At 44.9% G+C, this 44,818-nt stretch carries 43 protein-coding genes and 2 tRNA genes (1 of these 45 running past the window's edge); 31 read left to right on the forward strand and 14 right to left on the reverse strand.

The annotated features are described in order from the left end of the window. Window positions 1–859: the 5' portion of a methyltransferase gene (locus MSG36_RS21235; RefSeq protein WP_050620606.1), read on the reverse strand. The gene continues 215 nt to the left of window position 1, outside the view; 859 of the gene's 1,074 nt are visible here — the first part of the coding sequence; it begins with the start codon at window positions 857–859; its stop codon lies off the left edge, out of view. A gap of 28 nt (window positions 860–887) precedes the next feature. After that, window positions 888–1,277, reverse strand: a complete 390-nt coding sequence (locus MSG36_RS21240; protein ID WP_019824137.1) for a hypothetical protein — start codon at window positions 1,275–1,277, stop codon at window positions 888–890. Window positions 1,278–1,349: 72 nt separating this feature from the next. Between MSG36_RS21240 and MSG36_RS21245 the strand changes: the two genes are divergently transcribed. The 18 genes from MSG36_RS21245 to MSG36_RS21330 all read left to right on the forward strand — a co-directional run bounded on the left by MSG36_RS21245 (window position 1,350) and on the right by MSG36_RS21330 (window position 17,524). Further along, window positions 1,350–2,099 carry a beta-ketoacyl synthase chain length factor gene (locus tag MSG36_RS21245; protein ID WP_170930214.1) on the forward strand — a complete coding sequence of 250 codons (750 nt, stop codon included), beginning with the start codon at window positions 1,350–1,352 and terminating at the stop codon, window positions 2,097–2,099. Continuing rightward, window positions 2,096–2,866, forward strand: a complete 771-nt coding sequence (locus MSG36_RS21250; protein WP_086971073.1) for a lysophospholipid acyltransferase family protein — start codon at window positions 2,096–2,098, stop codon at window positions 2,864–2,866. Before MSG36_RS21245 ends, MSG36_RS21250 begins: the two co-directional genes overlap by 4 nt. A gap of 105 nt (window positions 2,867–2,971) precedes the next feature. Next, window positions 2,972–3,232, forward strand: a complete 261-nt coding sequence (locus tag MSG36_RS21255) for a phosphopantetheine-binding protein (RefSeq protein WP_004736154.1) — start codon at window positions 2,972–2,974, stop codon at window positions 3,230–3,232. A gap of 10 nt (window positions 3,233–3,242) precedes the next feature. After that, a complete protein-coding gene (locus MSG36_RS21260; RefSeq protein WP_004739745.1) occupies window positions 3,243–3,500 on the forward strand; it encodes an acyl carrier protein in 258 nt (85 codons plus the stop codon). Beyond that, window positions 3,500–4,057 carry a septation protein IspZ gene (locus MSG36_RS21265; protein ID WP_248369610.1) on the forward strand — a complete coding sequence of 186 codons (558 nt, stop codon included), beginning with the start codon at window positions 3,500–3,502 and terminating at the stop codon, window positions 4,055–4,057. The genes MSG36_RS21260 and MSG36_RS21265 overlap by 1 nt, the downstream gene beginning before the upstream one ends. Window positions 4,058–4,063: 6 nt before the next feature. Beyond that, window positions 4,064–5,452, forward strand: a complete 1,389-nt coding sequence (locus MSG36_RS21270) for an AMP-binding protein (protein WP_248369612.1) — start codon at window positions 4,064–4,066, stop codon at window positions 5,450–5,452. Between the two features lie 89 nt (window positions 5,453–5,541). Further along, on the forward strand, window positions 5,542–5,904 hold the full coding sequence (locus MSG36_RS21275; RefSeq protein WP_048609578.1) for a 3-hydroxyacyl-ACP dehydratase: 363 nt from the start codon (window positions 5,542–5,544) through the stop codon (window positions 5,902–5,904). Further along, window positions 5,897–7,702, forward strand: a complete 1,806-nt coding sequence (locus tag MSG36_RS21280) for a glycosyltransferase family 2 protein (RefSeq protein ID WP_248369614.1) — start codon at window positions 5,897–5,899, stop codon at window positions 7,700–7,702. Before MSG36_RS21275 ends, MSG36_RS21280 begins: the two co-directional genes overlap by 8 nt. Beyond that, window positions 7,680–9,227, forward strand: coding sequence for an aromatic amino acid ammonia-lyase (locus MSG36_RS21285; protein ID WP_248369616.1), 1,548 nt, complete (start codon window positions 7,680–7,682; stop codon window positions 9,225–9,227). The genes MSG36_RS21280 and MSG36_RS21285 overlap by 23 nt, the downstream gene beginning before the upstream one ends. Window positions 9,228–9,282: 55 nt before the next feature. Continuing rightward, window positions 9,283–9,810 (forward strand): acyl-CoA thioesterase, encoded by a 528-nt coding sequence (locus MSG36_RS21290; RefSeq protein WP_248369618.1) that lies wholly within the window; start codon window positions 9,283–9,285, stop codon window positions 9,808–9,810. Continuing rightward, window positions 9,797–10,483: an outer membrane lipoprotein carrier protein LolA gene (locus tag MSG36_RS21295; RefSeq protein WP_248369620.1), complete on the forward strand. Its 687-nt coding sequence runs from the start codon at window positions 9,797–9,799 to the stop codon at window positions 10,481–10,483. The genes MSG36_RS21290 and MSG36_RS21295 overlap by 14 nt, the downstream gene beginning before the upstream one ends. Then, window positions 10,455–12,827: an MMPL family transporter gene (locus MSG36_RS21300; protein WP_248369622.1), complete on the forward strand. Its 2,373-nt coding sequence runs from the start codon at window positions 10,455–10,457 to the stop codon at window positions 12,825–12,827. Before MSG36_RS21295 ends, MSG36_RS21300 begins: the two co-directional genes overlap by 29 nt. Next, the gene (locus tag MSG36_RS21305; RefSeq protein WP_248369624.1) at window positions 12,824–13,447 is read left to right on the forward strand and encodes a DUF3261 domain-containing protein; all 624 of its coding nucleotides are present in this window, start codon (window positions 12,824–12,826) and stop codon (window positions 13,445–13,447) included. Before MSG36_RS21300 ends, MSG36_RS21305 begins: the two co-directional genes overlap by 4 nt. 5 nt (window positions 13,448–13,452) lie before the next feature. Then, complete coding sequence (locus tag MSG36_RS21310) at window positions 13,453–14,652, forward strand: beta-ketoacyl-[acyl-carrier-protein] synthase family protein (protein ID WP_248369626.1); 1,200 nt, start codon at window positions 13,453–13,455, stop codon at window positions 14,650–14,652. Then, on the forward strand, window positions 14,645–15,109 hold the full coding sequence (locus MSG36_RS21315; protein WP_248369628.1) for a hotdog family protein: 465 nt from the start codon (window positions 14,645–14,647) through the stop codon (window positions 15,107–15,109). Before MSG36_RS21310 ends, MSG36_RS21315 begins: the two co-directional genes overlap by 8 nt. Further along, a complete protein-coding gene (locus MSG36_RS21320; protein ID WP_248369630.1) occupies window positions 15,106–15,831 on the forward strand; it encodes a 3-ketoacyl-ACP reductase FabG2 in 726 nt (241 codons plus the stop codon). Before MSG36_RS21315 ends, MSG36_RS21320 begins: the two co-directional genes overlap by 4 nt. Further along, the gene (locus MSG36_RS21325; protein ID WP_048611281.1) at window positions 15,828–17,051 is read left to right on the forward strand and encodes a beta-ketoacyl-ACP synthase; all 1,224 of its coding nucleotides are present in this window, start codon (window positions 15,828–15,830) and stop codon (window positions 17,049–17,051) included. Before MSG36_RS21320 ends, MSG36_RS21325 begins: the two co-directional genes overlap by 4 nt. A gap of 8 nt (window positions 17,052–17,059) precedes the next feature. Further along, window positions 17,060–17,524 carry an Sbal_3080 family lipoprotein gene (locus tag MSG36_RS21330; RefSeq protein ID WP_048609587.1) on the forward strand — a complete coding sequence of 155 codons (465 nt, stop codon included), beginning with the start codon at window positions 17,060–17,062 and terminating at the stop codon, window positions 17,522–17,524. 89 nt (window positions 17,525–17,613) lie between these two features. On the opposite strand, the gene gltX is transcribed toward MSG36_RS21330, so the two are convergent. Next, entirely contained in the window at window positions 17,614–19,041 is a 1,428-nt protein-coding gene (gene gltX / locus MSG36_RS21335) for a glutamate--tRNA ligase (RefSeq protein ID WP_017069020.1), read from the reverse strand. A 288-nt stretch (window positions 19,042–19,329) separates the two neighbouring features. Between gltX and MSG36_RS21340 the strand changes: the two genes are divergently transcribed. Together MSG36_RS21340 and MSG36_RS21345 are read left to right on the forward strand one after the other, a co-directional pair. Then, window positions 19,330–22,137: a heavy metal translocating P-type ATPase gene (locus MSG36_RS21340; RefSeq protein WP_086971054.1), complete on the forward strand. Its 2,808-nt coding sequence runs from the start codon at window positions 19,330–19,332 to the stop codon at window positions 22,135–22,137. Beyond that, window positions 22,127–22,567 carry a DUF411 domain-containing protein gene (locus tag MSG36_RS21345; protein WP_017060536.1) on the forward strand — a complete coding sequence of 147 codons (441 nt, stop codon included), beginning with the start codon at window positions 22,127–22,129 and terminating at the stop codon, window positions 22,565–22,567. Before MSG36_RS21340 ends, MSG36_RS21345 begins: the two co-directional genes overlap by 11 nt. Window positions 22,568–22,813: 246 nt before the next feature. Here the strand turns inward: MSG36_RS21345 and MSG36_RS21350 are convergent, their stop codons facing one another. Together MSG36_RS21350 and MSG36_RS21355 are read right to left on the reverse strand one after the other, a co-directional pair. After that, window positions 22,814–23,470, reverse strand: a complete 657-nt coding sequence (locus tag MSG36_RS21350; protein ID WP_086714017.1) for an oligogalacturonate-specific porin KdgM family protein — start codon at window positions 23,468–23,470, stop codon at window positions 22,814–22,816. Window positions 23,471–24,006: 536 nt separating this feature from the next. Further along, entirely contained in the window at window positions 24,007–26,658 is a 2,652-nt protein-coding gene (locus MSG36_RS21355; RefSeq protein WP_248369633.1) for a beta-N-acetylhexosaminidase, read from the reverse strand. 405 nt (window positions 26,659–27,063) lie between these two features. Between MSG36_RS21355 and MSG36_RS21360 the strand changes: the two genes are divergently transcribed. Then, on the forward strand, window positions 27,064–27,951 hold the full coding sequence (locus MSG36_RS21360) for a TraB/GumN family protein (protein WP_060983592.1): 888 nt from the start codon (window positions 27,064–27,066) through the stop codon (window positions 27,949–27,951). 120 nt (window positions 27,952–28,071) lie between these two features. After that, window positions 28,072–28,494 carry a hypothetical protein gene (locus MSG36_RS21365; protein ID WP_248369635.1) on the forward strand — a complete coding sequence of 141 codons (423 nt, stop codon included), beginning with the start codon at window positions 28,072–28,074 and terminating at the stop codon, window positions 28,492–28,494. A 406-nt stretch (window positions 28,495–28,900) separates the two neighbouring features. On the opposite strand, the gene MSG36_RS21370 is transcribed toward MSG36_RS21365, so the two are convergent. Further along, window positions 28,901–28,977: transfer RNA gene (locus MSG36_RS21370), tRNA-Pro, on the reverse strand. 255 nt (window positions 28,978–29,232) lie between these two features. On the opposite strand from MSG36_RS21370, the gene MSG36_RS21375 reads away from it, so the two are divergent. From MSG36_RS21375 to rluF, 3 genes are all read left to right on the forward strand, one after another. Then, window positions 29,233–29,373: a DUF3149 domain-containing protein gene (locus tag MSG36_RS21375; protein WP_017062321.1), complete on the forward strand. Its 141-nt coding sequence runs from the start codon at window positions 29,233–29,235 to the stop codon at window positions 29,371–29,373. A gap of 170 nt (window positions 29,374–29,543) precedes the next feature. Then, on the forward strand, window positions 29,544–30,125 hold the full coding sequence (gene smrA / locus MSG36_RS21380; RefSeq protein WP_017062320.1) for a DNA endonuclease SmrA: 582 nt from the start codon (window positions 29,544–29,546) through the stop codon (window positions 30,123–30,125). A 177-nt stretch (window positions 30,126–30,302) separates the two neighbouring features. Beyond that, window positions 30,303–31,436 carry a 23S rRNA pseudouridine(2604) synthase RluF gene (gene rluF / locus MSG36_RS21385; protein WP_017064161.1) on the forward strand — a complete coding sequence of 378 codons (1,134 nt, stop codon included), beginning with the start codon at window positions 30,303–30,305 and terminating at the stop codon, window positions 31,434–31,436. 105 nt (window positions 31,437–31,541) lie between these two features. On the opposite strand, the gene ybaK is transcribed toward rluF, so the two are convergent. The 8 genes from ybaK to hemA form a co-directional block, all read right to left on the reverse strand. Next, a complete protein-coding gene (gene ybaK, locus MSG36_RS21390; RefSeq protein ID WP_017069618.1) occupies window positions 31,542–32,015 on the reverse strand; it encodes a Cys-tRNA(Pro) deacylase in 474 nt (157 codons plus the stop codon). Window positions 32,016–32,133: 118 nt separating this feature from the next. Further along, on the reverse strand, window positions 32,134–33,795 hold the full coding sequence (gene ushA / locus MSG36_RS21395) for a bifunctional UDP-sugar hydrolase/5'-nucleotidase UshA (protein WP_248369637.1): 1,662 nt from the start codon (window positions 33,793–33,795) through the stop codon (window positions 32,134–32,136). 458 nt (window positions 33,796–34,253) lie between these two features. Then, on the reverse strand, window positions 34,254–35,108 hold the full coding sequence (kdsA, locus tag MSG36_RS21400) for a 3-deoxy-8-phosphooctulonate synthase (protein ID WP_017069619.1): 855 nt from the start codon (window positions 35,106–35,108) through the stop codon (window positions 34,254–34,256). A gap of 22 nt (window positions 35,109–35,130) precedes the next feature. Next, window positions 35,131–35,940 (reverse strand): SirB1 family protein, encoded by an 810-nt coding sequence (locus tag MSG36_RS21405; protein ID WP_248369639.1) that lies wholly within the window; start codon window positions 35,938–35,940, stop codon window positions 35,131–35,133. 27 nt (window positions 35,941–35,967) lie between these two features. After that, the gene (locus tag MSG36_RS21410) at window positions 35,968–36,351 is read right to left on the reverse strand and encodes a SirB2 family protein (protein ID WP_248369641.1); all 384 of its coding nucleotides are present in this window, start codon (window positions 36,349–36,351) and stop codon (window positions 35,968–35,970) included. Window positions 36,352–36,545: 194 nt separating this feature from the next. After that, entirely contained in the window at window positions 36,546–37,406 is an 861-nt protein-coding gene (prmC, locus tag MSG36_RS21415; RefSeq protein WP_248369643.1) for a peptide chain release factor N(5)-glutamine methyltransferase, read from the reverse strand. A 5-nt stretch (window positions 37,407–37,411) separates the two neighbouring features. After that, window positions 37,412–38,500, reverse strand: coding sequence for a peptide chain release factor 1 (gene prfA, locus MSG36_RS21420; RefSeq protein ID WP_019821589.1), 1,089 nt, complete (start codon window positions 38,498–38,500; stop codon window positions 37,412–37,414). 28 nt (window positions 38,501–38,528) lie between these two features. Next, window positions 38,529–39,788, reverse strand: a complete 1,260-nt coding sequence (hemA, locus tag MSG36_RS21425) for a glutamyl-tRNA reductase (protein WP_019821588.1) — start codon at window positions 39,786–39,788, stop codon at window positions 38,529–38,531. 160 nt (window positions 39,789–39,948) lie between these two features. Between hemA and lolB the strand changes: the two genes are divergently transcribed. From lolB to MSG36_RS21455, 6 genes are all read left to right on the forward strand, one after another. Then, window positions 39,949–40,596, forward strand: a complete 648-nt coding sequence (lolB, locus tag MSG36_RS21430; protein ID WP_248369645.1) for a lipoprotein insertase outer membrane protein LolB — start codon at window positions 39,949–39,951, stop codon at window positions 40,594–40,596. After that, on the forward strand, window positions 40,593–41,468 hold the full coding sequence (ispE, locus tag MSG36_RS21435) for a 4-(cytidine 5'-diphospho)-2-C-methyl-D-erythritol kinase (protein ID WP_248369647.1): 876 nt from the start codon (window positions 40,593–40,595) through the stop codon (window positions 41,466–41,468). Before lolB ends, ispE begins: the two co-directional genes overlap by 4 nt. 27 nt (window positions 41,469–41,495) lie before the next feature. Then, a complete protein-coding gene (locus MSG36_RS21440) occupies window positions 41,496–42,440 on the forward strand; it encodes a ribose-phosphate pyrophosphokinase (RefSeq protein ID WP_004739814.1) in 945 nt (314 codons plus the stop codon). A 208-nt stretch (window positions 42,441–42,648) separates the two neighbouring features. After that, complete coding sequence (gene pth, locus MSG36_RS21445; protein WP_004739815.1) at window positions 42,649–43,239, forward strand: aminoacyl-tRNA hydrolase; 591 nt, start codon at window positions 42,649–42,651, stop codon at window positions 43,237–43,239. A 10-nt stretch (window positions 43,240–43,249) separates the two neighbouring features. Beyond that, on the forward strand, window positions 43,250–44,341 hold the full coding sequence (gene ychF, locus MSG36_RS21450; RefSeq protein ID WP_010439159.1) for a redox-regulated ATPase YchF: 1,092 nt from the start codon (window positions 43,250–43,252) through the stop codon (window positions 44,339–44,341). A gap of 280 nt (window positions 44,342–44,621) precedes the next feature. Continuing rightward, a tRNA-Met gene (locus MSG36_RS21455) sits at window positions 44,622–44,698 on the forward strand. The last annotated feature ends 120 nt before the right edge of the window (window positions 44,699–44,818 follow it).

The raw sequence follows: 44,818 nt of genomic DNA on the forward strand, positions 1-44,818 counted from the left end.
CAAGGATATAGACTGTCGCGTCTTCTGACATATGAGAGCGAACACGCTTTAATATACTCAGAATCTCCATTGGCGAGAAGCAATCAAGGAACTGGCTCATCCACCACACATCGGCTCCCGTTGGCAGCGCTTGCTGTTTATCGAGCATATTCGCTGGGAATGGCGTTACTCGGTCTTGATGACCATGCTGCGTTGCGTTTGCCATTGCCATTTCTAACTGCTGTGGCAAATCAACAATCGTCACTTCAACATCAGAATCGTGGTTGCAACACTGCATTGCCCACTTGCCTGTATTGCCGCCAATATCCACCAGCGACTTAGGTTTCTTGCTGAAGACTTTTTCAAGTAATACTGGGAACGAGCGATCAGAATAAAAGTGATCGAACTTGAACCAACTCTCTTTGGCTTTTTCTGGCAATTGAGATAAACCTTGATAAATGGTTTCCCAGTCACCCAGCTCTTTTAAGCCAGCAGGCGTGCCCTCTTCAATGGCTTCGGTTAAATGCATCATCGCGGCGTAACAAACATCAGCCGTAAAATCCATGTTTGCGTTAGTCATGCCATCGTGCAGAAGGTAGAAGCCAAGATTGGCCATTTTGTAGTTAGGTTTGTCCCAAGTAACAATATGCGCACTTAACGCCATATCGAGCAGGACTTTCACGCCGTACTCAGAGACACCAGTTGATTCAGAGATAGACTCTGCTGGCAAACCCTCATTACCCGCGTCATCTAACGCTTTCAAGATACCTAAATCACGTAGTGTACGAGCAGTATGGAAAACAATAGGAGCGAAAGATAATTTCTGCGCTTCTGTTTTTGCTTCTAATGCGTTGAATGGATCTAATTTATATTCCGACACGAAAAACCTAACTTTAAATAATAGAGAGTTACTCAGCTGCCATTTGTGCAAGCTTACGTTTAATATCAACGTTTAAGTTATTAACCCAACGGTTGTAATTACGGTGTATTTCACCATCGTCGTACTTCAAATTCTCTGACTCAACGTAAAGAATAGAGTAAAACTTATCACTATAAGGAATTTCAACCACAGCGTGGTGCGAACGAACATACAACTCAGCACGTATCAAGCCAGGCTTTATTTCTGAAACCAACCAGCCTCGATTTTCAGCCGATTCATAAATAGCTGATTTAACCTGTTTACTTTGAAGATTCAGTGCAACTGGAGTATCCTCAACATTCATTACAGGCTGGACGCGTCCACATCCTGCAAGAACGAATATGAATAACATTGAAACCGCTATTTTTAGTAATTTCATTTAAATTCCTTATCTGTGTTTATTTATAAGCGCGCATAGTATTTAGTTAGACCCAAAGCAAATCAATACTCTATGTCAAATCAATCCCAATTAATGTCGTTTAATATTGAGAAATGGTCTGCAAATTCGGCTGGTCTCAATTCTGTTGCCCAATGGCAAGCGTGGAGCACTAATTTAGATTGGCCACAAGATGGCTCAACTGAATTTAAAGCTATCCCTCCAATGATGCGCCGTCGAATGAGTGTGCAAAGCAAACTTGCCGTCCAAACCGCGTTAACCTTATTAAAAGACACCTCGATTGATTATCTTGTCTTTGCTAGCCGACATGGTGAGCTGCACCGAACTGCCACTTTGATTCAGTCGATATTAGAAGGTGACGATGCCTCACCGATGGCGTTCTCACAATCGGTACATAATACCGCTGCAGGTCTAACCACTATTGCCGCCAAAGCGCCGATTCCACTGACTTCAATCGCCGCAGGGCAAGATACTTTCCATAACGCTCTGATCGAAGCTTATCTTTACCTTCATCAGTATCCGTCACATCGTGTACTCGTCATTGACTTCGACCAGCCTTTGCCTGAGCTTTACCAAGAATACGAAACACAACACTATGCGGATTACGCTCTGGGCTTCGTGCTCACCGCTGGCAGTGAGTACTCTATTGCTAGAGCAGTAGAAGCCAACCAAGCACCTTCCCAGTTACCACAAGGGCTACAAACGCTCCAACATGTCTTATTGGGTACAAATAAGTGGGCTATTGCTGGCAAGCACCAAACTTGGTCTTGGGTAAATAACACCGAGCCAGGCCCACAGTCATGAGCAAAGTCGACCAATATTGGCGAGTATTCGCGACAGGGCTCTGCTTTACCATCTTTGGTCTAGGTGGCTTAGTATTGAGCTTCTTAATCTTACCGACTATTGCGCTAACGACTCCCAATACCATTAAAAGAGAGCTTAAAGCACAGCGATTGATTCGCTTCTCATTCAACGCCTTTTGCCAAATCATGAAGTTCACCGGCGCGATTGATTACCGAATTGATGGCGCGGATCTATTACGTGAAGATCGTAACTGCATCATCGTCGCTAATCACCCTAGCTTGATCGACTATGTGCTGATCGCTTCTCAACTTCCTCAATGTGATTGCCTCGTTAAGGCCGCTATTTGGGAAAACCCTTTTATGAAAAGGATTGTCAAAGCGGCGGGTTATATACCGAACCAAGCCCCTGACGATCTTTTAGAGCGCTGTGAAGAACGTTTCTCACGTGGCAATGTGCTGCTGGTTTTTCCCGAAGGAACTCGCACAACGCCAGGAATTGAACCATCCTTACAACGTGGTGCGGCGCAAATCGCCACGCGAACACAAACCGATTTACGCGTGATTCATATTACGGTTTCTCCGACATTCTTAACGAAAGAGAAAAAATGGTATCAAGTTCCTGCGACGAAACCCTTTTTTCATATCGCGGTGAAAGGTAAAATAGAAGTCGCACCCTTTATTGAGAATTCAAATAACTTAACTTCGGCAGCAAGGCGCCTTAATCATCACCTTGCACACTCTATTTTCCCTTCCGAAGAAAGCATTTAGCTCATCAATAAAGCAACTGGCGATATCAGCATTTCGAAAATACATCGCATAATGTAGAATCGCCCCCTTAAAGCAGCATTCAGATAAAGCATTAAGTAGGCCAAAGTGGAAACATTACACAACGAACTGAAACAACTGATCATCGACGCATTGAACCTTGAAGACATGAGTATTGATGAGATTGAAACGGAAGCTCCACTATTTGGTGATGGACTTGGATTAGACTCTATTGATGCGCTAGAGCTTGGTCTTGCTATCAAGAAAAAGTACAACATTGTTATCGATGCCGACGACTCAAACACTCGCCAACACTTTGCATCCGTTGAAAACCTAGCAAACTACATCTCATCTCAAACGAACAACTAGACAGATCTTTATGACACAAGCTAACCAACAAGAAGTATACAACCAGGTTAAAGATGCGCTGATTGAGCTGTTCGAGCTTGATGCTGAAGATATCACTCCTGAAGCACACCTTTATCTTGATCTAGACCTAGACAGCATTGATGCGGTTGATTTGGTCGTTCACCTACAGAACGTAACAGGTAAGAAGATCAAACCTGAAGAGTTCAAAGCAGTACGCACCGTTAATGACGTTGTAGAGTCTGTGGTTGAACTATTGAAGGACGCATAATGCGTCCTCTGCTGACTTTACTGTCGGCAATCATACTTTTCACTTATCCAATAGCGGTTTACTTTGGACTCAACAAGTTTGGCCTACAAACCGTTGGCATCGTCTTGGCCGTTATCTTTGCTGTCCGTATTTTCACTGGCGGTCAGGCCAAAATCAAAGAGCTAAAACACCTAGCTTGGATCAGTGGTAGTGCCGGGATTGTTCTGCTGGCATTAGGATTAACCTTCAAGCAGTATGGCTGGTTAACCTATTACCCCGTCATCGTTAACGTTTGTATGTTGGTTGTGTTCGCTTCAAGCCTTTGGCAACCGCAAACGATTATCGAGCGTCTTGCTCGACTCCAAGAGCCTGAACTTCCGCAAAGTGGCATTGATTACACACGAAAAGTCACCAAAGTTTGGTGTTTTTTCTTTGTTATCAATGGCTCTATTGCCCTTTACACCTGCTTCCAACCTCTTGAAGTATGGACCCTATACAATGGCTTACTCAGCTATTTATTCGCAGGGTTACTCTTTGCAGGAGAGTGGATAGTAAGACAGCGCATTCGTCAGAGTTAAATTGTTATGACACAAACCGTATCTTACATCTCGTTGTCTGAACTTCTCAGCCAAACAAGAGCCCCTGAATCGATTGTCTGCTTTGACGAAAATAGCGAGATTACGTGGCAAACCTTTAACGCCGACTTATCTCAACTCGTGCACCTTTTATCTTCATCCCCTTTTCAACGAGTTGCGATTTGTACCCAAGACAGCTACCAATTTTCGGTGACTTTTTTGGCATGTGCCGTCAGCCAAAAACACATCATCTTGCCGGGGAACTACCAGCCCTGTGCGCTTGCCGAATTGAGTGAACATTTTGATTGCTTGTTAGTTGATGACTCGATTGGTGAAGTTGAGGTTAGTGACGTTCGCAATATCCAAAACTTATTGGACTCAAACACCTCGTCAAAACAACTTCTAATCGATAATCTTGCGACCATTGATTTGGAAGCCATCCAATTGACCCTGTTTACTTCAGGTTCAAGCGGCACACCCAAGGCAATAAATAAAACACTAGAACACCTAGATATTGAGACAGCTCAGCTAGATAAAAACTGGGGCGGAATGCTGAAGGGAAAACAAGTTCACAGCACGGTCTCGCACCAACATATCTATGGTCTGTTATTTCGAATCTTATGGCCTCTATGCTCTGGTGTTCCATTTGCTCGAAACAACCTTGAGTACCCAGAACAGATCTTGTCTCACGCCAATAAAAACTGTGTGCTGATCAGTAGTCCTGCTCTGCTCAAACGATTAAAGCACGAAACAAAATCTGCACAGCTTGCTGGTGTGTTTTCTTCTGGTGGCCCATTGCCAACCGAATCGGCCCACCAATCACGAAGCCTGCTTGGTCATTTACCGATTGAAGTCTTTGGTAGCACAGAAACCGGTGGTATCGCATTTCGTCAGCAAGAGAGCGCTCAAACACCTTGGCAACTTTTTGACTGTCTTGAGGCTAGTCTCAACAGTGAGAATTGCATTAAGTTATTGTCGCCGTACATCGACAAAAACAACTGGTATCAAACCGCCGATGAGTGCGAAATGGTCTCGGATAATCAATTCATATTGAAAGGCCGAACCGATCGAGTGATCAAGATAGAAGAAAAACGAGTATCACTGGTTGAAGTTGAAAAACGACTAGAGCAACTGCCTTGGATAAGTGAATGCGTGGTGATTCCATTTGAAGAGCCTGAACGCTTAATCTTGGCGTCGGTTTTGGTATTATCAGACGAAGGCCAAGCGACACTCGCGACCATGAGCAGAGGCAAGTTCTGGTTGATGCTGCGTTCAGAACTCAGAAAATGGTTAGAGCCAATCGCCATCCCGAGAAAGTATCGTGTGGTTGATGAGATTCCCCTCAACAGCCAAGGTAAACGATTAACTTCTCACATAGAGCAGCTCGTAAAATCATAGAAATCGCTTATCGTGTTTTACACTGAGTTTATCTTTTTATATTTTTGTCAGAACACCCATTTTCAGCCCAAGGATTCTAAGCACACGCTATGGATAAGAGAAAGCCAAACATCATTGCTGTTGACACTGCAGAGAATGAATCGACCCTGACACTCCATGTTACTGGAGACATCACCGATTTTAAGGGGCACTTCAAGAGCTTCCCTATTCTTCCGGGTGTTACACAGATTGATTGGGCGCTTTACTATGCAGTCCAAGAGCTGAATGTCCCTGGTTGCTTTAAAGGCATGGAGGTCATCAAATTCCAAGAACCTATCCTGCCCGACTCGACCATACAGCTGTCACTCAAGTGGGACGCCGACAAAGATAAGTTAAGCTTCAGCTACACCTCTAACAACGGTGAACAAACTCACTCTTCAGGCAAAATGAAGCTGGGAGAGAAAAGTGAATAGCGCTCCCATCGAGTCTACTTCTCAGCACCAAACCAAAGAAAGCAGCTACAACGCCTGCTTCCTGATTCCGTGCTTTAACCACGGCGCAACCATGCCTGCGGTGGTTTCTTCACTCCATCATTTTGAATTGCCGATCATCATCGTTGACGATGGCAGTGAACTCGCGACTAAGCAGTTTCTGGCTCCACTTGCCGATAGCCCAAGCGTAACTTTGGTGACGCTTGAACAGAACCAAGGTAAAGGCGGCGCAGTAAAAGCTGGCATCAAGCGAGCGCAAGAGCTCGGTTTTAGTCATGCCATACAGATTGATGCTGACGGTCAACACGACCTTGAAGCACTACCCGCATTAATCCAAGCTTCGCAAGACAAACCTCAGCGCTTGATATCAGGTCAACCTGTGTATGACGAGAGCGTGCCTAAGGCAAGACTCTATGGGCGCTACGCGACACACATTTGGGTATGGATAGAAACCCTATCTCTATCAATTAAAGACAGCATGTGTGGCTTTAGAGCGTATCCGATCAACCAGACACAAGCAGTGCTCAGCAAATACGATGTTGGGTCTCGAATGGACTTCGACATTGAGATTCTGGTTCGCCTGTATTGGGAAGGCTGCGACATCGACTTCGTTGAAACGCGGGTTATCTATCCTGAAAACGGCATCTCTCATTTCGATGCGCTGTGGGACAACGTAAAAATCAGCTGGATGCACACGCGATTGTTCTTCGGCATGCTACCAAGATCTCCCAAACTGATTGCTCGCCATTTCAAATCAACGTCTGCTGAAGATGGTCAAAAACAAGATTCATCGACTGGATCAAACAACAACGAGTCAGAACAGCCCCATTGGTCCCGCACTCAAGAACGCGGCACCGTACTTGGCATCAAACTGTTGTTGACCGTTTATACCCTATTAGGCCGCGGTGTCTTTAACCTGATTTTGCGTGGTGTGATGCGTTACTACCACCTAACTGGCAAACGCGCTCGAAACGCCTCAGAGCAGTACCTGTTTCAACTAAAGGCTTACGCAGAGCAACAAAACATTGAGTTACCTGCGGAGCTAACCAGCTATAACCATCTGCTTTCGTTTGGCCATACCATGTTAGATAAATTGGCGGCATGGAAAGGTGATTTCTCGGCAGATAACCTGACTATTCATGGCCAAGACCAATTCGAGAGCATGGTTGCAAATAATCAAGGTGTGCTAATCCTTGGATCTCACCTTGGCAATATCGAACTGTGCCGCGCTTTGGGTCGCAGACACTCGAACATCAAAATCAACGCGCTGGTTTTTACAGAACACGCCGAACGCTTTAATTCAGTGATGAAAGCGGTCAACCCGCAATCTGATTTAAATCTGATTCAGGTGACATCAATGGGGCCTGATACCGCTATCTTGTTGCAACAGAAACTAGAGCAAGGTGAGTGGATTGTGATTGTTGGCGATAGAACCTCCACCAGCAAAGAGAGTCGCTCTGTATGGGCTGAGTTCTTGGGTAAGGAAGCGCCCTTCCCTCAAGGACCATTTATGTTAGCCTCGGTTCTCAAAGCGCCAGTATTTCTATTATTTGGACTACGTGACGACTCACAATCCAAGCCGCATTTTAATGTCTATTTTGAGCATTTTAGCGACAAGATAGAACTACCAAGAAAGACTCGCGAACAATCTTTACAGCAAGTCGTACAGAAATATGCAGATCGACTTCAGCACTACACACTGAAAGCACCGCTTCAGTGGTACAATTTTTTTAATTTTTGGACATTGAGCAAGCACCATGACGAAAAAGAATCCAAATAGCATCACCTTTGGTGCCGAACGCCTCACTATTGAGGATGTTGTCGCTATCTCACAAGGCGCAAAAGCCTCGATGAACTCAAGTGAAGCATTCACATCTAAGATCGACCGTGGTGTCGCTTTCTTAGAACGCCTACTGAAAGAAGAAGGCGTAATTTATGGCGTGACAACAGGCTACGGTGATTCATGTACCGTTGCGATTCCACCAAATCTTGTTGATGAATTACCACTACACCTAACACGCTTTCACGGCTGTGGTTTAGGTGAAATACTGTCTCACGAGCAAGCTCGCGCAGTATTGGCAACGCGCCTGTGTTCGTTGTCACAAGGCGTATCTGGTGTTACTCATGATTTGCTCAACCAGATCGTTACCCTAATTAACCAAGACATCTCACCACGCATTCCTCAAGAAGGTTCGGTTGGTGCCAGTGGTGACTTAACGCCTCTCTCTTACTTGGCTGCAGCCCTAATCGGCGAGCGCGATGTTATCTACAAAGGCGACGTTCGCCCTACTAGTGACGTCTACAAAGAACTAGGAATTAGCCCTATCAAGCTTAAGCCAAAAGAAGGCTTGGCATTGATGAATGGCACATCAGTGATGACAGCGCTGGCTTGTATTGCCTACAAACGTGCGGAATACCTAGCTCAGCTATCAACTAAGATCACCGCTATGGTATCTGTGGGTATGCAAGGTAACGATTTTCACTTCGATGAAGCGCTGTTTGCAGTGAAGCCTCATCCGGGTCAACAACAAGTTGCGGCATGGCTGCGTGATGACTTACAAGCGGATCGCCCGCCACGCAACAGTGATCGCCTACAAGATCGTTACTCTCTGCGTTGTGCGCCACATGTGATTGGTGTGGTTCAAGACTCTCTGCCTTGGCTACGCCAAATGATTGAGAACGAGCTAAACAGCGCTAACGATAACCCGATTATCGATGGCGACAATGAACGCGTTTTGCACGGTGGACACTTCTACGGTGGCCATATCGCAATGGCAATGGATACACTAAAAACAGCGGTAGCCAACCTTGCAGACCTACTTGATCGCCAAATGGCGCAGTTGATGGATTACAAGTTCAACAACGGCTTACCATTTAACCTAACCGGTGCTGAAGGCGAACGTAAACCGATTAACCACGGCTTCAAAGCAGTACAGATTGGCGTTTCAGCTTGGACAGCAGAGGCATTAAAACACACCATGCCAGCAAGCGTGTTCTCTCGTTCAACAGAGTGTCACAACCAAGACAAAGTCAGCATGGGCACCATTGCGGCTCGTGATTGTCTGCGTGTTCTTGAACTGACTGAACAAGTAGCGGCAGCATCACTTCTGGCGGGTACACAAGCGCTTGAACTTCGTAAACGCCACAATGAGCTTGATGAGCACCACATGAGTGAGAACCTAAAGCATATTCGTGACGAAGTGCTTAAAGAGTTTGAATTTATCGTTGAAGATCGACCACTTGAAGGCGATCTACGTCACTTCATTGCTCGTATTCAAAGTCAGCACTGGTCACTTTACTCATAAAGTAGCTAACTTCATAAAGTAGCCACCCTTTACGCAATATTGTTGAGAGCGATTTATGTCTGAAATTCTTCATCCATTACAATCTGAGGTGACGCTTATCACCTCATTCCAAGATGCCGACCCAATGGGTGTGATCTATCACGGCAACTACTTCCGATTTTTTGAAGAAGTTAGGCGCATCATGATGGATAAGATTGAGTACAACTACCATGAGATGAAGGATTCAGGCTACATGTGGCCTATCATCGATACCCGCCTAAAATACATCAAAGCGATACCGTTTAATCACAAGATTAAGGTCACGGCGAAGCTCACCGAGTGGGAAAACCGCCTGCGCGTCGATTATGAAATTCATGATGCCCTAACCGGTGCTCGCATGACTCGAGCACACACAATGCAGGTCGCGGTGACCATTGAAGAGCAAGAAATGTGCTTCGCTTCGCCGAACGTGTTTACCGACAAGGTAAAACACTGGCATCAATTTGGCTGCTTATCCCAATCAACTGAGCAGCAGCCAAGCGACCAACAATCAGACCCATCTCAAGTATCTAACACACAGCAGGTGAAACATGAGTCTGTTTAGGCGTGGACGTAAGCAAATCAGCATCGTACTACTAGGGCTTGCCTCTGTGATGGCGAGTAACCTTGTTATTGCTAACGAAAATTCAGCAACCGTCGGCTCTATTTCAGATCTGCAAACCGTATTAAGCGCAAACAACATAGTGCGTGGCGAGTTCACTCAAACGCGCAACATGGAAATGTTCGCCCAGCCTTTGACGTCACAAGGTGCTTTCCTGTTAGATAAGTCGAACGGTTTGCTTTGGACACAAGCTACCCCCTTTCCTGTGAGCTTGGTGCTCACCGATAACAAACTGAGCCAAAGGTTTGCCGATCAACCCGCTAAAATCATTACCGATAAAGAAAACCCAATGGCGTTTTATTTCAGCCATATCTTCTTATCGGTGTTTCATGGAGATACGCAAAAACTTCAGGAACAGTTCGCACTCGATTTTGAGCCAGCAACTGTCACAAGCTCTGATGAAAATACAGAGAATAAATCTTGGACACTGACTCTCAAGCCTAAAAGTGCGCCGATGAACGCGGTATTTGAAGCCATTACTCTGCAAGGTCAAAATGATATTGAACGCATTGAACTGAGAGAGATTCGTGGAGACAGCACGGTGATCGAATTTAGTCAGTTAAGCCATCTACCGGAAGTATTGTCAGATGCTGAAGCGCAACAATTCCAACTCTAGTCTCGCCCTTGTTTGGCTGGTTATCGTGGTGCTTTTTAGCGGACTGTTGATCAAACAGTTCGCTTTTTCTTCGTCGGTACCGATTGAAAGCAACATCCTAAAGTTACTGCCAGAAAACCAGCAAGACCCAATGGTAGAGCAAGCCTTTCAGCAGATATCCAGCTCGATGAGCGAGCAAGTGGTGTTTATCATCAGCGCCCCCGACATCGAACAAGCCATGGTTGCGACCGACGCTTTTGAAAAAGCTCTCAACCAAAGAGCCTTTTCAAGTCAGCCAACTCTGTTTCAGCAAGTTCAAGGTAAAATCAGCGCCAGCACCCAAAGCCAATGGAGCGATTTCTACTTTCGTCACCGAGCTCAACTGCTGACTCAACAACAAAAAGAGACGCTGACCCACTCGCCTGATTCGCGAGCTCAATACGTCATTCAGTCTCTGTACAATCCGTTCTCAGGCGTCACTGCAGCCGAACTGTCGATGGACCCATTTCTACTATTTCGCGACTACATCAGTGCCGTTGGCGTTCAATCAAGTAATTTTGTTCTGAAAGAGGGATACCTCACCGCTCAATCTAATGACCAAACTCATATTTTGGTCACGGCGACTCTGGCGGGTTCACCTTATAGCTTGGCGATTCAAGAACAACTTCCCGATCTTGATTCAATTGAGCGCGAAGTCGAAAAGCAGTTTGGCGTCAAAGTACAGCATACTGGTGTGGTGTTCTATGCCAATTACGGTACCGAAAGTGCGAAATCAGAAATCAGTACCATTGGCTTGGGCTCATTGGCCGGTGTTATTTTATTGGTGTGGCTGACGTTTCGTAGTGCCCTACCACTTGCCTTATCTTTGCTCTCAATCAGTACTGGATTATTGGTTGCGCTGGCAAGCACCGTCGCTATCTTCGGCAAGGTTCACCTGTTTAGTTTGGTGTTCGGTGCCAGCTTGATTGGCGTGTCGATCGATTACTCCTTTCACTACCTGACTGACCGCTTGGCAGCTGGAAGTAAATGGCAAAGTGACAAAGGCTTGAAGCACATTCTCATTGCGATCACCTTGGGTCTGATTACTAGTTTGATTGGCTACTTAGGTTTGCTGGTCGCGCCTTTCCCGGGATTGCAACAACTTGCTCTGTTTTCGTCGATTGGGCTGATTGCAGCTTACGCCAGTGTGGTGTGTTGGTATCCGGTTTTAGCGGCAAAACCAAGCCAAGAGCGGCCTCTTCCCCTGTCGAAACTTTGGCATACTTGGTTAAGCCTCTGGAGCAACCAAAAATTTAAAATTGGCTTACCGTTAACTGTGACAGTCTTGAGCCTGATATCACTCAGTCAAATTCGCTACGACGACGATATTCGCCAACTTCAGGCGATGCCAGAGCAACTCAAACAGCAAGAGCAAGCCATTACTGAAATCTCAGGATTAGGCAGTGGTCAAAATATGCTTTTGGTGACTGCCAACAGCGACCAAAAGCTACTCAAAAAACTGGCAGAAATCACCACAAGCTTAGATTCTCTAGTCGATAGCCAAGCTATCTCTGGGTATCGCAGCATCAATCAACAGTTGCTAAGTGAGCAAGAACAACATGATAACTATCAGTTAGTTGAGCAGCTCTATGGTCAACAAAGCCATATATTACAAAGCACGCTAGGTTGGTCTACTTTTCCACAACTACCAAAATTCGCACCCATCACGGTATCTGGATTTTTGGAGTCACCGGTGTCAGAACCCGTTCGACCACTTTGGTTAAAGCCGATCGACGGACAAGCGGCGTCAGTCATTTTGATCAAAGACGTCACAAATTCAGAACTATTCTCTCAATGGCTCGATTCAAACTTTGCTCAGCAACAAGGTGTTAAATACCTTAATAAAGCCGATGAAATCTCCGCTCTCTTTGCGGAATACAGAGTCAAAATCACAGAGTTATTATTGATAGCGTTAGCCGCTATTGGAATGGTTTTAGGTTGGCGTTACGGTGTGAAGCAAAGCCTATTAATGCTGCTGCCTTCATTGATTGCCGGAGTGGCAGGCTTAGCGGTCACGGGTATTTTAGGTTCCACGTTGAACCTGTTTAATCTGCTGGGCTTGATTCTGATTTTAGGGATTGGCATCGACTACACCTTGTTCTTTGCTGAGCAGAAGAAATCACTAAGCACCTTATTAGCGATTACCTTGTCTGGCCTCACGACGCTACTCTCATTTGGCTTATTATCGTTGAGTCAGACTCATGCCATTCATAGCTTTGGGGTAACGGTTCTGACCGGGATCTTTGTCGCGTGGCTACTTTCTCCGCTCGCGATCAACAGTAGTAAAAGCGTAGAACGCCCAACCTCTCGAGAGGCTTTTAGATGATCAAGACATTAAAGGTAACCTTCGCCACACTAGTGGGTATTCTACTCACTGCCTGCTCGATGGTTTCTCAGCAGCCGAGTGGTGCCAGTGTGTCTATCGACAATGACACCGAGCTAGCACTACCAATGCCAGCTGAACTAGGGTACTCCCTCACTGCCAGTCAGCTGATTAGCGCTACGTGGGAAACCGACACACAACAGCTGCCTGTTCAAGTCGAAGTCACAGCGGATAAAGTGGTTTTGGCGGGCTTCTCCTCTTGGGGTACGCGTATTCTATCGCTGCAATACCAGAATCAAGTGATCGACTCACAAGTTCTATCTGGCCTTGGCGCGACTTTACCGCAACCCGAACAGGTGCTTTTTAATTTAATGCTGACCTTATGGCCAGCAGACGCATGGGCGCAACCTTTACAAAGCATAGGTTGGCACCTAGTCGATACCGACAAAACAAGAACCGTTTTTGACGACAAACAACAAGCCATCATTAGTATTGAATACCAAGCAAAAGTCGGCGAACCAAAGACATCTGGAGAGATTGTTTTCAAACATCTAATCCAAGGCTACACCATCACCATACAAACGTTGAACTCAACGATTGTCGACAACCCAAGTAAGAGTTGAACACTATGCCTATTTACATCCAAGACTGTGGTTTCCACTCAGCGCTAGGTTCAGAGATTGCGGACATTCATGGCTGCCTGAAAGACGAGCGTGAATCAAATATGGTCGAAGTGAACGATATGCTGAACGATGGTAAACATACTGTCGTTGGTCAAATCGCGGGTGAACTGCCACCGATTCCTTCAGATCTTACGCGATACGCCACTCGCAACAATCAACTGGCGCTGTCGGCTCTTAATCAAATCGAAGATTCTATCGAGCAAGCAAAATCTCAGTTTGGCGCAGATAGAATTGCAGTAGTTATCGGCACCAGTACTTCGGGAATTTCCGACGGTGAGGCCGCTTTTAAGCACAAACTCGACCAAGGTTCTTTTCCCGAGCATTATCACTACTCAAAACAAGAGCTAGGAAACACCTCTGAGTTTGTTAGTCAATATTGCTCATTAACCGGGCCAAGCTATGCGGTCTCAACGGCTTGCTCGTCCAGTGGTCGTGTGTTTCTCACTGCGCAACGTTTGCTAGATTCAGGCATAGCTGATGCCGTGTTAGTCGGTGGCGTCGATACTTTATGTAAGCTGACACTCAACGGTTTTCATGGCCTAGAAGCTCTTTCAACAACACATTGTAAGCCATTTAGTGCAACCCGAGATGGTATTAACATCGGCGAAGCGGCGGCATTTATGTTGCTCAGCAAGGCAAAGCTGGTCGGTGTTAATACAACCCCAAACACGTCGAACATTGCCTTGTTAGGCTGTGGCGATAGCTCTGATGCACACCATATTTCAGCGCCCCACCCTGAAGGGAACGGCGCTGAGCAAGCGATGAGAAAAGCGTTAGATTCTGCTCAGTTACAAGCTGAAGACATCGGTTATATCAATGCTCATGGCACCGCAACTCCACTCAATGATTCAATGGAAAGCAAAGCCATCCATCGTATTTTTGCAAACAAGGTTCCCGTCAGTTCCACCAAGCCTCTTACCGGGCATACTCTTGGCGCCGCAAGTGCAATAGAGGCTGCAATAGCATGGCATATTTTAAAATATGACTTACCGCTTCCCTTACAAAAATGTCAGGATAAAGCTGAAGATATTGAGATTGATTTGGTAAACTGTTCCCAGAAACTTAAAGTAAAGAACATCTTAAGCAACTCTTTCGCTTTTGGTGGCAACAACATTAGCCTGATTTTTGGTGTAGTAAATGACTGATATCCCTTCTGTAGAACAACTTCTCCCACACGATGATCCGATGATATTAATCGATCGTGCTATCAACGTAGAGGCGTTGTCGATTCACTGTCAGGTCGATATTGGTGCTCATAACCTGTTCTTTAATGCCGAATCTCAAACCGTACCAGCGTATGTCGGTATTGAGTTTATGGCGCAGTCTGTTGCTGCGTGGTCTGGATACCACGCACTAAAAAACGGCACCACTCCCCCAATCGGTTTCTTACTCGGTTCTCGCCGTTACAAGTCACTGTGTGATGAATTTACTCAAGGTCAGACCCTTGATATCTACGCCGATCAACTAATGGAAGACAGCGGCATGGCCGTGTTTACCGCTAGAGTCGAAGACCAAGGCGAGTTAGTGGCTCAATGCCAACTCAATGTCTACGTGCCGACCGAACAAAAATTACAAGAAATGAAAACTAGGAGCCCATCATGAGCCGTCAGGTTTTAGTCACTGGTGCCAGCAAAGGCATTGGTAAAGCGATCGCTATTCAACTCGCGAAAGACGGATTTGAAATCGCCGTTCATTACATGAGTGACAAGCAAGGTGCTGAAGAGACGCTGCAGTCGATCATCGAACTGGGTGGCGCAGGTCGTCTTATCCAATTTGATATCGGTAACCGCGGCGAGTGTCGCGAAAAGCTTGAGTCTGATATCGCTGAACATGGCGCTTACTATGGTGTTGTGAACAACGCCGGCATTACTCGTGACACCGCATTTCCAGCCATGACAGAAGAAGAGTGGGACGGCGTGATTCATACCAACCTCGACAGCTTCTACAATGTGCTCCACCCGTGTGTGATGCCTATGGTTCAGAAACGCAAAGGCGGTCGTATCGTCACTCTGGCGTCGGTATCGGGCATCATGGGCAACCGCGGTCAAACCAACTACGCAGCAGCTAAAGCCGGCGTGATTGGCGCGACTAAGTCTCTGGCTCTAGAACTCGCAAAACGCAAGATCACGGTAAACTGTGTCGCTCCTGGCTTAATCGATACCGGCATGGTTGACGAGCACGTGAAAGATCATGCTCTTCCTCAAGTCCCGCTACGTCGCATGGGCGAGCCAGAAGAAGTGGCCGGCCTAGTCAGCTACCTAATGTCTGATATTGCAGGCTACGTGACTCGCCAAGTGATTTCAGTTAATGGAGGCTTAGTATGACCCGCCGCGTTGTTGTAACTGGCATGTCTGGTGTTACTGCCTTTGGTAACGACTGGCAGCAGATCGAGCCGAAACTAAAAGCCTGTGAAAATGCCACCCAATATATGCCAAGCTTTGAGCAATACGATGGTCTCAACACTAAGCTTGCTGCGCCTATTGATGACTTCCAACTGCCAAAACACTATAAGCGTAAACAAGTGCGTGGCATGGGACGAGTATCCCGCCTAGCCACCGTAGCGACAGAAAATGCATTAGAGCAAGCAGGACTGATTGGCCACGATATTTTAACCAATGGTGAAACCGGTATTGCTTACGGCTCTTCAACCGGCAGTACTGATGCCGTTGGTGCGTTTGGTGTGATGTTGAATGAGAAGTCGACACGAGCAATCACAGCAACCACTTACGTTCAAATGATGCCACACACAGCCGCGGTAAACGTGGGTCTGTTCTTCGGTCTGCGTGGACGCGTGATTCCCACCAGCAGTGCGTGTACTTCAGGAAGCCAAGCGATTGGTTATGCCTATGAAGCGATTAAGCACGGCTACCAAACCGTGATGGTTGCCGGTGGTGGTGAAGAGCTATGCCCAACTGAGTCTGCCGTTTTCGATACCCTTTTTGCTACCAGTTTAAAAAACGACACACCAAAAAAATCTCCTAGCCCTTACGACAGTGGGCGCGATGGCCTTGTTATCGGTGAAGGCGCTGGCACGCTTGTTCTTGAAGAGTATGAACATGCTGTGGCTCGTGGCGCAAAGATCTACGCTGAGATCATCGGCTTTGCCAGCAACTGCGATGCCGCTCATGTGACACAACCTCAGATGGAAACCATGCAAATTTGTATGGAAAAAGCTTTGAAAGATGCGCAACTTCCGGCTGAAAAGATTGGCTATGTATCTGCGCACGGAACGGCGACTGAAAAAGGCGATATTGCAGAAAGTAACGCGACCGCGAACATTTTTGGTGAAGTGCCAATCAGCTCATTGAAAAGCTACTTTGGTCATACGCTTGGCGCGTGTGGTGCGATTGAAGCTTGGTTAAGCCTAGAGATGATGCATTCAGGTTGGTTCAGCCCAACATTGAATCTTGAGAATATCGACGAACAGTGCGGCAAGCTCGATTACATCACTGGCTCAGGTCGCGAATTGGACGTTGAATATCTGATGAGCAACAACTTCGCTTTTGGTGGAATCAACACTTCAATCATCTTCAAAAAAATCTAGGATAGATAATGAAAAACTGGTTAGTTGCTGCTGTTGTCGTTTTACTCGCAGGTTGTAGTGCTCCGAAATATTCAGGAAACGCACTACCAGAAGCAAATACAATTGAACAAGTAACGATTGTTGAAGACGAGAAAACTCGTGCGGTTTTCCTCGATTCCATGCTCGACTGGTGTCTGAATAATCAGGTCAAATGTAAAGTCGTTGCCGACGGCTCAGAACATAATCCTGAGGACATCACGCTTGATTATGTCTCTCGTTGGAGTTGGGATTTCAGAACCTTTGTGGCAGACGCTAAGATCTCGGCTTATCAAGATCAACAGCGCGTAGGCAATGTCGAATTCAAAGCGCCAAACAGCGGAAACTTTTCTAAGTTTGGTGACGATATGGAACGCATCAAAGCGATGATGGACATCTTGTTCGATAAGAAAACAGCCGCGCAAGCGACTCAAATGATTGCCGACGACAAGCTCTAACGAAATCGTTCAGATAGTAAAACTCTAGAAAAATAAAAAGGGTCAGTAACCAAGTCACTGACCCTTTTTTGATTCTAGCAATCGCTCAATTAAGCGTTAGCTTCACGCTCAGCGATGAACTCAAGAGCCATCTTGATGCGAGCGATTACGCGCTCTTTACCAACAAGCTCCATCACTGCATCAACAGAAGGAGACTGACCGCCGCCTGTTACTGCTACGCGAAGTGGCATACCGATTTTACCCATGCCGATCTCTAGCTCTTCACATACTGCTGCAATCACACCATCTTTGATGTTTGCAGTAGTGAAATCTTCAAGTGCTTCAACCTTAGCAAGAGCAAGCTCTAGTGGGCCTTTAGCAACACCACGTAGGTGCTTCTTCGCTGCGCCAGCTTCAAACTCAGAGAAATCTTCGTAGAAATAACGAGATTGCTCAGCAAGTTCGATAAGCGTGTTACAACGCTCGCCAACTAGCTTGATCACTTCAGTGATAGCCGGGCCGTTTGTTGTATCGATCTTCTGTGCGTCTAGGTGCCATTGCAGGTATTTAGCAACGTACTCAGGCTCAGAAGTCTTGATGTAGTGGTTGTTCAACCAAAGTAGCTTGTCAGTGTTGAATGCAGAAGCAGACTTGCTGATAGCGTTCAGGCTGAAGAATTCAATCATCTCTTCTTGAGAGAAGATCTCTTGGTCACCGTGAGACCAGCCTAAACGAACTAGGTAGTTGTTTAGTGCATTTGGTAGGTAACCTTCGTCGCGGTATTGCATTACAGAAACAGCACCGTGACGCTTAGAAAGTTTCGCACCGTCATCACCAAGAATCATTGCACAGTGAGCGAAAGTTGGAACTGGTGCGCCTAGTGCTTCATAGATGTTGATTTGACGAGGTGTGTTGTTAATGTGGTCTTCACCACGAACAACGTGTGTAATACCCATATCCCAGTCATCCACTACCACTACGAAGTTGTATGTTGGTGCACCGTCTGTACGACGAATGATCAGGTCATCAAGTTGGCTGTTCGCGATTTCAATGCGACCACGGATTTGGTCATCAAATACTACGCTGCCTTCTTTAGGGTTACGGAAACGGATAACGCATGCATCACCTTCTTTTGCTGCTTCGTTTGCTGCAACAATTTTAGGGTGGTTAGCATCGTAACGAGCCATCTCTTTGTTTTCTTCTTGCTCTGCACGAATTTCATCAAGCAGTTCTTTAGACGCGTAGCATTTGAATGCTTTGTCTTCAGCAAGTAGCTTATCAACCATTTCGTTGTAACGGTCAAAACGCTTAGATTGGTAGTAAGGACCTTCATCCCATTCCATACCCATCCATTGCATGCCTTCTAGAATTGCATCAACCGCTTCTTGAGAGTTACGCTCAAGGTCCGTGTCTTCGATACGTAGAACGAATTCACCACCTTGGTTCTTAGCGAATAGCCAAGAGTAAAGTGCAGTACGTGCACCACCAACGTGAAGATAGCCAGTTGGGCTAGGAGCAAAACGAGTTTTAACCGTCATTTAAATACCTTGATTATGTAGGTGATTCTTTTAGTGCTCGCCATTACAAAGTCTGTAACAGACAAATATCACTAAATTTTGGGCGCTATTTTATCACCACCGCTTAAATCTACAATCAGTAGTGAATGATTAATGTGCTGATCTTGTACGAAAGCTATCGTAGAAGGAGAAAACCAATAGCTCAAGTCCATGTCATATGCTCTAAAAAGATAAATTCTCGCCACGCTCGCGATAAACCTCATCCATTCCACCACTCAATATTCCAACAAATATTGAATTTTTGAATTTATGTTTGACCTTACCCTTACGGGAAGGTTTATGTTAGGGCTAGATGAGAATTGGAGTATCGATATGAACCATTACACAACTGCGCTCAACGGCCTAAATTGCATGGGGTGTGCGAAGAAAGTTCGCACACTGTTTAATGATCTCGACAATACGACGATCAATGACATATCGCCGACGTACATCGATATTTCGACACCTTTTAGTTATGTTGAGCTCAATGAACAGTTAGCAACCCTTGGTTATTCAATGGGTAATTCGCTGCACCTTTCATTATCAGGGCTCAGCTGTGGTAAGTGCGTGAACAAGCTTACTCAAGCGCTTCAACAAACCGATCAAGCCTCAAATCTAGAAGTCACCAAAGATGAATTGTCGTTGGTTACTCTACTTTCAGAATCCGAGCTTATTGAGCTGATCGAAAGTGTGGGTTATCACGCAACTCCCTACTCTGAAGCCAATAACCTTTTATCAGATTCAGAAAACGAACAAGCAGATAAAAAGATTGAAGATGCTGAAGATAAAACCACAGCTAGCCAATATACCTATCACCTTGTTCTTGAGGGAATGACCTGTGCGAGTTGTGTTTCTTCGGTAGAGAAAGCGCTGAAAAAGAATGAGTTTGTCGACCAAGCGCAGATCAACCTCGCAGAGCAGACAGCCTTGGTTTTCACCTCTCAAACAAGAGACATCATTGAAAACGCTCTAATAGAATCGGTGAAAGCTGCTGGTTATGGCGCTGAGTTTGTCGACGATGCGGCGACTCAACAGCAAAAACAACAAGAACAGCAACTTCGTACTCAACAAGCCTTCCTTAGAAACTCAGTAAGTGCATTGGTGATCGGTGCTCCACTGATGGCATGGGGCGTGTTCGGTGGCAGCATGACCATTGCCACATTTAACGATCAACTGGCTTGGGGATTGATTGGTGTCGTTTGTTTGATACTGCTTGCTACCTCAGGTCGTAGCTTCTTCACGAATGCTTGGCAGTCTCTCATGCATAAGCGTGCGACCATGGATACCTTAGTCGCTCTAGGTACAGGTGCGGCATGGTTCTATTCAATGCTGGTTGTACTGATTCCATCATGGTTCCCAGAACCATCGCGTCATGTCTATTTTGAAGCAAGTGCAATGATTGTCGGCCTTATTTCTTTAGGGCACTACATTGAAGCCAAAGCCAAAGCTCGCACCACAAAGTCTCTACAGGCACTGATTAATTTACAGCCTCAAAAAGCCGTGGTTATGGTCGATGGCAAAGAGCAAACCATTGCCGTAGAAGCCATTCAAGTCGGTATGCAGGTACGAGTAAAACCCGGAGAAAAAGTGCCGGTTGATGGTGTCGTAGTCTCAGGTGAATCTTATATCGATGAGTCGATGCTGACCGGTGAACCACTGCCCAACGTTAAATCAACTAATGATGGCGTTTCAGCGGGCACCATTAATGGTGATGGTAGTTTAATTATTGAAGCGACTGGGATTGGATCAAGCACCATGCTGGCTAGAATCATTCAAATGGTTCGCCAAGCGCAAAGCAGTAAACCAGCAATCGCCAAGCTTGCCGATTCTATCTCAGCCGTTTTTGTTCCGGTTGTGGTCGCAATCGCAGCGGTTGCCGCCCTAATTTGGTTTTTTGTAGGTCCACAACCAAGCGCCAGTTACATGTTAGTGGTATCGACCACAGTGCTGATCATCGCTTGTCCATGTGCATTAGGCCTAGCCACACCGCTTTCGATTACTGTTGGCGTAGGTAAAGCGGCTGAGTTTGGCGTTCTTATTAAAGATGCGGATGTATTGCAGTCTGCCAGCAAGATCGATGCTGTTGTGTTTGACAAAACAGGGACATTGACCCAAGGCAAACCAACCGTTCAACAGGCGTTTTACGCTAATCTAACGGAGCAAGAGTTACTGGCTTATGCTTATTCAGTAGAAGTAGGATCTGAGCACCCACTTGCCAAAGCCGTTTGCCAATATGCAGAGAGCTTGGAAGTTTCAGTACTCCCACATAGCGAATTTGAAAACCAACGAGGGCTTGGGGTTCAAGCAACAATTAACGGCAAGAACGTGCAAGTTGGCTCGCTTAAGTACCTCACCCAATTAGGTATCAATACAGAGATTGGCGCGGATTTCATCGAGCTTTGCCGCTCGCAAGCGTGGACGCCTATTTTCATTGTGATTGACCAAAAACTGGAAGGCATATTGGGCATTTCAGACGCGTTAAAAATAGATAGCAAACAGGCGATAGCTCAACTAAAATCCGCCGGAATTCACACTGTGCTATTAACGGGCGACAACGACTCTGTAGCTCAAGCAATAGGTAAAAGCGTCGGTATCGACGAGGTTATCTCGGAAGTGCTTCCAGAGCAGAAAGCTCAACATATTGTTCAGCTTCAACAGCAATATAAGAGTGTTGCCATGGTCGGAGACGGTATTAACGATGCACCCGCTCTTGCTCAAGCGGATATAGGAATCGCAATGGGCAGTGGCAGTGATGTCGCGATTGAAAGTGCGCAAATGACGCTACTCAACTCATCGCCATTATCAGTAAGCAACGCGATCGAGCTATCTCAAGCGACCGTGAGAAATATGAAGCAAAACCTATTTGGAGCCTTCATCTACAACTCGCTTGGTATTCCTATCGCAGCCGGTGTGCTTTACCCATTTTTCGGATTTCTGCTTAGTCCAGTAGTTGCAGGGGCAGCGATGGCGATGTCGTCAATTACTGTAGTAAGCAATGCCAACAGGCTGAGATTGTTCAAACCAACTCATTCTAATATTAATAAAAACCATATTCATGAGGTTAACCATGATTCGTAAAATTATGACTCTTACTGCACTCGCTGCAATCTCAGGACAAGCTTTAGCTACTGATGTTCTAAACCACAAATCTCCATACTGCGGCTGCTGCACAGAATGGACTGAACATATGCGAGATGCTGGGTTCGATGTTACAGAGAAACTCCACGATGATATGAACCCAATCAAGCAAAAGCTAGGGGTCACACAAGAGCTAGCCTCTTGCCACACTGCTGAGATCGACGGTTACGTATTTGAAGGACACATTCCAGCAGATGACATTAAAGCCTTTCTAGAAAACCCACCACGTAATGCGATTGGTTTAGCGGTTCCGGGTATGCCAATGGGTTCGCCAGGCATGGAGTATGGCGATAAGAAAGACGAGTATTCTGTGTATGCGTTTAATGAAAAAGGTCAGGTGTTTGAATACCGTCACTACAACGGAAAATAAAACCTAAACAGACCAACACACAGCAATAAAAAGAAGTCATAAAAATAGAGCCTAGCATTCAGTAAACCCAAGACTGTGGTTTACTTGCTAGGCTCTTTGCTTTTGGACAGTAAAGCAAATCTTGTCGCGGCACCAACCGGGCTGTTAGTACCGCTATGTTCCTCTCGCTAATTAGCTAGCAAGCTATTTAGCAAAGAAGTTCACTCAGCTAATAATCTAAGCGACTAAGCAGCCAAGCGAATCAGCTTAGAAGCCGTAAGAAGCACCGAATACGAATGCGTTGTTAGCGTTGTCAGCTTGGTTACGGTACTCAAAGTAAGGTTGAACGCCTTGACGAGTCCATGTCGCACGAAGCTCGTGGTCCATTGTGTTATCAGCATCGCTGATTACGTATACGTTGTTGTAGCTTAGAGCTAGCTCAGCGTTTACTGCATAACCGATACGGTTGTCAAAACGAGTTTGATCGTCAGCTTTGCTGTCTTCCATAGCGTGGTAACGAGTACGGTTGCTGATTGAGATACCGTTATCGAAGTTGTAACCAATCTTAACTAGTGGACGGTACTGAACAGTCTCACCGTTGTTTAGTAGGTGGTGATAACCAGCAGCAACCCATAGGTTGTCATTGATGTTGTACATCTGCTCAACACCTAAAGTAATGTATGGTGAATTACCAATGTTGTTATCTTGCAGAGCATCATCATCGTACTTACCAAGAGAGATACCATCGAACTCTGTTAGTAGCGTTGTACCAGAATCAAACGTGTGGCCAGCTTCTAGAGTAGACGTAGCGTTTGGTTGGAAATCAGAGTGAAATTGAACGTTACCTGTAACGTAAGAAGAACCAGCAAAAGCACTAGAAGCGAAAGCAAGAGAAAGAGCACTTAGAGCGATAATTTTTTTCATAGTAAACTGCCTTAGTTTAATTTTTTCAGCGGCACATCTTCGGTACATCATTCACCTTCACCGCTTGAGTAGTTGGTAGCCTCCCTGGCATGAAATCTATGTTGCTCGAATTAATTCGCGTTTAAAAATAAAAGAATGGGCAGAGTGATCTCTCTCACTATCAAAAAAGAACAAGTTATTTAACACTTTAAAATCATACACTTAAAAACATAAAAATTGATAAAAAACTCAAGACGAAAAAACGTACAGATCCAGATCACATTATTTCACGCTGCGAAATTAGAATAAGTTAGTTCAATCACACTTGATTTAGAGTTTTTTATGGGGGACTTATTTTTTGAAGAGAATAATGAGAAGCGCGTCACTTTTGCGATGGAACTCACCTTATGTGCATTGTTGACGATATAAACAAAGAGTATTTCCATATGTTTCAGCTTAAGAGAAGTGCCTAACTTAGTTTGGACGAAAAAAAAGCTCCCACTTTTATCTGAATAAGACAATAGCTAGGGAGCTTTTCTATTAATGTTGCTTATCGATTATTTTACCGAAGTCACTCGACTTACTTTCTCGCCACTTTCAGAGATAGAGCGGATGTAAGTTTCACCAGAAACCGATGGACGTTGTTGCTCATCATACGTTAGCCAGTTTTCACCATCTGCTGAGTATTGAAGCTCTACGCCTGGGAATTGAACGTTCATTGCAAGCTTGCCATCAACCACTTTTGCACCCGGAACTGGCAGTCGGTAATCGATACCCGCCTTTTCAAGCTTAGCCAGCTCACGTTGGCCAACAATATTCGCGAAACGATTAAAGTCACTGTTTAGAGCCTGCTTATTCACTAAGTCAGTATCTTGAGAGTACTCAACGCCCACTTTGTAGTCGTTTTCCCAATCCGCTCGGTGCCATGCACGCTCAGCTGCTGCAAGAACGCGTGGGAATACCATGTATTCATACTGCTCGTCCGTACGTACTGTTTCAGACCAAAGCTGCGCTGACAAACCGTAGAAAGGTTTCGCTTCAATCTCACCTTTACCACTGAAGCCATTGCCGTCACGGTCTAATGACGTTTCTGCGTTTTGTGGCATGTTCTCTGGAGCAAAGCCAAACATCTTACGAGTATCGGTTGCACGCGTTGCCCAGTAGTAGCCACGTTCTGCAGCATCCACTTCGTATGGCATATCCATGTATACGTAATCTGGGTTAGAAACAATTACGTCATAACCTTTCGCAGACCAGTCGTAAACTGATGAAGTACCGCCCCAGTAAAGAACATCCCAGAAGTTAACGCGCGTACTTTCTGTTGCAAATGCCTCTTCACCTTCACTGTATTTCAGGCCATCTTGCCACGCTTGGAAGTGTGGAATACCCTTCTCAGCAACAATCTTAGACACCTGTTCTGCAAAGTGGCTTGGCAGGTGACCGAAATCACTTACTGTACCGTCTGCAATTAATTTCTGACACTGTGGAGACTGCTGGAATGGCTTGTCTTGCTTAGATAAGTCAATGTTACCTTTCCACGCCACTTTATCTTCTGCATTAATATCTTGTAAGCCTGCGCCTAACTTGATGTTTTTCGCTTCATCGCCGCCAAAGTGCCAAGTCGTTAGCGGAACGCCCGCTTCTTGGTGCATGGCCGCTACTTCAGAGATAACTTTATCGACAAAGTGAGTTGACGATTCCATACATGGGTTGATGAAGCTTTGTTTATCGTAGAACTGAACCGTGGTTACATTCGACGTATCTTGTGGATCCATCAGACGGTATTCGTTCGCTTCCGCTTCTTTACCTTCCGCCATTAGGCGAGTGTAACGTGCTTCCATTGATACCACAGCAGAACGAGCGTGTGCTGGCATATCAATCTCTGGAATAACTTCGATGCTGCGCGCTTTTGCGTAGCTTAAGATCTCGACGTAATCCGCTTTACTAAAGAAGCCAGAGCCGAAGTTGTCTGTTGTTGGACCTGAACCTAGCTGAGGCAGTAAACAGCTTTGCTCTTCCAAATCGAAACAACGATTAGACCCTACATCCGTTAGCTCTGGTAAACCTGGGATTTCTAAACGCCAGCCTTCATCATCCGTTAAGTGAAGGTGCAGTTTGTTCATCTTGTAGGCTGCCATTTGCTCTAGCGTTGCTAGGATGGCATCTTTTGAATGGAAGTTTCGAGCAACATCCACCATCACACCACGGTAATCAAAGCGTGGAGCATCTTGGATCGACAGTTGTGGTAATGATTCAGCGTTCTGACTATCTATTAGGCCAAAAATAGACTGAACTGCGTAGAAAGCGCCGGTTTTATCAAACGCTTTAATTGCAATCCCCTCTTCCGAGATGCTTAGTTCATAAGCGCCAGATTTCGCTAAATCACCCGTAAACTGAGTAGGAACAACAGCGACACTCACAGGTAGGTCGCCACTCACATCTACGTTTACCACATCTGCACGTTCTTCAATTGCTGCGAATTGCTCAGCGTCGAATGCGTCTTTAGGTAGGGCAATACCACCAGCAATGCTAACTGAACCTTCACCGGCTTCTACCGACATTGGCGTTGGTAATAAAGTGGTTGATACGTCTTGCGTTGCTAGATCCGCATTCTTTTCGAAACGCGTAACAGCAGTCGCCATTACGTTGTTGTCATCAGGTGTACGCTTTAGGTTGTTTCCTTCCAAACCTGTTACGAACGACGCGACATCTTCTGTATTCAATGAAGCAATCATCTTAGGTTCTGCGTTTGGTGCCGTTACGAATGCACCCGGCATAAAGTCAGTTTCAAACAACTGCCAGTATTCACTCGTCAGTGGAAGAATCACTTCTTCACCCGCAGCGAAACCATCAAATTTTTCGGTTGGTTCTAACTTATGTAAGTCGCCGGTTACGCGAGTTATTTTAAACTGCTCATTATCAACATCTAAGATAAGGCGAATACTGTGGAAGTAGATGGTCCAATCTTTAGAGTCAATTGCTTCACCATCGTTAGTTAACGTCATGTTTACTTTATTACATGATGCCCACTCTGCGCCTAAATCCTGACAAGCCATGCCTTCGTTTGCACCGTGGTTAGTCAAGATTTCATATTGCACATCAAGGTTATCAGCCAGTGCATTAACCACCTTTTGTTCTGGTGCTTGTGTTATAGCACAACCCGTCAAACCAGCCAGTACCGCTACAGATAGTAAGTTTCTCTTCAACATCGTATTCACCCATAAATTTAAAAATTGAGTAAGAAGCAAATTGGAGCGCTTCGAAAGTTAACTAAACTATATGGGCTTATTTTTTGCCGTGAATTAAATCAAGTTAATAAAGTGATCAGCTTCAAATCTCAAAAATATCGCTAAAATTATTTACTTTAAAATCATAACGTTAGTAGCAACGACACTTCCGTCATTTTAATTTTGACGTAAAAATTGAGAATTGAATCACAATCTTTCTAAAGGATTTCATAAAATCGTGTCGTTGATATAGAGAAAGGTTTAAGAATTTGCTTGGGTTGTTATACTTTTCGTACAAACAACGTGACATCGTTCTCAAAAAAAACCGTTAAAAAACACCGTCAAAACCGATTTTAACGAGTTTAATACTTCCTAAAGGAGCTCCCTTTGCGCCCACTCTGGTACGTGGTTTTATTCGTTCTCGTCTTTTCAGCTAAACAAGCGGTCGCCGAGCCCCTTTATTGGCAAGCCAAAAAGGATGAACTGACACTCACTATCTTAGGTTCTGTGCACGTTGGGGACGAGAGTATGTACCCACTTCCTTCAGCGATCACCGACGCGCTAAAAAACAGTGATGGGTTAGTAATCGAAACGGATATCAGAAAATCTGATGGCGTTGTATATCCCCACAACAAACTCACTACAGCCGATGTACTCAATACAGAACAGCTACAATTATTAACCGACATATCAAAATCATTGGGCATGCCTACGCAACAACTGCTTAGCTCACCGCCTTGGGCGACGTCTCTTTCCATACAGATGCAGCAATTAAAAAACCTGGGTTATGGCTCAGCCAGCGGCGTTGATGCGACACTAGCTTACAAAGCGACTATCCAAGGTGTTCCGGTTATCAGTTTAGAGCGTCTGCAATTCCAAATAGACCTGATGACAAAACAAAAGGACGACGGTAAGGAGTGGTTAATCAGTAGTCTTGAAGAATTTGACCAAACTGATCGTGTGGTTCATTGCCTAATAGAAAGCTGGAAAGCGGGTGATTTAGCAAAACTGGAAGCCTTCGCAAAGCTCTCTGAGATGTCGCCTGAACTAGAGAAAGCATTCTTAACCGATCGCAACATAGACTGGGCACAAAAACTATCAGCCAATAATTGGAAACTCGACTCAAAAGGGAACTACTTGATTGTGGTTGGTGCCTTACACCTAGTTGGAGAAGGCAACCTTTTGCAGTTGTTAAAAGAGAAAGGTTTTAATGTCACTCAACAATCACAAAGCCAACAGGCTCAGTGTCAATTTGAGATTAGTGACGACAGCTAGCTCAATTCGAAGCCATGACCTTCTCCTAATATAACCATTACCTAATAACAGAATCATTACATTTAATAGCACCATTGCGGTGCTATTATCTTTCGCTCTTTTACCTACGGCGTTGTTCCAATGAAACCAGTACTTTTTGCTTTTCCTTTAGCCCTCACTATGCTGATGCCCTCAATAGCCTCAGCCAAAGAAACGTGCGCCATTGAACAGTTTCAGGCAATAGATATTCAACCGGATACCAAAGGCGGTGTATTAGATAAAGAAAGCGGCCAGTTTTTAATTGCAGAGAAGCCCCCGATGCGCTGCGCCAATACTACGTTCACAACGTCTACAACACGAAACCGTATCGCAAGCCAAATGAACAACAATTTTGAAGCGAGCTTTTACGACAACCAAACGGGTATCTCTCACTCGGTGACGTTTGATGAAGATGAGGTAAAGGCTGGTTACATTCGAATTGGCCCTAATAAGCCAGCTGAAGCGTATGTTTGTTTTGTTACCTCGGAAACACCAATCAAGAACATTACCTGTGATGTTAAGTAAATAGATTTGGGACTACTGGATCAATCCTTGTCTCTATGCTGCACGTTTAGAACAACAAGAGATTCCCGACTCGCTCCTTCGTCGCTCTAGGAAATTACACATATACCAAAATACAAAAAGCCGTAGACCCTTCTATTACAGAGAATGCTACGGCTTTCTTCAATGTGGCTGTGATGAGCTTATTTTGAACATCAGCCGAACCCCACCTAGGTTCAAATCCCATTTCTCATGCCCTGAAACGACGAAAGCCTGCTCAATGAGCAGGCTTTCTTAATGTGGTCGGTGAAGCAGGGATTCGACGCGGCTGGGCTTCCATCGGACTGGCGCACCAGCCCCCATCCTCATGTTCTAAACCAGATTAAAATGCAAAAAAGCCGTAGCATTTCTGCTATGGCTTTCTTTAATGTGGTCGGTGAAGAGGGATTCGAACCCCCGACCCTCTGGTCCCAAACCAGATGCGCTACCAAGCTGCGCTATTCACCGAGATATCTAACTGGCTGATTGCCTGTCGATGGACCGTATAATACGGATTCTAAATTTATCCGCAAGCGCTTTTTCTCATATTTATTGTGAATTCGAATCGTTCGAACAAAAGACATACAACAACACGCTTGATGTGACGAAAAACACACAGTTACCAACAAGTATTTAACTTATGAAACAGGATTGATCCAGATCAGTGAATTGATAACACCAGTTAATACACTAACCCGTGTCATATAACTTTGAGGTATACACATGGACTTTTGGCTAGATCTCCTATTTGGTAATGCGGTGGGACTATCTTCAATGATAGTAATCTTCGGGGCTCTGGGTCTCATGATGTTTTATGGAGGCTTCTTCATCTACAAAGTTATGACTGAAAAATCTCCTCACTAGAATCGCTCAGCCTAAATCATTTACTTTTAAGTATTCTTTTACTTTATAAGTAAGTGTCAAAACGCTTTGCACCGGAGCAGACTTATTGTCTTCTCCGGTTTTTTCATTTTTAAACCCAGCCTCAACTTAGGTATACTTACCCTATCCTTCTCCAACTTGAGATACACACTATGTCTCATGATGACGACTTAGATCTATTCCAAGAAATGATGGGCGATGTTAAACGTATCGACCATGACACCGCTGAACACCAGAAAGTACACCGAGTCACAGAATCTCACCTTGCTAAGCGTGAAGCCGCTATGTGGCTGTCTGACGACGAGAAAGACTACTTATCATTAGATTACTCGCCAATGATCAAGCCAGACGATGTCGTTGCTTATAAAAAAGACGGTGTACAAGAAGGCGTATACAAAAAGCTGCGCCTAGGCAAATACCCTATTCAAGCCAAGCTCGACCTTCATAGGAAAACACTGAAAGACGCACGTAACGAAGTGCTTTCATTTTTGCGTCAGTGTTTAAGAATGGATGTTCGTACCGTCATCATTGTTCACGGTAAGGGTGAGCGTTCGAATCCACCTGCAATGATGAAAAGCTACGTGGCAAATTGGCTTACGCAAATCAACGATGTTCAATGTGTTCATTCTGCTCAGCAATTTCATGGTGGTACGGGCGCAGTCTATGTCATGCTCAGAAAGAGTAATGAGAAAAAGCTAGAGAACAGAGAGCGCCATCAAAAACGCACCAGTTAATAGGTTGAGATAGATAAACGGGCTAGTAACGAATTTTGCATCAAGATCGATATTTCGTGCCTAGACTCACACCAAGTGCTAAAATTGCCTCAGTTAACGAATTCCAACTCAAAGCAACTATCCAAAAGTTGCTTTTTGTTTATCTATATTTCCGTTGTGAAACGCTAAGAGAATATCATGTCACAAGAATCCCAAGCTAAACGCCTTAATAAATACATCAGTGAAACTGGTTTTTGCTCACGCCGCGAAGCCGATAAACTGATTGATGCAGGCCGAGTTACTATTAACGGTAAGATCCCTGAAATGGGTACTAAAGTCTTGCCAGGTGATGATGTTGAGATCGACAATAAACCTGTTCGCTCAAAAGAGAAGCCGATTTACATTGCTCTTAATAAACCAACAGGTATCACCTGTACGACTGAGCGTGATATTCCTGGCAACATCGTCGACTTTATCGGCCACCACAAACGTATTTTCCCGATTGGTCGTCTAGATAAGCCTTCTGATGGTCTTATCTTCTTGACTAACGATGGCGACATCGTAAACAAAATCCTACGAGCAGGTAACAACCACGAGAAAGAATACGTGGTGCGTGTAGATAAGCCGATTACGACTGAGTTCTTGAAGCAAATGGGCGCTGGCGTTCATATTCTTGATACTGTTACCTTGCCATGTAAGGTCGAGAAAGAGACCAAATTCTCATTCCGAATTACTCTAACACAAGGCCTAAACCGCCAAATTCGCCGTATGTGTGAAGCGCTCGGTTATGAAGTATTTAAACTGCGTCGTGTTCGTATTATGAACATCTCATTAGACGGTATTCCTAACGGCAAATGGCGCTACCTGAGCGACGAAGAGATCACTGAAATTTTAGCGATGTGTGAAGGCTCAGTAAGTACGGAAGATGCGTCAAAAATGAACGCGAAAGGTCAACGCATTCGTAAAGCGACTGACGCGAAACTTTTTGACAGCCGTGAAGAGAACCAAGCTTCAACAGCGCGCCGTAATCAAAACGAGAACCGTACACGCACTTACCGCGGTAACAATGCGGATGAATTCCGTCATGCGCCTAACTCAAAGCGTGGCCGCAATTCATCAAATGGTGAAAGCGGTGGTAATACCGAGAACTGGAAATCGAACTCTCGTTCAGAGCGTTCTAATTCAGATAGAAACCGTTCGGATCGCAATCGCACAGATCGCGATAATACCGATCGTAGAAGCGGTAAGCCGGCAAACCGCAGCCAAGATTCAAACAGACCGAACAAACCTGCACCAAAGCGTGTTGGTGGTACTTTAGGTCTGAAGAAGTAGTCTGAATCAGTAAGACAGACACTCGATATAAAAACGCCCGCTAGATTAGTCTAGCGGGCGTTTTTGTTTGTCATTCGATAGTTTTATCATCATGAGAACAACAATCTATAAACATAGATCAGCAAACTGGCCGCGAGTCAGCAGTGTTAAGTCTTTTGGGTCTAACTCAATCTCTAGCCCACGCTTACCTGCACTCACACAGATCGTTTCAAAATCTGTCGCACTGGAATGAACGAAGGTAGGCAGTGCTTTCTTCTGCCCAAGCGGACTAATGCCACCAACAACATAACCCGTGGTTTTCTGAGCAATCTCAGGATCAGCCATCTCTGCTTTTTTGCCTTTCGCCGCTTTTGCTGCCAGCTTTAGATTTAGCTTCTGGTCGACAGGAATAACGGCGACCGCCAAATCTTTCGCCACACCATTCAAGCAGAACAACAGCGTTTTGAATACACGTTTGGGATCTTGACCAAGCGCTTCAACGGCTTCTAAACCATAGTTCGTATTATTGGCATCATGATGATACTGATGCACGCTATGAGCGATTTTCTTTTTCTTGGCGAGATTGATTGCAGGGGTCATAACAAATCCAAACGATAGATAAACAAAAAGCGACGCCTCGGCGTCGCTTTAGTTAAATTTATCATGGTGCTAGAGTCAATCTAATTTAGCACCTATTGATACAATTGCTTGGATTCAATTACTTGTAAACCATTTGGCCTGAAGGCGCATACTTGTTCACGTCAACCGGGCTGTTTGCTTCTAGGTACTCTTTCAGTACTTCAGCATCAACAAAACCAGTATTTACGTAACCTGGGTGGTCAGACAATTTAGGGTAACCGTCACCACCAGCAGCGTTAAAGCTTGGTACTGTGAAACGGTATGTTTCGTCTAAACGAAGCTGCTTGCCACCAATGAATACATTCGATATTTCACCGTTCGCTACTGTCATTGAAATACCAGCGAATTGAGCGTAAGCACCAGAATCGATTGGTTTAGTCGCCACTACATTTAGGTAATCTAGAACTTCTTTACCCGTCATGTCTGTGTAAGTCAGAATGTTCGCAAAAGGTTGTACTGTTAGTACATCTTTGTAAGTAACATTACCAGCTTCAATTGAGTCACGAACGCCACCAGAGTTCATCACTGCGAAGTCTGCTTTTGCACGCTCCATGTGAGAAGTCGCAATTAAACGACCTAGGTTGGTCTGTTGGAAGCGAACGACGTTACGATCGCCTTCAAGCTTGCCATTTGTCTCAGCGATTTGAACTTCTAGCTGTGCTTGACCTTGCTCTTGGAAAGGACGTAGGAATTCAAGTAGCTCTGGGTCTTGTGCGATCTCATCTTGAATAAGAACACGTTGCTTCTTACCGTCAATCTTAACTTTCTTCTTAAGGTTAACTGGAATCAGGTCGTAGCTCACCATCTCTAGCTCGCCATTACGGAATTCGTAATCAGCACGACCTACGTACTTGCCCCACTCGTGAGCTTGAACGATGTAAGTACCGTTCTGTACGTCAGGCTTACACTCATCACCCGGCTTGAAGTTTTTCTTCGCAACGTTAGGGCCTTCCATACATACAGGCTCTTGAGAGTGACCACCAACGATCATGTCTAGATCGCCTTCGTTTAGGTAACGAGCAAGTGCGACATCACCCGGAGCGTTAACACCACGTTGGCCATTTTCGTAGTGACCCATGTGAGTCACAGCAAAGATTAGATCCGGTTTTTCTGTTTCTTTAAGTTCAGCGATTAGCTTCTTCGCTTCTTCTTTAGGATCACGGAAGTCGATGCCCGCGATAAATTCAGGGTTACCAATCTTTTGGGTATCTTCCGTTGTTAAACCAATAACCGCAATCTTGATGCCTTGCTTTTCGAACATCTCGTAAGCTTGGAACTTACGTTCGCCTGTCGCTTTATCGTAGATGTTTGCAGATAGCATTGGGAAGTTAGCCCAGTCGATCTGCTTTTGTAGTACGTCTAAAGAGTTATCAAACTCGTGGTTACCCAATGCCATTGCATCGTAACCAATTTTGTTCATACCTTTAAAATCAGGTTCTGCGTCCTGAAGGTCTGACTCTGGGACACCCGTGTTGATGTCACCGCCAGATAGAAGCAACACGCTACCGCCTTCTGCTTCAACTTCTGAACGAAGTTGGTCAACTAGCGTTTTACGCGCAGACATGCCGTATTCGCCATATTTATTCTGCCAGAAACGACCATGGTTATCGTTTGTGTGAAGAATCGTTAGCTTGTAAGTTTCGTCTTGGTTCCAATCATGAGCTGATTGAGACGCACACCCAGCTAGAGTAGCTAGAATTGCAGCACTTAGTGCTGTCTTTAGAATAAGGCGTTGCTTCATTGTCATACCTTTGAACTTTTTAGGGGAATCCACTGCTTTTTTATCACTCAAACTCAACAAATGTCCGCTAAGGAAACATCGTTATAAGTTAGTAAAACATGAAGTAGTTTAAATTAAGACGGTAAACCTAACAGAGTGATTTCATATTTATGTAGGATAGATCACCTTAATCTCCTATCGAGTGTGTAACAAAGCGGCAAAGTTGCATTTGAGCAAATAAGTGATCACAGGCAAACGTTTTCATAATTTTTTAGATTATTTGTGATTGGCTGAATTCAACATCCCCGAAAAGTGACCTTCGTTAGATTTATTCTATTTATCAAAGTCTTAATTGATATGTTATAACATTTCAGTTGGTAAGTTAACTGGTTTGAAAGTATCAACTTAACCGCAACTCGCTGACTGATAGGTACAAAAAAGCCGGCGTTTGCGCCGGCTGTTAATTATATGCAGTTCGATTATTTAATATCGATGTGCTCAAAGCCTTTGATAAGGTCATCAAGTGCTTTCATCTGCTTCAAGAACGGCTCTAGTTTGTCTAGAGGTAGCGCAGATGGGCCATCACAACGAGCTTGGTCTGGGTTCGGGTGAGCTTCAATGAACAGACCCGCAATACCTGTCGCCAGGCCAGCTTTCGCTAGTTCAACCGTTTGCTCACGACGACCGCCAGATGCTGCACCTGATGGGTCACGCATTTGTAGAGAATGCGTCACGTCAAAGATAATTGGACTACCGTTTGAAGACTTCTTCATTACGCCAAAGCCAAGCATATCAACGACTAGGTTATCGTAACCCATGCAAGCGCCACGCTCACAAAGGATGATGTTGTCGTTACCGCACTCAGCGAACTTATCAACGATGTTGCCAACTTGGTTCGGGCTCATGAACTGAGGCTTCTTCACGTTGATTACTGCGCCAGTCTTAGCCATTGCTTCAACAAGATCAGTTTGACGAGCTAGGAATGCAGGTAGTTGGATTACATCAACCACATCCGCAACAGGCTGAGCTTGAGCTTCTGTGTGGATATCAGTAATGATCTTCACGCCGAAAGTGTCTTTCAGCTCTTGGAAGATTTTAAGACCTTCTTCCATACCTGGACCACGGTATGAATGAACTGAGCTGCGGTTCGCTTTATCAAAAGACGCCTTAAATACGTAAGGGATGCCCAGCTTCTCAGTGACTTTTACATAGTGCTCACAGATCTGCATAGCAAGATCACGAGATTCAAGAACATTCATGCCTGCAAATAGCGTAAATGGCTTGTCGTTTGCGATTGGCATATCGCCAATGTGAACTGTTTTTTGTTCCATCATATTCTCTCTAAATAATTATTAATTAGTGAACAACCACTGTCTTTTCGTTCATGACGTTCACTTGAGATTTCAGTAACTCAGATGCCGGGTCATCTGGGCATTGGTCGATAAAATATTGATAATCGGTTGCGGCTACTTGGTGACAGTCTAGCTGCTGATAGATAAAACCACGGTCACGGATTTCATATGGGTCATCAGGTACAAACGTCAAAGCAAGGTCAGTACACTTCAATGCAAGCGTATAACGCTCTTCTCGCAGCAGTGCACTCTTGAGCAGGGCTAACCACTTACCAATAATTGTTGGGTGGTCGGCGACTTCTAGGTGCTCAGGTTTCACCTTAGCTAATGGGCCATCATGTCCAATTAACCATGCTCGCAACGTTTGTTCGCCAACGTACTCACCGTTATAAGGGTTAATGTAGACCGCAGCTTGCCCGTACCAATTTACTTTAAGTAAGAATTGAGTCGGGAAAGAGACACCCTCTACAGGAAAGCCTAGCTTGCGACCTAGAAAAAGAAAGATCGCCCCCAGACTCACTGGAATGCCTTTCTTTCTCTCAAGCACTTTATCGATGAACGCGTTTTCCGAAGAGAAATACGCATCTTTATCGCCAGCAAAGCCCCATTCATAAAAGAATAGTCGAATAAAAGATTCAAACTTCTGCTGTTCATCGGTTTCATTAACCAAAGCAAACTCGGCGTCTTTTAACAATCTCGCCAGCTCTTGCTCTGCCCAACTGTCTTGAGTTTCTGGGTTAATCGCTTTATTTAAGATCAATGCACCTTCAGCTAACTCTAGCTGGTCAAAGTCTTCATCAAAAAATTCGTACATAGATAGTTAACCGAAATAAGGAGATAATTAACCGAAAAATGTTGGTGTCTTAGTCATTGCGATTTTGCCTGCCATCGCTAACCAGCCAAGCGCACCAAAGAAAGAGAATACTCTCAGTAGCTTGTTTTTACCTAGCTTAAGCGCAAAGAAACCTAATGCGATGTAAGCCATAACACAAGTTAGTTTTTCTGTTAACCATGGTGCTGCTGGTGTAAATGGAATAAAGCCAGTGATAAAAATCAAGCCAATACCCGATAACAATAGCAACGAGTCATTGATATGAGGGAAACGCTGCAAGAAAGGATGCTTAAGCTTAGGTGAGTCAGCCATCATAAGAGCGAAACGAATCGAAAGAAGTAGCGCGCTTATAGCAATCGTTAATAGGTGAAAATGTTTTAGACCTTCGTACATGGTATTCCTTTATATTTTTATATGTGCTTTCGTTAACACGAGCCTCACAATACCCGTTAATGCTCTGTAGTTCTGCATAAAATCTCTGTATTTCTGCGTTAAATGCATTATCGGGTTAAATGTATTGTCGAGTTAAAGGTATCAATTTAGCAAGTTCATCATCCATTGTTCACAAGACGATTAACAATCACTAACTATGAACAGTAACGACCCAATGTCACTCGGTCATTACCACAGTAATCTTTCTCTGTGACAACATCGAGATAACCGAGCGCCTGCATAATCTCACGAACTGCTAAACCTTGGTCATAGCCGTGTTCAAATGCTAACCAACCTTCATTTTCCAAAAAGCCGCGAGCGTTTTCAGAAATGTATCGGATATCTGCAAGCCCTTTCTCCTCAGCAACCAGTGCTGTGATTGGCTCAAAACGCACATCGCCTTGAGACAAATGAGGATCATTCTTCTCTATGTATGGCGGGTTAGAAACAATCAGAGAGAACTTCACAGTTTCTTCAGAGCTCAAAGGCTCAAACCAACTGCCGTGCAAAAAAGTCGCATTGGTGATATTGAGACGTTGTGCATTCTCTGTAGCAAGCTGCTGCGCTTCAGGGCGAAGATCAATACCCGTTACCTGTCGATTCGGCATCTCAGACGCCAATGCTAACGCGATAGCACCTGTACCTGTCCCTAAATCGAGAATCGCGCCTTGCTTGTCGTACGTTTTATCCAAAGCTACCTCAACCAAACGCTCGGTATCTGGGCGTGGGATTAATGTAGAAGGGGAAACTTTTAACGGCAGTGACCAAAACTCACGCTCACCGATAATGTAAGCCACAGGCTCACCGGTTAAGCGACGTTTTAGAAGGGCATTGAATTCAGACTCTTGCTCTGAGGTGAGATGCTTCTCAGGCCAAGTCAGTAGGTAAGATCTTGGTTTATCTAAGGCGTGACAAAGCAGTACCGCGGCATCAATAGAGGGTGATGTGTTATCACCCTCTTGAAGCTTTACGATTGCTGCTTTTAAAGCACTTTCAACCGTATATGCTGACTGCATACTGGTTAGTTGTTCTCTGCAAGTGCAGCAAGCTGATCGGCTTGGTGCTCTTGAAGTACCGGATCAAGCAAGCTTTGCATGTCACCTTCAAGTACTTCGTTAAGACGGTAAATTGTAAGGTTGATACGGTGATCAGAAACACGACCTTGTGGGTAGTTGTACGTACGAATACGGTCACTACGGTCACCCGAACCTAGTAGGTTACGACGTGTATCAGAAACCGCTGCCGCGCGTCGCTCTTCTTCTGCTTGAACAATACGCGCAGCAAGAACAGCCATCGCTTTCGCTTTGTTTTTATGCTGAGAACGTTCGTCCTGACACTCTACTACTGTACCCGTTGGTAAGTGAGTAATACGGATTGCTGAATCCGTGGTGTTAACGTGCTGACCACCCGCGCCTGATGCACGGAAAGTATCAATTTTAAGGTCGCCCGCTTTGATTTCTGGAAGATCCGCTTCTGGGATTTCCGGCATAACCGCAACCGTACATGCTGACGTGTGAACACGGCCTTGAGATTCAGTTTCAGGCACACGTTGTACACGGTGACCGCCTGACTCAAACTTCATTGTGCCGTAAACAGCGTCGCCACTAACCTTAGCGATCATCTCTTTGTAGCCGCCTTGCTCAGAAGCATTGCTACTCATGATTTCAACGCGCCAACCTTTCTTCTCAGCAAACTTAGAGTACATACGGAACAGGTTGCCCGCGAAGATACCCGCTTCATCACCACCCGCGCCTGCACGGATTTCAAGGAAACAGTTACGCTCATCGTTTGGATCTTTTGGAATCAGAAGAATCTGTAGCTCATCAGTCAAACGTTCAATCGCCGCTTTTGCGTCTTTGATTTCGTCTTGAGCCATTTCACGCATTTCAGCGTCATCTTCGTTTGCCATCTCTTCAGCAGCTTCTAAATCTTCTTGAGCTTGCTGGTATGACTGGAAGCAAGCCGTCACTTCTTCTAGTTGAGAGTACTCTTTAGAAAGTGCACGGAATTTGTCTTGATTCCCGATTACATCTGGATCACCAAGTAGATGTTGAACTTCTTCATAGCGTTCAACAAGTGTTTCAAGCTTTACTAGAATCGAGGCTTTCATAATGTCTTATTCTGTTGGAGGTCTAATATTATTGAGGGTTTTCTAAGCCCAAACTCTGTCTAATGACCATTAATTTTGCAGGTTCTCCTTGCTCAGCTGCACTTTGAAGTGCGCGCGTTGGAGCATGGATCAATTTGTTTGTGAGCTTATTACTTAGCTCAAGTAAGACTTTCTCAGGGTCACCGCCAGCGGCAAGTGATTGTAAACTCTTACTTAATAATTCTTCTCGGATTTCGTTGGCCGATTTACGATAGTCACGAATACTGTCTACAGCTTGCAGTGAACGCATCCAACTCATGAATGCCGCACTTTCTTCGCTAACTATTGCTTCCGCTTGAATCGCTTCAACTTTGCGTTGCTCAATGTTGCCATCAACAATCGACTGCAGATCATCCACTGAATAAAGGTAGGCGTCATTTAACTCACCGACCTGAGATTCCACATCACGCGGAACCGCAATATCAACCAATAACATAGGTTGATGTTTTCTTGTTTTCAGTGCAGTTTCAACCATGCCTTTACCAATGATAGGTAACGGACTTGCGGTTGAGCTAATTACGATATCCGCTCGATGCAGGTGATCAGGGATCTCATTGAGGCTGATCACTTCAGCACCAAACTCTTCAGCCAGCCCTAAAGCACGCTCACGAGTTCGGTTAGCCACAATCATCTTGGTGCAGCCATTCGCTGAAAGATGCTTAGCCACCAATTCAATGGTTTCCCCCGCACCCACCAATAACACAGTTGAATCGGCAATCGACTCAAAGATGTGTTTGGCTAACGTACAAGCTGCGTAAGCAACCGAAACCGCGCTTCCGCCGATCTCCGTTTCAGTTCGAACACGCTTCGCGACAGAGAATGATTTCTGGAACAGCTTTTCCATTGAAGCATCAACAGATTTGTTCTCTCGCGAGTCTGTATAAGCTTGCTTCACCTGACCTAAGATCTGTGGTTCACCCAATACCAAAGAGTCCAAGCCACAAGCTACGCGCATTAAATGTTTAATCGCCGCCTGCTCTTCATGGACATAAATGCTCGGTTTTAGCTCTTCAGGGCTCACTTGATGGAAAACTGACAACCAATCGATGAGCTTGTTTTTTGCCACGCCTTTGACGTCACAATACAATTCAGTTCGATTACAGGTAGAAAGTATGACACTTCCATTTACGTGTGCATTTGCGTTAAGTTGCTTGAGTGCCTCAGATAATTTATCTGGACCAAAAGCGACTTTTTCTCGCAATTCAACCGACGCTGTATTGTGATTGATACCTACGGCAAGCAAAGACATGTATCAGAAGTTCTCGATCAGGGAATGGAAACAAGGGGCGAATTTTACTTGATGCATGGCTCTATTTAAAGAGCAAGCGGGATTTGTTTTCCTGACTTCGTGAATTCAATGCTATAGTTGAAGCGTTTTTTAGATAAATTTGAACAAGTTGTGAGCAAATATGAGCAAGCTTCTCAAAATCACGTCTCTTATTTTTTTGGCCATAATTATGGTGGGTTGCTCGTCTATCCCAGAACAACCAACCAGCGTTGAATGGCAAAGTCACCAAGATCGGCTTTTACAGATAGAAAACTATCAAGCCTCAGGCAAGCTCGCTTACATTTCCCCAGAGCAACGCCAAAGCCTAAATTTTATTTGGAAGCATTCACCAAATCAAAGTCAATTAAGGCTTACGACTTTTCTCGGTCAAACGGCATTGAACCTAACCATTGATCCATCGGGTGCAAAAGTCGTGACCTATGATGATCAAGTATTTACTCATGCGAGCGCTTCAGTCTTGGTTGAGCAGCTGACAGGTTTACAGATCCCTATTGATCACCTGCCACAATGGTTCCTTGGCATTCCAGACCAAGCCGATAGCTACCAATTGAACACCACCAACACGCTTGAATCTCTCACCAAACAAGTCAGCAACCAACTATGGACACTGAATTTTGCTAACTATCGCAATACAGAGATGCCGAATAAGCAACTATCGGATGAAGACAGCGCAAAAGCAGAGACAATCCCACTCCCTACTCGATTGTCATTCAAGCAAGACAATAACAAAATCAACATTGTAGTTTCGAAGTGGACACTGAAAAAATGATAACAACGCCAACCCATTGGCCTTCTCCGGCTAAACTGAATTTATTTCTCTACATCACAGGTCGACGTGACAATGGCTATCACGAACTTCAAACCTTATTTCAGTTTGTCGATTTTGGTGATGAACTGACGGTTACCGCAAACTCAGAAACTAGCTCGATAACAATCACACCAGAAATTCCCGGGGTAGCACTTGAAGACAACTTGATCTGGAAAGCCGCTACTGCCCTGCAGCAATATACCTCAACCTCTTTCGGTGCCGATATTGAACTCAACAAAGTGCTGCCTATGGGTGGCGGTATTGGCGGAGGCTCTTCAAATGCAGCAACCGTGTTGGTCGCTCTGAATTATTTATGGCAACTCAACCTCTCCGATGATGAACTCGCCGAGATCGGTTTGAAGCTTGGTGCTGACGTTCCTGTCTTCGTTCGAGGCCACGCCGCCTTTGCTGAAGGGGTTGGAGAACAGCTACAGCCCGCTAATCCGGATGAAAAATGGTATCTTGTGGTTAAGCCTCAAGTGAGCATAGCAACTGTAGACATATTCACACATTCAGAATTAACTCGAAACACGCCAAAGCGAGCGCTATCAACGCTTCTAGAGCAAGAATACGTAAACGATTGCGAAAAAATTGTGCGAATGCTGTACCCAGAGGTTGATAAGCAACTTTCATGGCTGCTACAATACGCGCCGTCGAGATTGACTGGCACAGGTTCGTGCGTTTTTGCTGAATTTAACAGCAAAAAAGAAGCCGAATTGGTGCTAGAACAACTGCCTGACACAGTTTCCGCTTTCGTAGCGAAAGGAAGAAACATTTCTCCTTTAAAAGAAACTTTGGCTGAATACCAATCAGCCCACCCACAATCTATTTAAAACTGGACGCAACCCGAGGTTTCCACCGTGCCTGATATGAAGCTATTTGCTGGTAACGCAACACCTGAACTAGCCCAACGTATTGCTGATCGTCTATACATCTCTCTTGGCGATGCTACTGTAGACCGTTTTTCTGATGGCGAAGTCGCTGTTCAAATCAATGAAAACGTTCGTGGTAGCGATGTATTCCTGATTCAATCAACTTGTGCACCAACCAATGACAACCTTATGGAATTGGTGGTAATGATTGACGCAATGCGCCGTGCTTCTGCTGGCCGTATTACTGCTGTAATCCCTTACTTCGGTTATGCCCGTCAAGATCGTCGTGTACGTTCTGCTCGTGTGCCAATTACTGCAAAAGTTGTTGCAGACTTCCTTTCTAACGTTGGCGTTGACCGCGTTCTTACTATCGACCTACACGCAGAGCAAATCCAAGGCTTCTTCGATGTACCTGTTGATAACATCTTCGGCACTCCAGTTCTTCTAGAAGACATGGCTAACCGTGGCCTAGAAAACCCAGTAGTGGTTTCTCCAGACCTTGGTGGTGTTGTACGTGCTCGTGCAACGGCTAAAGCGCTAGGTGATGTTGACATCGCTATCGTTGATAAGCGTCGTCCACGTGCTAACGTTTCTGAAGTAATGAACCTAATCGGTGATGTTGAAGGCCGTGACTGTGTTATCGTTGATGACATGATCGATACGGGTGGCACACTATGTAAAGCAGCTGAAGCGCTTAAAGAGCGCGGTGCTAAGCGTGTATTCGCTTACGCAACTCACGCTGTTTTCTCTGGTACTGCTGCGAACAACATCAAGAACTCTGTTCTAGACCAAGTTATCGTAACGGATTCTATCTCTCTATCTCCAGAGATGGCTGCGACGGGTAAAGTGACAACACTTAGCCTTTCTCGCATGCTTGCTGAAGCGATTCGTCGTATCAGCAACGAAGAATCAATCTCAGCGATGTTCAACTAATCAAAGCCCAATAGCTTTGTTTTAGAAACACGTGAGAGAAAAACATTAAGCACTTCATTCAATGAAGTGCTTTTTTTATGTCTGAGTAATATTGCACTACTAGTTATCACAAACAGGAATAATCGCGCAGCTATCAGCTAGCTCGCACCTTTTTCATAAACTGTGATATCATACGGCGCTTTTTGAAATCCCAAGAGAGATCCATACCTTGAGCCAACAAATAAAACTTCTCGTTGGACTGGCTAATCCAGGTCCAGAATACGCCAAAACTCGCCACAATGCGGGCGCTTGGGTAGTTGAAGAATTAGCGCGTGTACATAACGTGACACTAAAGAACGAACCAAAGTTCTTTGGCCTAACGGGTCGTATCATGGTTCACGGTGAAGATCTTCGTTTGCTGATCCCAACGACTTTTATGAACTTGTCAGGTAAAGCAGTTGCAGCCTTAGCAAAGTTCTACCAAATTAAACCAGAAGAGATCATGGTCGCTCACGATGAGTTAGATCTGCCTCCTGGTATTGGAAAGTTTAAAAAAGGTGGTGGTCATGGTGGACATAATGGTCTGAAAGACATCATCAGCAAACAGGGTAACAATAAAGAATTCTATCGTCTTAGATTAGGCATTGGCCATCCAGGACACAAAGATAAAGTTGCAGGTTATGTATTAGGCAAAGCTCCTCAAAAAGAGCAAGAGTGTATCGAGGCCGTCGTTGACGAATCGGTTCGCAGCCTAGACATCTTATTAAAAGATGGCCTACCAAAAGCACAAAATCGCTTACATACGTTCAAAGCAGAATAAGGTTTATATCATGGGTTTTAAATGTGGCATCGTTGGTCTACCAAACGTTGGTAAGTCAACTCTGTTTAACGCACTGACTAAAGCAGGCATCGAAGCAGCAAACTTTCCATTTTGTACGATCGAACCAAACACAGGTATCGTTCCGGTTCCAGATCTACGCTTAGATGCATTAGCAAAAATTGTTAATCCACAGAAGATCCTTCCAACGACAATGGAATTCGTAGATATCGCGGGCCTAGTTGCTGGCGCATCTAAAGGTGAAGGTCTTGGTAACAAATTCCTAGCTAACATCCGTGAAACTGACGCTATCGGTCACGTTGTACGCTGCTTTGAAAATGAAAACATTGTTCACGTTGCTGGCAAAGTATCTCCAATCGAAGATATCGAAGTGATCAACCTTGAACTTGCACTGGCTGACTTAGACAGCTGTGAGCGTGCAATTCAACGTAACGCGAAGAAAGCAAAAGGCGGCGACAAAGACGCTAAATTCGAAATCACTGTACTAGAAAAGCTACTTCCAGTTCTAACTGAAGGTGGTATGGCGCGTACTGTTGAACTTGGCAAAGAAGAAGCGGCAGCAATTGGCTACCTAAACTTCCTAACACTTAAGCCAACAATGTACATCGCAAACGTTGCGGAAGATGGTTTTGAAAATAACCCATACCTAGACGCTGTTCGTGAATACGCTGAAAACGAAAACAACGTAGTTGTTGCTGTTTGTGCAGCAATCGAATCTGAGCTTTCTGAACTTGACGACGAAGATCGCGAAGAGTTCCTAGCGGATATGGGTATCGAAGAACCAGGTCTTAACCGAGTGATCCGCTCTGGTTACGAACTACTGACTCTTCAAACTTACTTCACAGCTGGCGTTAAAGAAGTTCGCGCTTGGACAATCCCTGTAGGTGCAACTGCGCCACAAGCAGCGGGTAAGATCCACACAGACTTCGAGAAAGGTTTCATCCGTGCTGAAGTTGTTGGATTCGATCACTTCATCGAATTTAACGGTGAGAGCGGTGCGAAAGACGCAGGTAAATGGCGCCTTGAAGGTAAAGAATACATCGTTAAAGATGGTGACGTTGTTCACTTCCGCTTCAACGTATAATTCTGATTAAACATCTAAAAAAAAGGCCAGTGAATTCACTGGCCTTTTTGTTTTTCCCCTTTCTAAATTGCCCCTCACCAGAAACTTAACTTCCTATATATATCGCCTTTTAGACCTGTTTTTTGTCGACAAATACGCCTCTTTGCCTAAAAAGAAACCGAACAGATGTTTATTCGCGATTTATTCAAAAAAAAAGTTGACGGGTTTCGCTCAACTACGCATAATGCGCCCCGTTCACAACGAAGCGGCAACGTCTCGAAATGAACGACAATTTGGAAATGGCTACTTAGCTCAGTTGGTTAGAGCACATCACTCATAATGATGGGGTCGCAGGTTCAAATCCCGCAGTAGCCACCATTCTTTCTTTATGAAAGAAGAACAAACAACGTTATATTGAATTACCAATGTCGATATAACTATAAAGATTTGCTGCGGTCGTGGCGGAATTGGTAGACGCACCAGATTTAGGTTCTGGCG

Source organism: Vibrio sp. 1CM8B, assembly GCF_023161685.1.
Taxonomy (GTDB): domain Bacteria; phylum Pseudomonadota; class Gammaproteobacteria; order Enterobacterales; family Vibrionaceae; genus Vibrio; species Vibrio coralliirubri.

Coding starts and splice junctions, on each gene's coding strand:
- MSG36_RS21260 (WP_004739745.1), top strand. CDS start 3,243: ATGACACAAGCTAACCAACAAGAAGTATACAACCAGGTTAAAGATGCG.
- ybaK (WP_017069618.1), bottom strand. CDS start 32,015: ATGACCCCTGCAATCAATCTCGCCAAGAAAAAGAAAATCGCTCATAGC.
- hemA (WP_019821588.1), bottom strand. CDS start 39,788: ATGTCTTTGCTTGCCGTAGGTATCAATCACAATACAGCGTCGGTTGAA.
- MSG36_RS21250 (WP_086971073.1), top strand. CDS start 2,096: ATGAGCAAAGTCGACCAATATTGGCGAGTATTCGCGACAGGGCTCTGC.
- MSG36_RS21345 (WP_017060536.1), top strand. CDS start 22,127: ATGATTCGTAAAATTATGACTCTTACTGCACTCGCTGCAATCTCAGGA.
- MSG36_RS21245 (WP_170930214.1), top strand. CDS start 1,350: ATGTCAAATCAATCCCAATTAATGTCGTTTAATATTGAGAAATGGTCT.
- kdsA (WP_017069619.1), bottom strand. CDS start 35,108: ATGATGGAACAAAAAACAGTTCACATTGGCGATATGCCAATCGCAAAC.
- MSG36_RS21240 (WP_019824137.1), bottom strand. CDS start 1,277: ATGAAATTACTAAAAATAGCGGTTTCAATGTTATTCATATTCGTTCTT.
- MSG36_RS21325 (WP_048611281.1), top strand. CDS start 15,828: ATGACCCGCCGCGTTGTTGTAACTGGCATGTCTGGTGTTACTGCCTTT.
- MSG36_RS21305 (WP_248369624.1), top strand. CDS start 12,824: ATGATCAAGACATTAAAGGTAACCTTCGCCACACTAGTGGGTATTCTA.
- MSG36_RS21340 (WP_086971054.1), top strand. CDS start 19,330: ATGTTTGACCTTACCCTTACGGGAAGGTTTATGTTAGGGCTAGATGAG.
- ispE (WP_248369647.1), top strand. CDS start 40,593: ATGATAACAACGCCAACCCATTGGCCTTCTCCGGCTAAACTGAATTTA.
- MSG36_RS21310 (WP_248369626.1), top strand. CDS start 13,453: ATGCCTATTTACATCCAAGACTGTGGTTTCCACTCAGCGCTAGGTTCA.
- prmC (WP_248369643.1), bottom strand. CDS start 37,406: ATGCAGTCAGCATATACGGTTGAAAGTGCTTTAAAAGCAGCAATCGTA.
- MSG36_RS21300 (WP_248369622.1), top strand. CDS start 10,455: ATGCTGAAGCGCAACAATTCCAACTCTAGTCTCGCCCTTGTTTGGCTG.
- MSG36_RS21330 (WP_048609587.1), top strand. CDS start 17,060: ATGAAAAACTGGTTAGTTGCTGCTGTTGTCGTTTTACTCGCAGGTTGT.
- MSG36_RS21405 (WP_248369639.1), bottom strand. CDS start 35,940: ATGTACGAATTTTTTGATGAAGACTTTGACCAGCTAGAGTTAGCTGAA.
- MSG36_RS21410 (WP_248369641.1), bottom strand. CDS start 36,351: ATGTACGAAGGTCTAAAACATTTTCACCTATTAACGATTGCTATAAGC.
- ushA (WP_248369637.1), bottom strand. CDS start 33,795: ATGAAGCAACGCCTTATTCTAAAGACAGCACTAAGTGCTGCAATTCTA.
- MSG36_RS21355 (WP_248369633.1), bottom strand. CDS start 26,658: ATGTTGAAGAGAAACTTACTATCTGTAGCGGTACTGGCTGGTTTGACG.
- MSG36_RS21365 (WP_248369635.1), top strand. CDS start 28,072: ATGAAACCAGTACTTTTTGCTTTTCCTTTAGCCCTCACTATGCTGATG.
- MSG36_RS21265 (WP_248369610.1), top strand. CDS start 3,500: ATGCGTCCTCTGCTGACTTTACTGTCGGCAATCATACTTTTCACTTAT.
- rluF (WP_017064161.1), top strand. CDS start 30,303: ATGTCACAAGAATCCCAAGCTAAACGCCTTAATAAATACATCAGTGAA.
- prfA (WP_019821589.1), bottom strand. CDS start 38,500: ATGAAAGCCTCGATTCTAGTAAAGCTTGAAACACTTGTTGAACGCTAT.
- MSG36_RS21270 (WP_248369612.1), top strand. CDS start 4,064: ATGACACAAACCGTATCTTACATCTCGTTGTCTGAACTTCTCAGCCAA.
- MSG36_RS21275 (WP_048609578.1), top strand. CDS start 5,542: ATGGATAAGAGAAAGCCAAACATCATTGCTGTTGACACTGCAGAGAAT.
- MSG36_RS21320 (WP_248369630.1), top strand. CDS start 15,106: ATGAGCCGTCAGGTTTTAGTCACTGGTGCCAGCAAAGGCATTGGTAAA.
- MSG36_RS21290 (WP_248369618.1), top strand. CDS start 9,283: ATGTCTGAAATTCTTCATCCATTACAATCTGAGGTGACGCTTATCACC.
- lolB (WP_248369645.1), top strand. CDS start 39,949: ATGAGCAAGCTTCTCAAAATCACGTCTCTTATTTTTTTGGCCATAATT.
- smrA (WP_017062320.1), top strand. CDS start 29,544: ATGTCTCATGATGACGACTTAGATCTATTCCAAGAAATGATGGGCGAT.
- MSG36_RS21375 (WP_017062321.1), top strand. CDS start 29,233: ATGGACTTTTGGCTAGATCTCCTATTTGGTAATGCGGTGGGACTATCT.
- MSG36_RS21285 (WP_248369616.1), top strand. CDS start 7,680: ATGACGAAAAAGAATCCAAATAGCATCACCTTTGGTGCCGAACGCCTC.
- MSG36_RS21315 (WP_248369628.1), top strand. CDS start 14,645: ATGACTGATATCCCTTCTGTAGAACAACTTCTCCCACACGATGATCCG.
- MSG36_RS21350 (WP_086714017.1), bottom strand. CDS start 23,470: ATGAAAAAAATTATCGCTCTAAGTGCTCTTTCTCTTGCTTTCGCTTCT.
- gltX (WP_017069020.1), bottom strand. CDS start 19,041: ATGACGGTTAAAACTCGTTTTGCTCCTAGCCCAACTGGCTATCTTCAC.
- MSG36_RS21295 (WP_248369620.1), top strand. CDS start 9,797: ATGAGTCTGTTTAGGCGTGGACGTAAGCAAATCAGCATCGTACTACTA.
- ychF (WP_010439159.1), top strand. CDS start 43,250: ATGGGTTTTAAATGTGGCATCGTTGGTCTACCAAACGTTGGTAAGTCA.